At 54.6% G+C, this 57,671-nt stretch carries 54 protein-coding genes (2 of these 54 cut by a window edge); 23 read left to right on the forward strand and 31 right to left on the reverse strand.

The annotated features are described in order from the left end of the window. The 3 genes in view from glgC to glgB are tightly spaced (at most 39 nt apart) and all read right to left on the reverse strand, a layout consistent with a single transcriptional unit that may run on beyond the window. On the reverse strand, positions 1-962 hold the 5' portion of the coding sequence (gene glgC, locus OB87_RS10570) for a glucose-1-phosphate adenylyltransferase (RefSeq protein ID WP_033569412.1). The gene continues 325 nt to the left of window position 1, outside the view; the window shows 962 of its 1,287 coding nt (coding positions 1-962); its start codon is at positions 960-962; its stop codon lies beyond the left edge, outside the window. Between the two features lie 39 nt (positions 963-1,001). Beyond that, on the reverse strand, positions 1,002-2,987 hold the full coding sequence (glgX, locus tag OB87_RS10575) for a glycogen debranching protein GlgX (protein WP_033569413.1): 1,986 nt from the start codon (positions 2,985-2,987) through the stop codon (positions 1,002-1,004). Then, positions 2,987-5,170, reverse strand: a complete 2,184-nt coding sequence (glgB, locus tag OB87_RS10580; RefSeq protein ID WP_033569414.1) for a 1,4-alpha-glucan branching protein GlgB — start codon at positions 5,168-5,170, stop codon at positions 2,987-2,989. Before glgB ends, glgX begins: the two co-directional genes overlap by 1 nt. A 377-nt stretch (positions 5,171-5,547) precedes the next feature. Between glgB and OB87_RS10585 the strand changes: the two genes are divergently transcribed. Further along, positions 5,548-7,233, forward strand: coding sequence for a sensor histidine kinase (locus OB87_RS10585; RefSeq protein WP_033569415.1), 1,686 nt, complete (start codon positions 5,548-5,550; stop codon positions 7,231-7,233). 167 nt (positions 7,234-7,400) lie between these two features. On the opposite strand, the gene cspE is transcribed toward OB87_RS10585, so the two are convergent. From cspE to asd, 3 genes are all read right to left on the reverse strand, one after another. Next, the gene (cspE, locus tag OB87_RS10590) at positions 7,401-7,613 is read right to left on the reverse strand and encodes a transcription antiterminator/RNA stability regulator CspE (RefSeq protein ID WP_013319797.1); all 213 of its coding nucleotides are present in this window, start codon (positions 7,611-7,613) and stop codon (positions 7,401-7,403) included. A 374-nt stretch (positions 7,614-7,987) separates the two neighbouring features. Next, a complete protein-coding gene (gene nikR / locus OB87_RS10595; RefSeq protein ID WP_033569416.1) occupies positions 7,988-8,425 on the reverse strand; it encodes a nickel-responsive transcriptional regulator NikR in 438 nt (145 codons plus the stop codon). 198 nt (positions 8,426-8,623) lie between these two features. Next, positions 8,624-9,724 (reverse strand): aspartate-semialdehyde dehydrogenase, encoded by a 1,101-nt coding sequence (asd, locus tag OB87_RS10600; RefSeq protein WP_033569417.1) that lies wholly within the window; start codon positions 9,722-9,724, stop codon positions 8,624-8,626. 203 nt (positions 9,725-9,927) lie between these two features. Between asd and OB87_RS10605 the strand changes: the two genes are divergently transcribed. Then, positions 9,928-10,521: a YhgN family NAAT transporter gene (locus OB87_RS10605; protein ID WP_033569418.1), complete on the forward strand. Its 594-nt coding sequence runs from the start codon at positions 9,928-9,930 to the stop codon at positions 10,519-10,521. 69 nt (positions 10,522-10,590) lie between these two features. On the opposite strand, the gene gntT is transcribed toward OB87_RS10605, so the two are convergent. After that, complete coding sequence (gene gntT / locus OB87_RS10610) at positions 10,591-11,907, reverse strand: gluconate transporter (protein WP_033569419.1); 1,317 nt, start codon at positions 11,905-11,907, stop codon at positions 10,591-10,593. 246 nt (positions 11,908-12,153) lie between these two features. On the opposite strand from gntT, the gene OB87_RS10615 reads away from it, so the two are divergent. Further along, on the forward strand, positions 12,154-12,672 hold the full coding sequence (locus OB87_RS10615; protein WP_033569420.1) for a gluconokinase: 519 nt from the start codon (positions 12,154-12,156) through the stop codon (positions 12,670-12,672). Between the two features lie 9 nt (positions 12,673-12,681). Here the strand turns inward: OB87_RS10615 and gntR are convergent, their stop codons facing one another. Then, a complete protein-coding gene (gene gntR / locus OB87_RS10620; protein WP_033569421.1) occupies positions 12,682-13,680 on the reverse strand; it encodes a gluconate operon transcriptional repressor GntR in 999 nt (332 codons plus the stop codon). A 352-nt stretch (positions 13,681-14,032) separates the two neighbouring features. On the opposite strand from gntR, the gene OB87_RS10625 reads away from it, so the two are divergent. From OB87_RS10625 to OB87_RS10665, 9 genes are all read left to right on the forward strand, one after another. Beyond that, positions 14,033-15,541 (forward strand): asparagine synthase family protein, encoded by a 1,509-nt coding sequence (locus OB87_RS10625; RefSeq protein ID WP_033569422.1) that lies wholly within the window; start codon positions 14,033-14,035, stop codon positions 15,539-15,541. A gap of 3 nt (positions 15,542-15,544) precedes the next feature. Then, positions 15,545-16,297, forward strand: coding sequence for an enoyl-CoA hydratase/isomerase family protein (locus OB87_RS10630; RefSeq protein WP_033569423.1), 753 nt, complete (start codon positions 15,545-15,547; stop codon positions 16,295-16,297). A 19-nt stretch (positions 16,298-16,316) separates the two neighbouring features. Next, positions 16,317-17,129, forward strand: a complete 813-nt coding sequence (locus OB87_RS10635; protein WP_033569424.1) for a TauD/TfdA dioxygenase family protein — start codon at positions 16,317-16,319, stop codon at positions 17,127-17,129. 109 nt (positions 17,130-17,238) lie between these two features. After that, complete coding sequence (locus OB87_RS10640) at positions 17,239-18,369, forward strand: proline dehydrogenase family protein (protein WP_033569425.1); 1,131 nt, start codon at positions 17,239-17,241, stop codon at positions 18,367-18,369. Beyond that, the gene (locus OB87_RS10645; protein ID WP_033569426.1) at positions 18,366-18,638 is read left to right on the forward strand and encodes a 2Fe-2S iron-sulfur cluster-binding protein; all 273 of its coding nucleotides are present in this window, start codon (positions 18,366-18,368) and stop codon (positions 18,636-18,638) included. The genes OB87_RS10640 and OB87_RS10645 overlap by 4 nt, the downstream gene beginning before the upstream one ends. A 107-nt stretch (positions 18,639-18,745) precedes the next feature. Then, complete coding sequence (locus OB87_RS10650; RefSeq protein ID WP_235425262.1) at positions 18,746-19,213, forward strand: carbapenem self-resistance protein CarG family protein; 468 nt, start codon at positions 18,746-18,748, stop codon at positions 19,211-19,213. Then, positions 19,170-19,745, forward strand: a complete 576-nt coding sequence (locus tag OB87_RS20620; protein WP_033569428.1) for a hypothetical protein — start codon at positions 19,170-19,172, stop codon at positions 19,743-19,745. The genes OB87_RS10650 and OB87_RS20620 overlap by 44 nt, the downstream gene beginning before the upstream one ends. An 8-nt stretch (positions 19,746-19,753) precedes the next feature. Then, positions 19,754-20,617 carry an SUMF1/EgtB/PvdO family nonheme iron enzyme gene (locus OB87_RS10660; protein WP_033569429.1) on the forward strand — a complete coding sequence of 288 codons (864 nt, stop codon included), beginning with the start codon at positions 19,754-19,756 and terminating at the stop codon, positions 20,615-20,617. Positions 20,618-21,133: 516 nt separating this feature from the next. Further along, on the forward strand, positions 21,134-21,580 hold the full coding sequence (locus OB87_RS10665; RefSeq protein WP_033569430.1) for a hypothetical protein: 447 nt from the start codon (positions 21,134-21,136) through the stop codon (positions 21,578-21,580). A gap of 104 nt (positions 21,581-21,684) precedes the next feature. Here the strand turns inward: OB87_RS10665 and OB87_RS10670 are convergent, their stop codons facing one another. Continuing rightward, on the reverse strand, positions 21,685-22,383 hold the full coding sequence (locus OB87_RS10670; RefSeq protein ID WP_033569431.1) for a pirin family protein: 699 nt from the start codon (positions 22,381-22,383) through the stop codon (positions 21,685-21,687). A 350-nt stretch (positions 22,384-22,733) separates the two neighbouring features. Between OB87_RS10670 and OB87_RS20630 the strand changes: the two genes are divergently transcribed. Then, positions 22,734-22,958, forward strand: a complete 225-nt coding sequence (locus OB87_RS20630) for a hypothetical protein (protein WP_033569432.1) — start codon at positions 22,734-22,736, stop codon at positions 22,956-22,958. 86 nt (positions 22,959-23,044) lie between these two features. Here OB87_RS20630 and glpC read toward each other — a convergent pair whose 3' ends face one another. Genes glpC through glpA form a run of 3 tightly spaced genes read right to left on the reverse strand, consistent with a single transcriptional unit; the run spans position 23,045 to position 27,127 of the window. After that, the gene (glpC, locus tag OB87_RS10680; protein ID WP_033569433.1) at positions 23,045-24,244 is read right to left on the reverse strand and encodes an anaerobic glycerol-3-phosphate dehydrogenase subunit GlpC; all 1,200 of its coding nucleotides are present in this window, start codon (positions 24,242-24,244) and stop codon (positions 23,045-23,047) included. Further along, complete coding sequence (gene glpB, locus OB87_RS10685; protein ID WP_033569434.1) at positions 24,244-25,494, reverse strand: glycerol-3-phosphate dehydrogenase subunit GlpB; 1,251 nt, start codon at positions 25,492-25,494, stop codon at positions 24,244-24,246. Before glpB ends, glpC begins: the two co-directional genes overlap by 1 nt. Continuing rightward, positions 25,484-27,127, reverse strand: a complete 1,644-nt coding sequence (gene glpA / locus OB87_RS10690; protein ID WP_033569435.1) for an anaerobic glycerol-3-phosphate dehydrogenase subunit A — start codon at positions 27,125-27,127, stop codon at positions 25,484-25,486. The genes glpB and glpA overlap by 11 nt, the downstream gene beginning before the upstream one ends. A gap of 300 nt (positions 27,128-27,427) precedes the next feature. Between glpA and glpT the strand changes: the two genes are divergently transcribed. Continuing rightward, positions 27,428-28,777, forward strand: coding sequence for a glycerol-3-phosphate transporter (gene glpT, locus OB87_RS10695; RefSeq protein ID WP_033569436.1), 1,350 nt, complete (start codon positions 27,428-27,430; stop codon positions 28,775-28,777). A 142-nt stretch (positions 28,778-28,919) separates the two neighbouring features. Here the strand turns inward: glpT and yigL are convergent, their stop codons facing one another. Further along, positions 28,920-29,717: a sugar/pyridoxal phosphate phosphatase YigL gene (gene yigL, locus OB87_RS10700; protein WP_033569437.1), complete on the reverse strand. Its 798-nt coding sequence runs from the start codon at positions 29,715-29,717 to the stop codon at positions 28,920-28,922. A gap of 52 nt (positions 29,718-29,769) precedes the next feature. After that, positions 29,770-30,762, reverse strand: a complete 993-nt coding sequence (gene pldB, locus OB87_RS10705) for a lysophospholipase L2 (RefSeq protein ID WP_033569438.1) — start codon at positions 30,760-30,762, stop codon at positions 29,770-29,772. A 113-nt stretch (positions 30,763-30,875) separates the two neighbouring features. Here pldB and rhtB point away from each other — a divergent pair, with 113 nt between their 5' ends. Beyond that, complete coding sequence (gene rhtB, locus OB87_RS10710; RefSeq protein ID WP_033569439.1) at positions 30,876-31,496, forward strand: homoserine/homoserine lactone efflux protein; 621 nt, start codon at positions 30,876-30,878, stop codon at positions 31,494-31,496. Positions 31,497-31,590: 94 nt separating this feature from the next. Here the strand turns inward: rhtB and OB87_RS10715 are convergent, their stop codons facing one another. Beyond that, on the reverse strand, positions 31,591-32,067 hold the full coding sequence (locus OB87_RS10715) for an HPP family protein (RefSeq protein ID WP_050515690.1): 477 nt from the start codon (positions 32,065-32,067) through the stop codon (positions 31,591-31,593). A 95-nt stretch (positions 32,068-32,162) separates the two neighbouring features. On the opposite strand from OB87_RS10715, the gene OB87_RS10720 reads away from it, so the two are divergent. Beyond that, positions 32,163-32,720: a TetR/AcrR family transcriptional regulator gene (locus OB87_RS10720; protein WP_033569440.1), complete on the forward strand. Its 558-nt coding sequence runs from the start codon at positions 32,163-32,165 to the stop codon at positions 32,718-32,720. Positions 32,721-32,849: 129 nt separating this feature from the next. Here the strand turns inward: OB87_RS10720 and rhtC are convergent, their stop codons facing one another. The 3 genes from rhtC to pldA form a co-directional block, all read right to left on the reverse strand. Continuing rightward, positions 32,850-33,473, reverse strand: coding sequence for a threonine export protein RhtC (gene rhtC / locus OB87_RS10725; protein ID WP_033569441.1), 624 nt, complete (start codon positions 33,471-33,473; stop codon positions 32,850-32,852). Between the two features lie 60 nt (positions 33,474-33,533). Then, positions 33,534-35,363 (reverse strand): ATP-dependent DNA helicase RecQ, encoded by a 1,830-nt coding sequence (gene recQ, locus OB87_RS10730; protein WP_033569442.1) that lies wholly within the window; start codon positions 35,361-35,363, stop codon positions 33,534-33,536. A gap of 152 nt (positions 35,364-35,515) precedes the next feature. Then, the gene (gene pldA / locus OB87_RS10735) at positions 35,516-36,385 is read right to left on the reverse strand and encodes a phospholipase A (RefSeq protein ID WP_033569443.1); all 870 of its coding nucleotides are present in this window, start codon (positions 36,383-36,385) and stop codon (positions 35,516-35,518) included. Positions 36,386-36,609: 224 nt separating this feature from the next. Here pldA and OB87_RS10740 point away from each other — a divergent pair, with 224 nt between their 5' ends. Then, entirely contained in the window at positions 36,610-37,080 is a 471-nt protein-coding gene (locus tag OB87_RS10740; protein WP_033569444.1) for a thioesterase family protein, read from the forward strand. Positions 37,081-37,180: 100 nt separating this feature from the next. Continuing rightward, positions 37,181-38,101, forward strand: a complete 921-nt coding sequence (gene rarD, locus OB87_RS10745; protein ID WP_033569445.1) for an EamA family transporter RarD — start codon at positions 37,181-37,183, stop codon at positions 38,099-38,101. On the opposite strand, the gene OB87_RS10750 is transcribed toward rarD, so the two are convergent. The 8 genes from OB87_RS10750 to lptM all read right to left on the reverse strand — a co-directional run bounded on the left by OB87_RS10750 (position 38,060) and on the right by lptM (position 46,270). Continuing rightward, positions 38,060-39,118 (reverse strand): AbrB family transcriptional regulator, encoded by a 1,059-nt coding sequence (locus OB87_RS10750; protein WP_033569446.1) that lies wholly within the window; start codon positions 39,116-39,118, stop codon positions 38,060-38,062. The genes rarD and OB87_RS10750 overlap by 42 nt on opposite strands. A 173-nt stretch (positions 39,119-39,291) precedes the next feature. Beyond that, positions 39,292-40,242: a magnesium/cobalt transporter CorA gene (corA, locus tag OB87_RS10755; protein WP_022635229.1), complete on the reverse strand. Its 951-nt coding sequence runs from the start codon at positions 40,240-40,242 to the stop codon at positions 39,292-39,294. Positions 40,243-40,610: 368 nt separating this feature from the next. After that, a complete protein-coding gene (uvrD, locus tag OB87_RS10760; RefSeq protein WP_033569447.1) occupies positions 40,611-42,773 on the reverse strand; it encodes a DNA helicase II in 2,163 nt (720 codons plus the stop codon). A gap of 85 nt (positions 42,774-42,858) precedes the next feature. Further along, entirely contained in the window at positions 42,859-43,575 is a 717-nt protein-coding gene (gene yigB / locus OB87_RS10765; RefSeq protein ID WP_033569448.1) for a 5-amino-6-(5-phospho-D-ribitylamino)uracil phosphatase YigB, read from the reverse strand. Then, positions 43,575-44,483, reverse strand: coding sequence for a tyrosine recombinase XerC (gene xerC, locus OB87_RS10770; RefSeq protein WP_033569449.1), 909 nt, complete (start codon positions 44,481-44,483; stop codon positions 43,575-43,577). Before xerC ends, yigB begins: the two co-directional genes overlap by 1 nt. After that, the gene (locus OB87_RS10775) at positions 44,480-45,181 is read right to left on the reverse strand and encodes a DUF484 domain-containing protein (protein WP_033569450.1); all 702 of its coding nucleotides are present in this window, start codon (positions 45,179-45,181) and stop codon (positions 44,480-44,482) included. The genes xerC and OB87_RS10775 overlap by 4 nt, the downstream gene beginning before the upstream one ends. Next, entirely contained in the window at positions 45,178-46,002 is an 825-nt protein-coding gene (dapF, locus tag OB87_RS10780) for a diaminopimelate epimerase (RefSeq protein ID WP_033569451.1), read from the reverse strand. Before dapF ends, OB87_RS10775 begins: the two co-directional genes overlap by 4 nt. Positions 46,003-46,090: 88 nt before the next feature. Further along, positions 46,091-46,270 (reverse strand): LPS translocon maturation chaperone LptM, encoded by a 180-nt coding sequence (gene lptM, locus OB87_RS10785; RefSeq protein WP_033569452.1) that lies wholly within the window; start codon positions 46,268-46,270, stop codon positions 46,091-46,093. A 77-nt stretch (positions 46,271-46,347) separates the two neighbouring features. Here lptM and cyaY point away from each other — a divergent pair, with 77 nt between their 5' ends. Next, positions 46,348-46,668 (forward strand): iron donor protein CyaY, encoded by a 321-nt coding sequence (cyaY, locus tag OB87_RS10790; RefSeq protein ID WP_033569453.1) that lies wholly within the window; start codon positions 46,348-46,350, stop codon positions 46,666-46,668. Between the two features lie 77 nt (positions 46,669-46,745). Here cyaY and OB87_RS10795 read toward each other — a convergent pair whose 3' ends face one another. After that, positions 46,746-49,304: a class I adenylate cyclase gene (locus OB87_RS10795; RefSeq protein ID WP_033569454.1), complete on the reverse strand. Its 2,559-nt coding sequence runs from the start codon at positions 49,302-49,304 to the stop codon at positions 46,746-46,748. Positions 49,305-49,629: 325 nt separating this feature from the next. Between OB87_RS10795 and hemC the strand changes: the two genes are divergently transcribed. The 4 genes from hemC (at position 49,630) to hemY (ending at position 53,762) form a co-directional block, all read left to right on the forward strand. Beyond that, positions 49,630-50,571, forward strand: a complete 942-nt coding sequence (gene hemC, locus OB87_RS10800; protein WP_033569455.1) for a hydroxymethylbilane synthase — start codon at positions 49,630-49,632, stop codon at positions 50,569-50,571. Beyond that, positions 50,568-51,308 (forward strand): uroporphyrinogen-III synthase, encoded by a 741-nt coding sequence (hemD, locus tag OB87_RS10805; protein ID WP_033569456.1) that lies wholly within the window; start codon positions 50,568-50,570, stop codon positions 51,306-51,308. The genes hemC and hemD overlap by 4 nt, the downstream gene beginning before the upstream one ends. 127 nt (positions 51,309-51,435) lie before the next feature. Then, positions 51,436-52,563, forward strand: a complete 1,128-nt coding sequence (gene hemX, locus OB87_RS10810) for a uroporphyrinogen-III C-methyltransferase (protein WP_033569457.1) — start codon at positions 51,436-51,438, stop codon at positions 52,561-52,563. Between the two features lie 2 nt (positions 52,564-52,565). Then, positions 52,566-53,762, forward strand: coding sequence for a protoheme IX biogenesis protein HemY (gene hemY, locus OB87_RS10815; protein WP_033569458.1), 1,197 nt, complete (start codon positions 52,566-52,568; stop codon positions 53,760-53,762). 630 nt (positions 53,763-54,392) lie between these two features. On the opposite strand, the gene OB87_RS10820 is transcribed toward hemY, so the two are convergent. The 4 genes from OB87_RS10820 to OB87_RS10835 all read right to left on the reverse strand — a co-directional run. Then, positions 54,393-55,553, reverse strand: coding sequence for a M20 peptidase aminoacylase family protein (locus OB87_RS10820; RefSeq protein WP_033569459.1), 1,161 nt, complete (start codon positions 55,551-55,553; stop codon positions 54,393-54,395). Between the two features lie 78 nt (positions 55,554-55,631). Next, positions 55,632-56,393: an amino acid ABC transporter ATP-binding protein gene (locus OB87_RS10825; protein ID WP_033569460.1), complete on the reverse strand. Its 762-nt coding sequence runs from the start codon at positions 56,391-56,393 to the stop codon at positions 55,632-55,634. A 9-nt stretch (positions 56,394-56,402) separates the two neighbouring features. Continuing rightward, the gene (locus OB87_RS10830) at positions 56,403-57,074 is read right to left on the reverse strand and encodes an amino acid ABC transporter permease (protein ID WP_033569461.1); all 672 of its coding nucleotides are present in this window, start codon (positions 57,072-57,074) and stop codon (positions 56,403-56,405) included. A gap of 72 nt (positions 57,075-57,146) precedes the next feature. Beyond that, positions 57,147-57,671 carry the 3' portion of an amino acid ABC transporter substrate-binding protein gene (locus tag OB87_RS10835; RefSeq protein ID WP_033569462.1) on the reverse strand. 255 nt of this gene lie beyond the right edge of the window, so the window shows 525 of its 780 coding nt (coding positions 256-780); its start codon lies off the right edge, out of view; the stop codon is at positions 57,147-57,149.

Here is a 57,671-nt window from a genome sequence, read left to right on the forward strand (position 1 = left end):
TGCACGAACTTGGCGGGCGGCAGCGCTTCCATCGCCGAACGAATCGGCCAGTTGTGGTCATACATGTCCAGTTCCGGCATCACTGAGGCGAGGTCAAGATTGGCGCGCCAGTAGGCTTCCAGCGTCCCCACATCCCGCCAGTACGGCGGCGCGTTGTCCGACGAGGTAACACAGGAAAGCGTAAAGGGATGCGCCCAGGCATGTCCCTGAGCGACAATTTTCGGGATTACATCTTTGCCAAAGTCATGGCTCGACTCCGAGGTACACACGTCCTCTTCCAGTCGCCGGTAAAGGTAATCCGCGTTGAATACGTAGATCCCCATACTGGCTAACGCCATGTCCGGGTTATCGGGCATCGGTGTCGGTTTGGCGGGTTTTTCGTCAAAGCTGATAATGCGGTTGTCTTTATCCACGCTCATCACGCCAAACGCGTGCGCTTCCCCGATGGGAACCGGAATACAGGCCACCGAGCACTCGGCACCGTTCTCCACGTGATCCAACAACATGCGTGAATAATCCATCTTATAGATGTGGTCACCGGCCAGAATCACCACGTATTCCGCCCGATAACGCCGGATAATATCCAGGTTATGGCACACCGCGTCGGCGGTGCCGCGATACCAGTGATCGTTTTCATCATGTCGTTGCTGCGCTGGCAGCAAATCAACAAATTCGTTCATTTCGGTATTCAGGAACGACCAGCCGCGCTGGATATGCTGTACCAGCGTATGCGACTGATATTGGGTGATCACGCCAATGCGTCGAATGCCGGAATTCAAACAATTGGAGAGAGCAAAATCGATAATCCGGTATTTGCCGCCGAAATGTACGGCGGGTTTGGCGCGATGCGCGGTCAAATCTTTCAGTCTGGTTCCTCGCCCGCCAGCCAGAATCAGGGCGACTGATTTCAGGGGCAACTGCCTGGCTAGCATCAGAGGGTCGTGTTTATCAGTACTCACCATGTCAGGCTCCTTGTTATTTTTTTACTTGCTATGTTTTGCTTATTCTTTTTCTTGTTGTTGCTTTACCAACACACACACCGCATTCGCCTGTCCGCGCCAGACCTTGCCCTCCAATGGCTGGTCGGCTGCACTAAACGGCGGCGCAACCCGCCATTTGCCTTCCGGCAGGGAGAAATCACATTCCTGCGGCGTGGCATTCATTAACAGTAGCCAGCGTTCGGAAAGCTGAATTTGCAACTGGTGTGCTCCCTGTTCCCATTCGTGCGGTGTTAATGCGTCTCCCTGCGCATTGAGCCATCGCACGTCATTCTCGCCATCACGCCACCACCCTCCACGCTGCAACGCCGGGATAGCGCGGCGTAGGCGGATCAACCCGGCAGTAAAAGCGATAAGCTCGCTATCCGCCTGATCCCAATGCAGCCAGGCCAACGCGTTATCCTGACAATAAGCGTTGTTGTTGCCCTGCTGGCTGTTACCGAATTCATCACCGGCCAGCAGCATCGGCGTGCCCTGAGACAACAGCAGCGTAGCCAGCAACGCCTGCTGGCTGGCGCGCCGCCGCGCCTGTGTCTCCTCATCCGCCTCCAGCCCTTCGGTGCCGTGATTGAAACTGAAGTTACTGTTGGTGCCATCCCGGTTCTGCTCCCCGTTGGCCTCGTTGTGTTTGTGGTTGAAACACACCAGGTCACGCAGGGTAAAACCGTCATGAGAGGTCAGCATGTTGACCGACGCCCAGGGCTGTCGGCCATTGCAGTCAAACACTTCGCTGGAGGCAGCGAAACGGCGGGCCAGCACCCCAAGCGGCAAATCGCCGTGCAGCCAGAAACGGCGTATGTCGTCACGAAAACGGTCATTCCATTCCACGAACGGTGCCGGAAATTGCCCTAACTGGTAACCGCCAGTGCCGATGTCCCAGGGTTCGGCAATCAATTTGCAGTCACGCAGTGAACGGTGATTACGCAGAGCGGTGAAAAATGGCGCGGCGGAAGAAAATGCGGGCAGGCGGCCCAAAATCGTCGCCAGATCAAAACGGAAGCCGTCCACATGGCAGACCTCGCGCCAGAACGTCAGGCACTCAATCACCCACTGCAGCACCGCTGGGTGCTCAAGCCGTAGCACGTTGCCGCACCCCGCCCAGTTGTAATAATCGCCGCGCTCCGTCAGCCAGTAGTAGCTGGCGTTGTCGATACCACGCAACGTCAGGGTCGGCCCGTCTACATCCAGTTCCGCGCTGTGGTTGAACACCACATCCAGAATCACCTCGATACCGGCCTGATGCAGCGCCCGCACCATGTCGCGGAACTCGTTGAGCGGGTCGTCATCGGTGGCCAGTGAATTGTCCACCGCGAACGGCAGCAGCGTGTTGTATCCCCAATAGTTACGTAACCCCATCTCCTGTAAGCGCGGCTCGTCGGCATGTTGCTGGACAGGCATCAGCTCGATGGCGGTCACGCCAAGAGACGTCAGATAATCCAGCATCACCGGGTGAGCCAGCGCGGCATAGGTGCCGCGTATTGACGCAGGAATCGACGGATGCCGCTTGGTCAGCCCGCGCACATGCGCTTCGTACAGCACCGTTTCACGCCAGGGGGTAGCCGGGAAACGATCGCCCTGCCAGTCGTAGCGCTCATCCACCACCACACTGCGCGGCATTACCTCCGCGCTGTCGCGTGGGTCCGGCTGGTCGTAGCCGCCATGCAGGCGCTCGTCATCCACTACCCAGCCATCCATCTGCCGGGCACAAGGGTCAAGCAACAGTTTGTTCGGGTTGAAACGCAGCCCGCGCTGCGGCTCGAACGCGCCAGCGACGCGATAGCCGTAGCACAACCCCGGCTGCGCATCGGGCAGATAACCGTGCCAGATGTCACCGGTACGTGCTGTCAGCGGAAAACGTTGCTCCCGCAGGCCGTCAAAAATGCACAACTCAACCCGAGAGGCCTTCGACGAAAACAACGCAAAATTCACCCCTTCACCATCGAAATGCGACCCCAATGGCCGTGGGCGACCCGCCAGCAGCTCAGCCATCACCCCTCCTTAACCAGATAGAGGGTGGCAAGCGGCGGCAACGTCAGCACCAGCGACTGCGGCCGTGAATGGCTACCTACCGCTTCGCTGTGTACCAGCCCCTGATTGCCCTGGTTAGTACCGTGGTAATGCAGGGAGTCGGTATTGAGCACCTCGCGCCAGTTCCCCGGCTGATTGATACCGACGCGATACCCATCACGCGGCACCGGGGTAAAGTTGCTGATAATCAGCATTTCATTGCCGTCGGCATCGCGCCGGATAAAGGCGAACACCGAGTTTTCCCGGTCGTCCACCACCACCCATTCGAAGCCCTGATGCAGGTAGTCGCACTGGTAAAGCGGCGGATGCTGGCGGTAGCAGTGATTGAGGTCGCGCACCAGTTGCTGTACCCCGGCGTGCCAGCCTTCCGGCTCATCCAGCAGGTGCCAGTCCAGGCTGGTGTCATGATTCCACTCCCGCCCTTGTGCAAATTCACTGCCCATGAACAGCAGTTTCTTGCCGGGGTAGGCCCACATGAAACCGTAGTAGGCGCGCAGGTTGGCGAACTTCTGCCAGACGTCGCCGGGCATCCGGTCCAGCAACGAGCGTTTGCCGTGCACCACTTCGTCATGCGACAGCGGCAGCACGAAATTTTCGCTATAGGCGTACAACATGCCGAAGGTCAGCAAGTCGTGATGGTATTTGCGGTGTACCGGGTCCAGTTGCATGTAAGCCAGCGAATCGTGCATCCAGCCCATGTTCCACTTGTAGTGGAAACCCAGGCCGCCATGCTCCGGCGGCAAGGTTACCCCGGCGTAATCGGTAGATTCTTCGGCGATGGTGACCGCACCAGCATGATGTTGTCCCAGCATCTGATTGGTGTAACGCAGGAAACCGATCGCCTCCAGATTCTCTTTACCACCGAAGTAGTTAGGCACCCATTCCCCGTCACGGCGGCTGTAATCGCGGTAAATCATCGAGGCCACCGCGTCTACCCGCAGCCCGTCGACGCCAAAGCGTTCCGTCCAGTACAACGCGTTGCCCGCCAGATAGTTGCGCACTTCGTGGCGATCGAAGTTATAAATCAGCGTGTTCCAGTCCTGGTGGTAGCCTTCTTTCGGGTCGGCGTATTCGTACAGCGCGGTGCCGTCAAAACGCGCCAGGCCATAGCTGTCCGCCGGGAAATGGCCGGATACCCAGTCCAGCAACACATTGATACCCGCTTCATGGAAGGCCGACACCAGATAGCGGAAATCGTCCGGCGAACCGAAACGGCGGGTGGGTGCGTATAACCCCAGCGGCTGATAGCCCCAACTGCCGTCAAACGGGTGCTCATGCACCGGCATCAGTTCGACATGGGTAAACCCCATCTCTTTGACATAGGGCACCAATTGGTCCGCCAGTTCGCGGTAGCTGAGCCAGAAATTATTGTCGGTGTGCCGCCGCCACGACCCCAGGTGCACTTCGTAAATAGAAATCGGCGACTGCAAATCATTGGCGCTCTGGCGCGCTTCATCCACCGGCAAGGCAGACGGCAGACGGCTGACCACCGACGCGGTATCCGGGCGCATCTGAGACTCGAACGCATAAGGGTCGGATTTCACCAACACGTTGCCGTAACAGTCGATAATCTCGAATTTGTACAACTGGCCCGGCCCGACACCCGGCACAAACAGCTCCCACACGCCGTTTTCCCGCCGCAGACGCATCGGATGACGGCGGCCGTCCCAGAAGTTGAAATCCCCCACCACCGACACCCGCTGGGCATTCGGTGCCCAGACCGCAAAACAGGTGCCATCGACGCCATCCAGCATAGCCGGATGCGCACCCAGCGTTTCAAACGGCCGCAAATGACGCCCTTCCGCCAGCAGCCAGATATCCAGATCCTGTAACAGCGTGCCAAAACGATAAGGGTCATCGATAACATGCGTATCCTGCTGCCAGGTTACTGCCAGCCGATAGCTGAACGGCTTTTTACGGCGAGGTATCACCGCTGAGAAAAAGCCGCGCACATCCAGACATTCCAATGCAGCCACTTTGCGCCCGCTGTGTGTATCCACCACGTGCACCTCGCTGGCGTCAGGAAGCAGTGCCCGAACTTCCAGCCCTGCTGATGTACTGTGCATACCCAGTACCGCAAAAGGATCGGCGTAATGACCGGAAAAAAGGAGATTAATAATGTTCTGATCAGAAAAACCTGACATGGCATCCATCCTCTGAATTAACCATCTGAATAAGTTAAACATGTTAAAGAAACAGATCATTTCTTAGGCATTCTTGCGGATAAGGAAATGCCCTGCGTCAATAACAGAAAAGGAACCAGCCTGACCCCATAAAAAAACCCACCTAAATAAAAAAAACTTCACGCTCTGTGCTGAGCCTGCGAAGTATTCTTCAGACAAACCTAAGATTCAGCTTAGTCAAGAAAAGAGAAAATATTTGAGATTATGGATAAATTTTTACGCTGAAGACTTATAAGAAAAAATAATTAATCATAGTGTTAGCGTATGTTGATCCTGTTCGGAGATTGTTCGACCGCGACGGGTAAAATCGGAGACATCAACAGGGAGGTGTACTGCTTATGATAAGCCAGGTCGATTTGATTCTGTCATTGCTGCAACAAACATGTGTTTATCTGGTTATTGCCTATCTATTGAGCAAAACCCCACTGTTTATTCCACTGACGCAGGTCACCATCCGCCTGCCGCATAAGCTGATCTGTTACCTGACCTTCTCGATGTTCTGCATCCTCGGCACCTATTTTGGCCTGCATATCGACGATTCAATCGCCAATACCCGAGCCATCGGCGCGCTACTGGGTGGTGTTCTGGGTGGGCCGTCGGTGGGCGTACTGGTCGGGTTGACTGGCGGTTTGCATCGCTATTCCCTCGGCGGTATGACTGCGCTGGCTTGTATGGTTTCCACCGTCGCGGAAGGGCTGGCTGGCGGCCTGCTGCACCGCTACCTGACCCGACGCCATCGCGTCGATCTGCTGTTCCAGCCGCTGGTCATCGCCGCCGCCACCCTGCTGGTGGAGGTGTTGCAAATGAGCATTATCCTGCTGTTGTCGCGGCCCTTTGGCGACGCACTGGCGCTGGTCAAAAGCATTGCGCTGCCGATGATTATCACCAACTGCGTTGGGGCCGCGATGTTCATGCGCATCCTGTTGGACCGGCGGGCGATGTTCGAGAAATACACGTCGGCGTTTTCCGCCCGCGCGTTGCAGATTGCCGCCCGCGCCGAAGGTGCGCTACGGGAAGGGTTTAACCCGAGAACCAGTATGCGGGTGGCGCGCATCCTGTATGAAGAGTTGGGCGTCGGCGCGGTCGCCATCACCGATCGGGAAAAATTACTGGCATTCGTCGGTATTGGCGACGATCACCACACGCCCGGTTCGCTGATCACCTCGCCGTTCACCCATCAGGCTATCGACCACAATCAGGTGGTGTACGCCGACGGCAACGAAGCCCCCTTCAACTGTGCCATCTCGTCGCACTGCAAGCTTGGCTCCACGTTGGTGATTCCGCTACGCGGCGAAGAGCAGCGGGTGATCGGCACCATCAAGTTATATGAACCGAAAAACAAGCTGTTCTCCAGCATCAACCGAACACTGGGAGAAGGCATCGGTCACCTGCTGTCCGCTCAGATTTTTGCCGGACGCTTCGAGCAGCAGAAACGACTGCTGGCGCAATCTGAAATCAAGTTGCTGCACGCGCAGGTTAACCCACATTTTCTGTTCAACACTCTCAATACCCTGTCGGCGATTATTCGCCGCAACCCGGATCAGGCACGTCAGCTGGTGCTATCGCTATCCACTTTCTTTCGCAAAAACCTCAAGCGTAGCAGCGACGAAGTGGCACTGAGCGATGAACTGGAGCATGTCGATGCCTACCTTGAAATCGAGAAGGCGCGCTTCGCTAACCTGCTGACGGTAGACATCACCATCCCGCCGTCGCTGAAAGCCGCCAGACTACCGGCGTTTTCCCTGCAACCCCTGGTGGAAAACGCCATCAAGCACGGCATTTCCCAAATGATGGACAACGGCCATCTGCGTATTGACGCACGCACCCACGCCAACATGCTGGAACTGACGGTGGAAGATAACGCCGGGACTTATCACCCGCGCAATGGCGGCAACGGACTGGGGATGAATCTGGTAGACCGGCGCATCAAGGCACGTTACGGCCACCACTACGGCATCACCGTCATCAGCGAGCCGGACCGCTTTACCCGTGTGCGGGTGCGAGTGCCACTGCGAGTGGGATAAATCGCAACCGAAACCGATCATTATTTACTGCGTTTCAGTATGCCCATAAAATAAAAAACGGCTTCCCTTGTGGGGGAAGCCGTTCTCAGGCAAACCTGGGTATCACATCAACTTAACTGCTCCGGCTAACGCCATCCTCGCTATCGTAAGTGATGATTACCAGGGAATTACAGCCCTACAACGTTTTCAGCAGAAGGACCTTTCGGGCCGTTGCCGATAACAAATTCAACTTTCTGGCCTTCGTACAGCGTTTTGAAGCTGTCACTCTGAATGGCAGAGAAATGAACAAATACATCTTTGCTGCCGTCAGCCGGAGTGATGAAACCAAAACCTTTAGTTTCGTTAAACCATTTTACTGAACCAGTCATTTTATTAGACATTATATTACCTCGTAATCTTTTCCAGCCCGTTAGAGGGCGATATAGGTCTGCATTGCAGGAAATACTTATGAGCAAGAAAAAAAGAGATTCAGGGGAAGTGATATCGAGGATAACGCTTGGACTGAGGACTGCTTTAGTAAAATGCTTGGCATAAATAGGTCTGACTAACAAACCGTGGCGCTATTAACGCATTCCTCGGGAACGAATGCAAGCGTTATGTATTATCGCAAGATGTAAATATTTTATATTTATTATAATTCATGACGTTAATGAATTCCGCGCAGTGATTTTTTCACCACCACCGGTTTCAGAACCCACGCTTAACGTACTGAATCATCTGCCAACACCATGCGATACCCTGACCCGATGACGGGTTACTCATGCTTTGCTGGTTCCATTCCACTGGCGGCACTATCCATCGGGATCAGGTTCAATCGGCCGTGACGTACCCCGGTTTGGGCGATGACCGATGCCGCAAACTGTTCCACGTGCTCGGTCGGCCCACGCAGAATCACGGTTTCCACGCACTCGTCGTGGCTCAAATGGGTATGCATGGTGGACACGGTAAGGTGATGATGCTCATGCTGCATACCGGCTAGCCGACTCGACAGTTGGCGTTCGTGATGGTCGTACACATAGCTCAGCACCGCCACGCATTCGGCGTTTTTATCCTGCGCCACCGTCATTTCGCCCAGCTCACGCCGCAACATGTCACGAAACGCTTCCGACCGATTGGCATAGCCTTTACGCAGCATCAACGCGTCCAGCGCCTCGGCCAGCGGGTCATCCAGGGAAATCGTCAGTCGTTGCATGTTGGCCTCACAGAAAAGCGAAAGGAATCCACGGCGACGGTGCCGCACGGGTCGCCCCATTATGCCGCGCACCGCTGCGGGTATCGTGACGCAGCGCAATATGGCGCGTGAATCTACAAAACGCAAGGCGCGAAAGATTGGGGGAAAACAGAGAATAACGCGAGGCGTACCGTACTGGCACGCCTCGAATGGCAATGATTACAGCAGGATGCGCAGCATACGGCGCAGCGGTTCGGCAGCACCCCACAACAGTTGGTCGCCGACGGTGAAGGCAGACAAGTACTGCGGGCCCATGTTCAGTTTGCGCAGGCGGCCTACCGGGGTGGACAACGTACCGGTTACGGCGGCTGGGGTCAGTTCACGCATGGTGATTTCGCGGTCGTTCGGCACCACTTTTACCCAATCATTGTGGGTTGCCAGCATCTGCTCGATTTCCGGAATCGACACATCTTTCTTCAATTTCAGCGTGAAAGCCTGGCTATGGCAACGCAACGCGCCGATGCGCACACACAGACCGTCCACCGGAATCGTGCTGGCGGTGTTCAGAATCTTGTTGGTTTCCGCCTGGCCTTTCCACTCTTCGCGGCTCTGGCCGTTTTCCAGTTGTTTGTCGATCCACGGAATCAGGCTACCCGCCAGCGGCACGCCAAAGTTTTCCACATCCAGGCCGCCGCGCGACAGCGCCGTCACTTTGCGTTCGATATCCAGAATGGCGGAAGCCGGGTCACTCAGCTCGCTGGCGACTTCGGCGTTCAACTGGCCCATCTGCACCAGCAGTTCACGCATATTGCGCGCGCCCGCGCCGGATGCCGCCTGGTACGTGGCGACAGACGCCCACTCCACCAGATCGTTGGCGAACAAGCCGCCCAGCGACATCAGCATCAGGCTGACGGTACAGTTGCCGCCAACGAAGGTTTTAATACCTTTATCCAGACCGGACTTGATCACGCCGTGGTTGACCGGATCCAGAATAATAATCGCGTCATCCTTCATTCGCAGAGACGATGCTGCGTCGATCCAGTATCCTTGCCAGCCACTTTCACGCAGCTTTGGATAGATTTCGTTGGTATAATCGCCGCCCTGACAGGTGATGATGATATCCAGCGCACGCAGCGCGTCCAGATTGTAGGCATCCTGCAGGACACCCTGCTGGCCGCCCAGCGCCGGTGCCGCCTGGCCGTGCTGAGACGTAGAGAAGAATACCGGGCGGATTAAATCAAAGTCGCGTTCTTCCACCATGCGCTGCATGAGTACCGAACCGACCATTCCGCGCCAGCCAATAAAACCAACATTTTTCATGGTAAACCGTCCTGCCTGGGGGTGACAAAAAAGCAATCCGACTGCCGTTTCGGGCAGGGAGCATAAGTTTAAAGTGATGACTGTCAACCTTACAAAATGTATCAGAAGTCGCAAGTGAATTTATTCGATGACTCAGGCGTTTTCAGCAACACGCCTAATGTGTCTGACAAAACGCTGGGGATGGAGAGGAGCCTACCGCCACCATGACTGAAATGATCTCGGCAACCGTACTGTTGCTGTTAATTATGGATCCACTCGGCAATTTGCCGGTGTTTATGTCTGTACTGAAACACCTGGATCCCAAACGGCGACGCGTGGTGCTGATTAGGGAAATGATCATCGCGCTGGGGGTAATGCTGGTATTCCTGTTCGCTGGTGAGAAGATTCTGGCGATATTGAACCTGCGCACGGAAACCGTCTCTATTTCCGGCGGTATCGTGCTGTTTTTGATCGCCATCCGCATGATTTTCCCGACACAAGAAGGCTTTACCAGCGGTCTGCCTGCCGGTGACGAGCCGTTTCTGGTGCCGCTGGCTATCCCGATGGTGGCTGGGCCGTCGATCCTGGCGGCATTGATGCTGCTCTCACACCAGTACCCGAATCAGATGTCGCACCTGACGCTGGCGCTGTTCATCGCCTGGGGTATCACGGTTGTGGTGCTGCTGCTGTCGAACCTGTTTCTGCGCCTGTTGGGTGATAAAGGCGTCAACGCGCTGGAACGTTTGATGGGATTGGTGCTGGTCATGCTTTCCACCCAAATGTTTCTGGATGGCATTCGAGCCTATCTGAAACTGTAACCGCAGCGCCTCTCAGTCTCCCTGCCGAAGCGGAGACTGAGAGCAAACCGCGATAGCCAACCTACGTCATCACACCACGTAACTCAGCAACAGAGTTCCAATCAAACCGCACACCGCGATGATGGTTTCCAGCGCCGACCACGACTTCAGCGTTTCCGGAATGCTCAGGTTGAAATACTCTTTGAACAACCAGAAACCGGGGTCGTTAACGTGAGAGAAAATCACGCTGCCGGAACCAACCGCGATCACCATCAGCTCTGGGCTGACACCGCTGGTGGCGATAATCGGCGCGACAATCCCGCCCGCCGTCAGCGCAGCCACCGTAGCGGACCCCAGCGCCAGACGCAGCACAGCAGCGATAAGCCACCCCAGCAGCAACGGCGACACGCTGCTGCCGTGCATCATCCCGGCGATGTATTTATCCACGCCGCTGTCGACCAGCACCTGTTTAAACGCACCGCCGCCGCCGAGGATCAACAGCATCATGGCGATGATTTTAATCGAGTCGGTAATGGTGCCCATCACCTCATCCATGCTGCGGCCACGGTTCAGGCCGAAGGTGAAAATCGCGATCAGCACCGCAATCAGGGTCGCCATCACCGGGTCGCCGAAGAACTCGGCATATGACAACAACGCGTGCCCCTTCGGTAAGACCATTTCCGCCACGGCGCGCAGCGCCATCAGAATCACCGGCACCAGCGCAGTCATCACACTGACGACAAAGCTCGGCATCTCCTGCTCGGTGAACTGCTTCGGGTTATACAGCCCTTCCGGAATCGGCTTGTCGATTTTCTTCAGGAAGCGGGCGTAAACCGGGCCAGCCAGAATCACCGTCGGGATCCCCAGCAACGTGCCGTACAGCAGCGTTTTACCCATGTCGGCGTGGAACAGCGAAGCAATGGCAGTCGGTCCCGGATGCGGCGGCAGGAAGCCGTGGGTGACGGACAACGCCGCTGCCATCGGAACACCGGCGTACAACAACGGAATACGCGCCGACGCCACGATGCTGAACACCAGCGGCAGCAACAGCACAAAACCCACTTCGTAGAACAACGCGAAACCGACGGTAAAGCCGGTCAACACAATCGCCCACTGAATATGCTTGCGACCGAAGCGGTTAATCAGCGTGGTGGCAATACGCTGCGCGCCGCCGCAATCCGCCAGCAATTTCCCCAACATGGCACCAAAGCCCATGATCAAGGCCAGACTGCCCAGCGTGCCGCCCACCCCGTTCTTGATGGACGTCATCACCTTCTGCACCGGCATTCCCTGCATGATGCCCACGGCCAGAGCAACCAGAATCAGTGCAATAAAGCCGTTCAGTTTAAAGCGGATCATCAGCACCAGCAGCAGTGCGACACCCACAGCGACAATAACGAGTGGCATAACGATCTCCGGCAACCCCTGCCTGCACACATTGGGCAACGACAAGGGGGATTTTCTGGTATTTGCGAATTCTCCCGGTGTTTCGGGTCTGCCTTCGCTACAGTAGAGTCAGGCGTTCGGGTAACGCTTACCCGTGTGATATCCATCACAACGCACGATGTTACCGGTATCATGATACCGGTAACATGTTAAAGTCTGAAACCGGTACGAAGCATTTAATTTACAGTTTGGGATAGAGATCAAATTATGTCAGGACAAAGTATTATTCTGATGGGGGTTTCCGGTAGTGGGAAATCCAGCGTGGGTGCCCGGCTGGCACGGGAGATCAACGCCAAATTCATCGACGGCGACGATCTGCATCCCAGAGCCAACATCCAGAAAATGGCCAGTGGTCAGCCGCTCAACGACGACGACCGCGCCCCCTGGCTGGAGCGCCTGAACGACGCCGCCTACAGCCTGCTGCATAAAAATGAAACCGGCATTATCGTCTGCTCCGCGCTGAAAAAGCGCTACCGTGACCGGCTGCGCGAAGGCAACGACGGCATGGTGTTCCTGTACCTGAAAGGCAGTTTCGAGGTGATTCTGCAGCGTCATCAGGCACGCGCCGGGCACTTTATGCCGACCGGATTGCTGCAAAGTCAGTTTGATGCGTTGGAAGAACCGGGTGAAACGGAAACCGATGTCATCACCGTCGATATCAACGGCCCGATGGATCAAGTGGTGGAGCGGTGCGCTGCGGCGTTACGCGCACACCCATCACGCTGAAAGCGCAGTTTAGACGCTCTCTCCCACCTGCAAAGTAAAGCCGACGTCCACGCAGGTCGTCGGCAACGTTTCCCCATGCAGACGCGCCAGCAACTGCGCAGCACCGACTTCACCAATACGCTTACGCGACGTCAGCACGCTGGTCAGCCGCGGCACCGTGGTCTGGCCGATGTCATGGCCGTGGAAACCAGCGATGCCCATCTGTTCCGGCACGCGTAGGCCTTGCCGCTGACACTCGAACATGGCACCAATAGCCAGGTCATCGTTGGTACAGAACAGGCTGTCCACCTGCGGGTATTCCGCCTGTGCCCGGCGCAACAGCTCGCCGCCCAGCGTATAGGACGACGGGCTTTCGCTCATCACGCTGTAGCTGGCAAGACCGGCTTCGGCCATCGCCTGCTCATACCCCTGCTGTTTCATCAATGTACGTTCATCCAGACGTGCACCGAGGTACACCACATGGCGGCGGCCGCGAGCGATCATGTAGCGCGTCATCTGGCGCGCCGCATCCACGTTATCGAACCCCACCGCCATATCCAGGCAGGGCGACACCGAATCCATCAACTCCACCACCGGGATCCCGGCTACAGCGATCATCTGGCGGGTACGGGCGGTGTGATTGCGCTCAGCGAGGATCAGCCCATCAATGTTATAGGCCAGCAATGACATCAAACGTCGCTCTTCCATTTCCGGCTGATAACCGTAATGCGCCAGCATGGTTTGATATCCCTGCGCTTCCGCCACTTTTTCGATGCCGCGCAGCACCTCAGCAAACACCTGGTTGGTAAGCGACGGCAGCAACACGCCAATCGCCCGGCTGGTGGAGTTGGCGAGAATGTGCGGTGTTCGGTTGGGAATGTAGCCCAGTTCATCCAGTACGGCGGCAATTTTGCCTCCCAGCGCCGCAGACACCTGTTCAGGGTTGCGCAAATAGCGGCTGACCGTCATTTTGGTCACCCCGACCCGGTCGGCGACATCCTGAAGTACCGGCCTTTTTTTCTTTATCATCCGTTGACATCCCCGTGGCTGAAAACGCTGATTGTACTAAAGAAATGGTTAGCAGAATATGTACCTGACCACAGGTTATAAAATCAGGCAGGGTACAAGCGAGAAAATAGCACCCATAACATTATTTTAATTTCCATTATTACCTTATTATTGGATTAAATAAAATTTAAAACAAAATACAAAACGAACAGAAATATATATTGCGAATGAATTTAGTTTTTTTATTAATGAAATAAAAAAATAATAAATGTTTTTTTATTATATCTTTATATTTAATTTAAATTCTAAAACCATAATATTTGTTGTAGTTTTGTTTCCGATTTCGAACAGTTGTAAAAAATAAGGAAATGAAATGAAACATGGCTTTTGCATTGCCAAGGGCAATGCACGTTTGAACATTAAAAAGGAAGTAACGGGTTTAGCACTAAAAATAGAAGAGTTACATGACGGATATCTGTTCATAGGAAGTGAATCACCATTTGAAAAGATGGCAACAGATGACGAAACCCTTTACCTCATCGGAGAGATCAATAACCGACGATTGCTTGAAGGCATTGCAGGGCGCTATGACGCCTCAGCATGGAGCCTGAGTAATGTTGAATTACTCCACACGATTCACTTATACCTTGGGACAAGCGCACTATCGCTGGTAGAAGGGAGCTTCTTCTTTTTTAAAGAGAATAAAAAAGGGGAATTAACCTTACTCACCGATCCTAATGGTTTTATGCCTATACATGTCGTCCGTGATCAAACACTCTGGATAACAGATCGGCTGAAATTTGTCGGTCACATTGCTCAGGATGGCGTGTTTGACTTCATGTCTGAAGATCACGTAATACAACATGCTCTCCATGCCGACACATTCACACCAATAAAAAACGCCACCCGACTCAAACCTGGCTCTATCAATCAAATAAAGAAAGATATGCAAGGTTATGAATATCTGGGAAGCGATAATATTTACCCACGCAATACCGATAAACAGCTGAATATCGCCAAAGACACGCTGTTTGAACTCATCGATACCTACCTGAAAACCCCTTTTCGCTCACTGGCCCAGACCCATCAAACCGTCGGTATTCCGCTCTCCGGTGGCCTGGATTCCAGCCTGGTGACGGCGCTAGCCAGCCAGTTCTTTCAGCACATTAAAACCTGGTCGATAGGCACAGAAATCAGCAACGAGTTTGAATTCTCTCAAATCGTCTCAGAGGCACTGGGCACCGAGCATCATGTCAAAATCCTGACAGAAGCCGATGTCATCAATGGTGTTATCGAAGCCATCTACCATAATGAAATTTTCGACGGCCTTTCTGCTGAAATCCAGTCAGGATTGTTTAATGTCTACCGAATGGCAACGGGCAATGTCAACGTCATGATGACAGGATATGGCTCAGACCTGCTATTTGGTGGCATACTGAAACCCGGTGGCAAATATCCGTCTCCCAATAGTATTCTTTGTGAACAGGTCTATCGTACTCGCTGGACAGGAGAGTTTGTTTCTCATGGTGCATCGCATTATGGGCTACAACTTAGCCACCCATTCTGGAATAACGATTTACTCTCTCTTTGCCGGAATCTTAATCCTGATTATAAAATCAAAGATAATGAAGTAAAAAATGTTCTCCGCGAGTACACCGAAAAACTGAATTTACTCCCGAAAGAAATTGTCTGGCGTAAAAAAATCGGCATTCATGAGGGTTCATCAGTCAATAAATCATTCGCCAATATCCTTGGCCTTCATGTCGATAACTATAGCCATAAGACCCGGTTTACCTATCGGGTATATAAATCCTTTTTGGAAAATAAACTCTCTCTGGAAAACGCCACCAGCGATAATCTGCGCAAACTGATAATGGATTAAACAATGATTCTTGAAGAAACACGGGAGAGTGTAAGGATTATTACGCTCAATCACCCCAATAAACACAACCCTTTTAACCAAGCGCTGGAAAATGCCGTAAAAAAAGCATTAAACGACGCGAATAATGACCCGGACGTTAGCGCCATTGTCGTTTATGGAGGAAAAGGATGTTCATTCTCCGCAGGTGGTGATTTTAATGAAGTCAAAAATCTTTCCGGCGGTGCCGATGTCGAACGTTGGATTGATCGTGTTATCGATCTCTACGAAGCGGTATTGCACATCAATAAACCCACTATTGCCGCTGTAGATGGCTATGCGATCGGCATGGGGTTTCAGTTTGCGCTGATGTTCGACTACAGAATTATGGCCAACGGTGCCCGCTTTGTTATGCCAGAGCTAAAACATGGGATTGGATGCTCTGTGGGTGCAGCCATTCTGACGTTTACTCACGGATATAATCTGATGAAAGATATTATCTTTAAATGTCAGGAACTGGATGAAGACTTTTGCCTTTCACATCACATTGTGAATGAAAAAATTGACTCGCCTCTGCTGCTGGAACGCGCATTCACCCTGGCTAAAGAACTCGCTGCATACCCTTATGCCGCATTGTCCAAAACCAAGCAATCAACCAATCGCCGTTTTCTCGAATTGCTTGAGAAAACAAGAATTGAATCGAAAGAGGTTCATAAGGCCGCTTTTGGCGCACGAGATGCGCAGAAGCATTTTCATAACATTCTTGGAAAAAAGTACTAAAAGAGGAATAACCAGCAATATGTTAAATTATACCGCACTCATGGAAACTGGGTTTGGGGCAAAAATGAATAGCAGTGACTTCATGAAAGCCTCTCCTGAAGAGATAAAAAGCCTCCTCATGCGCCAGGGATTTCTTCTGGTGAAAAATATCGCCATGGATGCCAATGAATTCAGGGATATATATTCAGCATACGGCAAAATCGTGGAATATGCGGACGAAAAAATTGGCGTCGGCTTTGGTTATAAAGACACCTTAAAGCTGGATGGTGAAAAAGGAAAAATCGTTACCGGCCGTGGGCAATTGCCATTTCATGCAGACGGGGGATTGTTGCTTTCGAAAGTCGATCAGGTTTTCCTTTACGCCGCTGAAATTAAAAACATGAAATTCAGGGGTGCAACGACAGTCTGCGACCACGTATTAGCCTGTCAGGAAATGCCAACGCATTTGCGTAGAATTCTGGAAGAAGAAACGTTCGAAGTGCGCGTGCTGGAACATGGCTATTATGTTGATGTATCTCCTGCTGGCTGGTTTAAAGTTCCGGTATTTACCGACCTGGGATGGGTACGGAAGATGTTGATCTACTTCCCGTTTGATGAAGGTCAACCCGCAAGCTGGGAACCTCGTATCGTCGGTTTTAGTGAATATGAAACGAAAACCTTCTTTGATGAGTTGAGCCAGTTCATGAAGCAACCACGTTACTTCTATAAACATTACTGGGAAGACTCGGACCTCTTAATTATGGATAACAGACGTGTCATCCATGAACGCGAAGAGTTTAATGACGACAATATCATTCGTCGCTTGTATCGTGGTCAGACCGTCGAAGCCTAACCCCACCGATAATTAAGATTATTGTTATTAACTGGCCTGGCATCATCATGCTGGCATGATGGGTTTTATTGTTTTAAAACCACGGCCAGTTTTAACAATGGAGGTCTTTATGGAAAATATTAATACCGAGTCGGTGTTCGCACGATATCGTACCCGAACCTTGACATTTAAACTGTTAGCCTCAGCATTACTGGGTAATAAAAAGACACGCTCCGTATCAATTTATGCTTTAAAGAAAGCGTTACATATTAGCCGAGGCACAGTATTAAAACTGGTTAATGGCATTTACTTTGGCGGAGAAACATTAAACCAGGTAACCCATACTACCTCAGCATTGGGGAGAGAAAATATTAATAGCATTATTGATTATGCTATTGAAGGTGAGAATACAGAGTCTATCTATAACGATGTTATGAGTAAGACTTTTGCCCTCATCGACATCGCGGCTGAAAATAAGAATATCCCCTTTGTGGTCATTAAACCCTCGTCCCTTGGTAGCATCGAGTTATACCGCGCCATCACCCTTAACCAAAATCTGACGCCAGAACAGCAGCAAGAATGGGAAAGTGTGACCGAACGGTATATCCAAATCTTTGACGCCGCCAGCGATAAAAAAGTCAGGATCATGGTCGATGCCGAGCAATCATGGATACAACCGGCTGTAGACACCTTCATTGTCAATATGATGAAGAAATATAATCAAAATTATCCGCTGTTGACATTGACACTGCAATTTTACTGTAGAGATAAACTCGAACGACTGAAAGAATATTACCAACTGGCATGTGACCATCATTTCTATCTGGGCATAAAACTGGTGCGTGGCGCTTACCTTGAAGAGGAAAACCGCATCAGTCACGATCACTGTTTTAATGAAAAATCCGAGACGGATAATAATTACAACAGTGCTATTCAGTTTGTTGCCGATCACACCGACCGTATCTCTCCTTTTTTCGCTACGCACAATGAGCATAGCCTGGCGTTGATTCGACAAAGTCCGATGTTAAGGCAAAATATCTGGTTGGGTCAGCTCTATGGTATGGGGGATCATATTACCTGGGCGCTTAATCATGAAGGTTTTTCCGTATGCAAGTACGTACCATTCGGGCCATTAAAAAAGTCATTACCCTATCTTCTAAGACGAATTGAGGAAAATGCCATCCCCTCAACGACTTTTTCCACAGAAAGAAAGCTTATCAGAAAAGAACTTCATCGCCGAATAAAGAGGATTGTGTTATGAAACAAGACTTCACCTGCAAAATAAAAAACACCGGTCAAACATTTCCTCTCACAGAAGAAGAGACTATACTCGTGTCCTCACATCAGGCAGAAATACCACTCAAGTATCATTGCAATGCTGGACATTGTGGTATTTGTAAAGTCAAACTGACTCAGGGAGAAGCGGATATGCAGCACGCTGGAGGGATATCCCGTGATGACATAAAAAATGGCTATATTCTGCCTTGCTGTACACACCCTTTAAGCAATATTGAGATAGAAGTCCAATAGATTTACTTACCTGGCTTAATAAAAGGATGCTCATGTTTTCCTGCGCTATTAAAGTAGCTGTATCTATATTAGCTATTTGTGTTATTGAAAACAGTTACGCGAACTGTATGCAAGAGGAGAAGATAAAGCAGGGAGTAAATTATCTTTCCCTCATTAGTCACGACAAGAAAGATTTAGCCATTCTCTCTTTTTTTGATAATAATACTTCGCACCCTAATCGGGGGCTGAGCTTTTATATCAAGAATGGCAGCGACTATAGCATCGTCCCGGTTCCTAATAGCGATGTATTTATTTGGTTTGACTATAGTCTGTCGGCTTCTCGTATCAATATTTTCGATTATCGACTTTATCGTCATAACAATGAGAAAAAGCTGATCAGTGTTGAAAAAAAAGGCGATGACCTGACCGCCCCACAACCCATTAAGCTAACAGTCTACAAACTGGCAGAAAGCCACAATGACCCAGGTGTACCCCCCTATAGCTGGGTTATTGAAAAGACGTTAACCACAACAGGAAAATATGGTTCTGCTTATGAAGTCCTGGACGACTCTCGTTATCTCTGCTCTGTTCTGTAGTTTACTACTCCCCACGTATGCCGGTGCGCAGCAACCCGAACGCCTGCGTTATTACGCACGCCTGACACAGGCATTTATCGATAGTTGGTATACGCCTTGTCTGGGAGAAAAGAAATGGCCGGTACGAACAGCCCGCACGGAGGCATCATGGTTATCCGGGCGGTTAAATGCACTGGTATCCGCTGGATTAGTAAAAAAAACCAGTCAGGGTAATGACACTATCTGGTCATTAACCCAGTCAGGGAAACGTCACTTTATGCCTTATGGCGATTTCTGTTATGGCCGTATCAAACTGCATCAAGTCACACATTATGAATCCATATCACCCGAACTGGTGTTGATGAATTACACCTACCGTATTGAAGGGCTACCTGACTGGGCAAAAAACAAAGATATTCGTTACGCCTTCTCCGAACTGGATAACTGGCTTAGTGGGGTTCAGCACGCTCAATATCAGGTCACTATTCGTACCGCAATTGGCGGCGCACCTAAAATACAGTCGCCTCCCGAACCCTTGAATCTGGACTATTAAAAAGCGATATGAAAATCAATGTTATTATTTATGCCGCACTGTTGTTGAGTCAGACGATTTATGCCGCCCCCCTTAAGGCGATGCCCGACGACGTCATGATCAAAGGCGGTTCGTTCTATGTGGGTAATATCTTTGGCGACAAAGAATACGCCAGCCATACCAATGTCACCCTGACTCCGTTTTATATGATGCGAACGGAAATTACCTATTCGCAATATCAGCAGGTTTTTCAGTGGGCAGAAACCCACGGCTACGCCTTCGAGAACGGCTGTAATGGTGGGCATTTTGATGACTGCCTGCCCGCAGAACAGGATAATGGCACACACCCGGTCACCACCATTTCCTGGTGGGATGCCGTGGTATTCGCTAATGCGTTAAGCGCCTCACAGCAGCTTACGCCGTATTACCTGAATACCAACGGGAAACCCATCACGTCGGTTCCTCAGGAACATACTCTCACCGTGGTCAGAAACCCCACCGCTACCGGATACCGTCTACCAACGCTGAACGAATGGCAGGTCGCCGCACGTGGTGGTGAAGCCGCGTTACGTCAGGGCACATATGGTCGTATCTACTCAGGCAGTGATAATCCAGAGCCCATCGCCAATATGCCCAAAGACAACAGCACCACCTTTAGCACCCAGCCGGTCGGACGCCTGCAACCCAACGCCCTCGGCCTGTACGACATGACGGGTAATGTCTGGGAATGGATTGACGATGATTTCCACATGACGGGTCTTAGCAACATGCACTATTTTTGTGGCGGTAGTTATCTTATGCGCATCAGCAATCTGTCGGAGTGCGATGTTCATACCCCAAATTTCCCGACCTCGGATATCGGTTTCAGGCTAGTCAGACCGGCACCTCTTTGACATCAAATCGGGAAGCACCATAAGCAGTATGGTGTATCCCTCACCGAAACAGTACGATAGAAACAACAAGACAGAATACTGACATTTACCCATTTACATTATTTTATGACTATTAATTTTATTAATAAACAAACTAAAAGTGAAAATGAATTAATTAATTTTTAATGAAGTAACTCGGCCATAAATGATTTTTTATTATAAGCCGTTTCACATACGACTATTGTATTCTTGCCGGAATGGCACCCATCATTACATGCCATAAAAAATGTCGGGATACAGAAATTTGGCTTTCTCTCAGTGAAAGCGAATAAACCTGAATAGATACTCTCAATAAGTCAAGTTGCAGGACAACACGCTCGCGTGTTGCACCGTCAACGCGTTGCGCCCTTGCAGGGCGAGTAATACGGCCAACGCTGCTGTAACGTCAACACACCTATAACGTGAAGTATGACGGGTATCGAGGCTGATCAATCTGGCTGCCACTGGCAGCATTAATAACACTCTGGAGACAATAATATGACTAGCATTTCTCAAACTGGAGCATATCCCTTCACCCCCTCAACTGCGGGAACAAACGTGAAAGTCACGCTCGTCAAATCTGAAGAAACGGGCGCATACCATGTCGAGGTAGAAGAGTTAAAACCAGGCAGCACGAATAACCAACAAATCAGCGAGGAAGCCTGGCGTAAAACGATGGATTATTTCGAGGCAAAAAAAGCAGGCATTGAGCCGCCTCAGTCTGCCCACGTGACCATTTCAGAAGGCGAGCCCATCTTGACCTACGCCGACCTGATAAAAAAAGCAACCAGTACCGATAATCCGGTCACGACCACGGCGGGCAGCGTCGTTTATACCCCGGACAACACCTATACACCGGGCTCCACCATCGAAATCGTTCCCATCCAGTCGACGCCGGTGACAACCAGCAGTGAAGCTGATACTTCGACAACACAGCCATCGTAAGTCTTGTCATCAAAACAATCACCACCTCCCGAGGAGGTGGTTTAAAGCTGACAAATAAAGGCGAGCCCGATGGGCTCGCCTTTACTGACATGCGCCGGTTACTGTTACTTTACCTTCGGCAAATCAAACAGCAGGATTTCGCTGTCTTCGCTGGCGCGCACGGTAATAGAATCCTCATCCCAGATAGCCAATGCGTCGCTGGTGTTGGCCTGCTGACCGTTGACGTCAATCGTGCCGCGCACGACCTGAATCCACAGGTGGCGGCCCTGCTGGGTCTGATAGCTCGACGCTTCCTGCGATTTCAGCGCCCAGCGCCACAGCGTCATGTCCTGGAACACCTTCAGCGACCCATCACGAGCGTCCGGCGACAACACCAGTTGGCGGCCTTGTGGCGCATCAAAACGGCGCTGCTCATAACGCGGCGTCAGGCCGGTTTTTTCCGGGATGACCCAGATCTGGTACAAGTGCAGCAGTTTGTCCTGACTGGCGTTGTACTCCGAGTGACGGATCCCGGTGCCTGCGCTCATGATCTGGAACTCACCCGCCGGGATCTGCTCTTTGTTGCCCATGCTGTCCTGATGTTCCACCGTGCCTTCCAGCACATAGGTGAGAATTTCCATATCCCGGTGCGGGTGGGTTCCGAAACCCTGGCCGCCCTCAATATAGTCTTCATTGATGACCCGCAGTGCGGAAAAGCCCATAAAATCAGGGTCGTAGTAATCAGCGAATGAGAAAGTGTGCCAGCTATCGAGCCAGCCGTGGTTAGCATGACCGCGGTCTTGTGCTTTGCGTAAATAAATCATGTGACGTTCCTCCAACGTTTTTTCAGTCTAGCGGCCGCCGGAGAATAAGAAAGCCGAAAAAACTCACCGCTCTATTCAAAAAATTTCCGGGAGAAATTTTTAACGTCGCGCAGCGACGGCCCGAAGGGTGGCGGCCAGGGATGGTCCGCCATAAAAAATTTCCGGGAGAAATTTTTAACGTCACACAGTGACGGCCCGAAGGGTGGCGACCAGGGATGGTCCGCCATAAAAAATTTCCGGGAGAAATTTTCAACGTCGTGTAACGCAAGATAATTAGGAAACCAGATTCCAAAAAATTCAGGATAAAAAAAAGCCAGCACCCGAGCTGGCTAAGTAATACTGGAAGCAATGTGAGCAATGTCGTGCCTTCACAGCAAAACCGCGATGAGTCACAAGACTGGATTCATTTGGCTTTCCCGGAACGCATGGCAATAATAATCATTATCATTTGCATCTGTAAAGCGTTTTTTCGTTCAATTCAAAGAAAAATCACACCGGAGAAGGGCAGCCCGCCTGACATTTTGGGTATCTGGCTACTGGTGTACGAGATTATTTTTTCAGAATCAAATGGTTAACATTTAACCATGTGTAATGCACGGGAATAGAAAAACGGCCGCCCTCTCCCGGAAAAAAACAGAAAGGGCGACCCCACTCAACCCCTTTACGCTGACAGCGCTTTAGCCAGCAAGCTGAAGGGATGTTCGCAAGGTTTGCTGGTGGACATTTCAATCTGCCATTTGCAGGTTTCGCAATCCGTGATCACCAAATCGGCACCGCTCGCCTCAATCTGACGAAATAGCGGCGCACCAATGCCCTGCGAGGTATCGTAGTTTTCCTTCTTGAAGCCATAGGTTCCGGCGATGCCGCAACACTGGGAATCCAGCACCTGCAACTCCAGCCTTGGAATCCGCCGCAGCAGTTCGAGGGTATACGCGGTCCATCCCATACGCTCCAGATGGCAAGGAGTGTGATACACCACCCGCAGCGGCAAAGGCTGCAACGGCAGCGTCCGCCCCTGTTCCAGCAAGCGATAAAGGTGACGCGTCGCCAGCTCGATGCCATCGCGCACATGCTGGTTGTCCAACCCCAGCAGATGGGGATATTCATCGCGCAGCGTAAACGTGCAACTGGACGAGGTGGCGATGACCGGCAGCCCCCGGCTGTTGATGGCGTCATCCAGCGAAGCCAGGTTGAAACGTGCCTGCTTGCGCGCCTTGTCGAGAAAACGGTTGGCGATCAGCGCCACACCGCAGCACTTCTCTTTGGTCAGCAACTGCACCCCGACCCCCATCGCGTTAAACACACGAATTAGATCACGCCCCAGTTGCGGGTGGTTGTAGTTGACGTAGCAGCCGTGGAAATAGGCTACCTGTTCGGCAAATTGCAACTGTTGTGCCGCCTGCTGGCGATACCAGCGACGGAAAGTACCGTGGGAATAGCGCGGCAACTGGCGGCGATGGTCGATTTTCAACGCCTTATCCAGCAGTTGGCGCATCGGTTTTAACCCGGTGAGGGTGTTCACCAGCGGTGCAAACGGCGTGGCGACAGAACCCATCAGATCCGTGTGGCTGAGGATGGCGTCACGCAGTGTCGGACGGTGCTGGCTATGGCTGGCTTTGGCGCGCTGGATGATGTCGCCGATGTGAACATCCGACGGGCAGGCCACCTCGCACCGCTTGCAGTTGGTGCAATACTTTAGCGCTTCATCAAACAACGCCGGGTCTTTACGCCGCAGCCGTTCGCCATCAGGCCCGGCCTGTTTCGGCCCCGGATAGAGCGGATTGACACGCGCCACCGGGCAGGCAGTGGTGCAGACGGTACATTTGATGCAGTTTTCGAAACTGGTGTCAGACCGGCTCATCACGGATTCTCCCTTACGATCATTTCAGCGGCGTACAACGCGGTCAGCAGCGACACCCCGCCGCCGCATCCCTGACGCAACGGGTCATAGCCACGTAATACCGAACCAATCGCGTACAAACGGGGCTGGACACAGCCGCTGATAGCCGGGTGCAAGCCTTCATCCACGATAACGCCAAATTGCAGGTACGGCTGAGCGGCAAACAGGTTTGGCCGACTCCAGTCTTCATGCGCGGGCAGAAAATCCACATCCAGCCCGAACACCGGCTCCACCACCCGATCACGTTCGGCCACCAGGCCGTTACTGAAAAAACTGCCGCTTGCCAGTACCACGTGACCGGCACGCAGCGGTATCTCGCCGTGGCTGCGGGTATACAGCGCCACGCCGTCTTCTTGCAGTTGCGCTGACAATACCCGGTCACCTGGCATCAGGGTGCCGCCTGCGTGACGAAAACGCCCCAGCAATGCCTGATGCAATTGCATACCCGGCAACGACGGTGGCAACGTCGCCAGCAATCCCACCGGTTTGCCTAGCGCAACATTCAGCCGCGCCTGCGCATCCGGCCCGATGCAGGCGGGTAAGATCACCGAGTCATTACCGTTCGAGAGCGTCAGCAGTTCTTCCGCTAACGCCGACACACCCGCCGGGGTATCCAGCACGCGGGCAAGATTGAGCGAGCGAAACTCGCTGGGGTTTTGCCGTAGTGTATCCAGCAACGGCAAGTGCAGGTCGTCGGCGCGGGCGGCAATCCCCTGCGCTTGCAGTTCTCCCGCGACCAGTCGGGATTGAAAATCCATAAAGCCGTCGATACCGGCAACCAGCGGCTGGCTCCATGTTGGTGATCCCGGCAAGCCGCGCGTCACACTATCCGACGGGCTCAGCCAGCACGGATGCCATTTGCCCAATGGCGTAAGGTGCTGATGATGGCTTGCGCTTTCCCCCCGCAGCCACAAGCCGCAACGGGCCAACAGCGCTTGTGCATCCGGTGCCAACTGGCTGACACGCGCCTTACCCATCAGAGTGTAAGGATGGTGCGGTGCCTGCGCCGCCAGTGCATCCAGCGCGGCTAACGGTTGGTCGACCGCGGTGCCGTCCGGCAGGGTCGCCAGCAGATCCAGCGCGCCGGAGGCAAAGGTCAACGCACTTTGCCCAACGCTCACTACAGCACAGCGTTTACCCTGCTCCTGCAGACGAATGCCGCAGGCTAACCCCGCCAGCCCGCCGCCAATGATCACCACGTCATAACGCATCGCTGTTCTCCTGCTCCCGGCTTTCGGTCAGCCCGCACAACCCCTGATAAATCCAGCTGGTAAATTCGCTTTCCCGCAACGTATGCCCCCACGCGATAGGCCGCATACCTTTCCAGCGCTCGTTGAGAAACTGGCTCAGTTGCGACACTGCCTGATGCGGTGTGGACTGCCCCAGTCGGCACAACAGACCGGCCGCGCGACAGGCGCACAATTCGCCCTGACACGTCCCCATTCCGACGCGAGTACGGCGGCGCAGGTCAGTCAGGTTGTTGACCTGCAGCGACTCCACCGCATAACGCACCTCGCCCGCCGTCACCGCTTCGCATTCGCACACCAGGCTGCTGTCGACCCGTTGGCCGGACACCAGTGGCGCGGCGCGATGCCCGTGGCGATAAATCGCAGAACCGCGTAACGGTGCCGACAGCGACGATGCAACCTGCGGCTTGTCCGGATTCGGTGTTTCCGACCCCGGCAACGGTCGTGATGCGGTGGTGCATTCGGCCCGATGGCCGAGTTTTTCACATACTTTGTTCGTTACCCATTCCGCCATCAGCCGGTAGGTCATCAGCTTGCCGCCGGTGATGGTGAGAAATCCTTCCAGCCCATCGCGGCTGGCATGGTCCAGCAGCACAATGCCGCGGCTGACGCTGCGCCCGGACGGGTCGTTGTCGCTCGCCACCAGCGGCCGCACCCCGGCATAGGCACGAAGAATACGGGTTTGCGCCAGTTGTGGGGCCAGCAGGCTGCCTTCACGGATCAGCGTATCGACCTCCGCCGGGGTAACGGTCATGTTGTCTACCTGGTCATAGTCGATGCGGGTCGAGGTGGTGCCAATTAACGAAATAGTGTCGCCCGGCACCAGAATGTCGGCATCCGCCGGTTTACGACAGCGGTTGATCACCCGGTTGTTGATACGGTGACCCAGAATCAGCAGCGCACCCTTGGCCGGAAACATGCGCACGGTAAGATCGGCGTACTCAGCAATGCGCTGCCCCCAGATGCCGCCCGCGTTCACCACTATCTGCGCATAAATTTCGCTGGCGACCTGGCGTTTGTGGTCGAAAACGCGCACGCCGACAACGCGGTCGCCCAGGCGAATCAACCCGATCACTTCATGGTAGGTCAGCACTTCCGCGCCATGTTCGCAGGCGTCGATCATATTGGCGGCGGTCAGCCGGAACGGATCCACAGTACCGTCCGGCACCCGTACCGCGCCGATCAAGTCCGGATTGGCAGCCGGTTCCAGCCGTAGCGCCTCCTGCGGGTCGATCGCCTGCGCCAGGATCCCCGCCTGTCGGCAGGCGGTGACAAACGTCGCCTGATAGTCGAGGTCATCTTGCGGTAGCGTCAGAAACAGGCCGTCGGTTGGCTCAATACAGTGGCGGGCGATGCGCCGCAAGATCTGGTTTTCTTCAATGCATTCGCGGGCGGACTCCGCATCAGTGACCGCATAGCGCGCCCCGCTGTGCAACAACCCATGATTCCGACCGGTGGCACCCGTGGCGATGTCATGCCGTTCCAGCAGCAGACACCGCAAACCACGCAATGCGCAGTCGCGAGCGGTCCCCGCACCGGTAGCACCACCACCGATAATCACCACATCCGTTTCACGTCGCAAACCGTTGTTCGCCATTACCGCCCTACCTCAATCCGGATCATGTCTCTCTATAGTGGGACATAAATCGCCGCTGCAATGATTGATAAAGAACAAAAACACTCAAAAAACGAAAACAATACGATAACGAGACGGCAAATATGTGACTCAAATCACTCAGAAATGAAAAATGGTTATTTCATTTGTGTTATTCACCACTCAAAATGACCCACCTCGTCATAAAAGTGTAACAATTGCGCGTTTACTCACACAGAACACCACGCGCATTCGCTACGCTGGCGAGCGTTATAGAACATAACTATCGGGGATCGTTTATTTATGCTGAGTATTTTTAAGCCTGCGACACATCGTCCGCGCGTAGAGGAACATCGGGTGGATCCGCTCTACCGTCGTCTGCGCTGGCAAATATTTCTGGGGATCTTTTTTGGCTACGCCGCCTACTACCTGGTCAGAAAGAACTTCGCGCTGGCGATGCCTTATCTGGTCGAACAGGGGTTCTCAAAAGGTGATCTGGGTTTTGCGCTGTCCGGCATTTCCATCGCCTACGGGTTTTCCAAATTCATCATGGGTTCGGTGTCTGACCGTTCCAACCCGCGTGTCTTCCTGCCCGCAGGGCTGATTCTGGCGGCAGCGGTGATGCTGTTTATGGGCTTCGTGCCCTGGGCAACGTCCAGCATCATGGTGATGTTCGTATTGCTGTTCATCTGTGGCTGGTTCCAGGGTATGGGTTGGCCGCCGTGTGGCCGCACCATGGTGCACTGGTGGTCGCAGAAAGAACGCGGCGGCATCGTCTCCGTCTGGAACTGCGCCCATAACGTGGGCGGCGGTATTCCACCGCTGCTATTCCTGCTGGGGATGGCCTGGTTCCATGACTGGAAAGCCGCACTCTATATGCCCGCGTTCGCCGCCATTCTGGTGGCGCTGTTCGCCTTTGCCATGATGCGCGACACACCGCAGTCCTGCGGTTTACCGCCGATCGAAGAATACAAAAACGATTATCCGGTGGACTACAGCGAGAAAGATGAGCAGGAGCTGACCGCCAAAGAAATCTTCATGCAGTACGTATTCCCCAACAAACTGTTGTGGTACATCGCCTTTGCCAATGTGTTTGTTTACCTGCTGCGTTACGGCATTCTCGACTGGTCACCGACCTATCTCAAAGAAGTGAAGCACTTCGCGCTGGATAAGTCTTCGCTGGCCTATTTCCTGTATGAATACGCCGGTATTCCGGGCACGCTGTTGTGCGGCTGGATGTCCGACAAGGTGTTCAAGGGCAACCGCGGTGCCACCGGTGTGTTCTTTATGAGCCTGGTAACCATCGCCACCATCGTGTACTGGCTGAACCCGGCAGGCAACCCCGGCGTGGACATGATCTGCATGATCGTCATCGGCTTTTTGATCTACGGCCCGGTGATGTTGATCGGTCTACATGCGCTGGAACTGGCACCGAAGAAAGCCGCTGGTACAGCTGCCGGTTTCACCGGCCTGTTCGGTTATCTGGGCGGCTCGGTGGCCGCCAGCGCCATCGTCGGCTACACCGTGGATTACTTCGGCTGGAACGGCGGTTTCCTGGTGATGATCAGCGGTAGCGTACTGGCGGTACTGTTGCTGATCCTGACCATGATCAACGAGAAGAAACACAAAGCAGAACTGGCACAACGCGCCTGATTTTGTCTGCCTTTTCACCCCGCCAGTCTGGCGGGGTGAAAAGGCCACGGCCAACACGTCACCCCGCGCCGCCTTGCTTTATCTCACTGGCCAATCTACCGAAAAATGGGGCATCGCCCACCTTCACCGCCACAGGCAGCATTCAGAGATAAAGACGACGCAGGTATTTTGGCACAGCTTGTTCAATGTTGGTGCCAATCACCTCGTTGTTCGGCAGCATATCCTTCAGCCGCTGGTGGGCATTGCTCATGATGCAGCCTTTTCCCGCCATCGACAGCATTTCATAGTCGTTCATGCCGTCGCCGAAGGCGATACAGTCTTTGATGGTATGGCCGAGGATTTTGGCGACCTGCTCCAGCGCGTGGCCTTTGGATACACCGCCCGCCATCACTTCCAGGCAGCTCAGGGTGGAAAAGCTGACGTTCACCCGGTCGCCCCAGCGCGCGTTAAGCGCTTCTTCCAGCGGCAGCAGCTTGTCGTGATCTTCACAGGTGAAAAACACTTTGCCAACGCCGTCCGTGCCCAGCGTGTCCGGGTCGAACAGTTTGTAGCGGAACACCGTCTCGGTAAAAAAGCGTTCTTCCTCAGGGCGGGAACGGCACAGGAACCACTCATCATCGCGATAAACATGAGTCATGATTTCCGGGTGGTGATACACCATGCCGAACAGATCGTGGGCGATGTCGCGGTCCAGATTGTGACTGAAAATCAGCTCGCCGTCGGTGTTATGCACCCGTGCGCCGTTAGACGTGATCATGTAAGCGCTGATCGCCAGATTATCGCGGATCTGCGCCACATCCATATGGTGACGCCCGGTGGCGAACACAAAATGGATGCCCTGTTCCGTCATCAGACGCAGGGTTTCTTTGGCATAGGGTGACAGGGTGTGATCGGGTGACAGTAGGGTGCCATCCAAATCGGAAGCAACAATCGGGTACATATGTTGAAATCCAACCTCCGCTGGTGCCGGGCGGCCTGGCCGCACAGACGTATTAATGATAATCGTTGAAATGTCGCAAAATTCGCCCGAAGGCCTCGGCCCGCATCGCATCCTTTTCCGACAGAATGTCGTGGCGAGCACCGCGAATGACATAAGGGCGACCATCCGCACAAGGGTGGCCTGCCGCCGCCAGCGCCTGACAAAAAGCGTCCTGACAGTGGTTGTCCACCACCTTTTCCTCTTCCGCTTGCAGCAGCAGCAATGGTGTGGTGATCGCCGGTGCCTGTTGCAGTAGTTGAGTTTCCACCTGTAACGCTTCCCGCACCCAATGATAGGTCGGGCCGCCGATGCGCAAATCTGGGTCGTCAGCATAAAAACGCACGTGGCGACGATAGCGCGCATGGCTGTGGGTCAGCACATTGACCATAAACGGCAACGGACGCCATTGGCTGGTGCCGATGGCGTAATAGTCCCGTACTGCCGGGCAGCGCTCAGCGCCGTCCAGAATACGCCAGGCCAACCAGCGCGGCATCGGCAGCAGAATGCCGCACATCGGCGCACAAAACGCGACCGCATCGAATGCCTGCGGCTGACGCGCCAGAAACTGCGCCAGAATGGCACCGCCCATCGAATGGGCTAGCGCAAACCGTTTGGTATAGTGCGCAGGAGCCACCTGCTGCTGCCATAACGTCGCCACGTCGGCCACATAATCGCCAAAGCGCTTAACATGCCCGCGATGGCTGTCTTTCAACAACCGGCCGGAGCGCCCCTGCCCACGGTGGTCCATCATCAACACATCGTAACCGCACTGAAACAGGTCATAGGCCGTCTCGGCATATTTCACGTAACTGTCAGTGCGGCCGGGCAACACCACCACCAGATGCGAGTGCGACGGTGAGGTAAAACGCACGAAACGAATCGGCACATCATCCACACCGATGAACATCCCTTCCTGACGCTGCCGCCAGAAATCCAGTAACGGCCCGGTAGCGAATGCAGCGTACTGCCATTCCCTGGTCAGCAGGCACTCCGGATACGGATTCATCAGGTTCTCCCGAGGTAAATCGTGCCGAATAGATTGATTTTTGTGAGCTATAGCACAAAGACGGGCATTGGCGTATTGTGGCATAAAAAACCGCAATCAGGGAGCATTCAGCCATGACCCAGGACTGGTGGTTAACCTACCTCGTCACCACATTAATTCTGAGCCTGTCGCCCGGCTCCGGTGCCATCAACACCATGAGCACCAGTATCAGCCACGGTTACCGCGGCGCGGTAGCCTCCATCGCCGGGTTGCAATTGGGTCTGACTATTCACATCGTCCTGGTCGGGATCGGCCTCGGTGCGCTGTTATCGCAGTCGGTGCTGGCCTTCGATATGCTGAAATGGTTTGGTGCCGCTTACCTGATCTGGCTTGGCATCCAGCAATGGCGCAGCGCCGGTTCGCTGGACCTGCAAACGCTGGCTAACAGTATGCCGCGTCGTCGTTTGTTCAAACGGGCGATTCTGGTCAACCTGACCAACCCGAAAAGCATCGTGTTTCTGGCCGCGCTGTTCCCACAGTTTATTATCCCGCATCAGCCCCAGGCGATGCAGTATCTGGTGCTGGGCGTCACCACCGTCGTGGTCGACATCATCGTGATGATTGGCTACGCCATGCTGGCGCGGCGCATCGCGCTGTGGCTGAAAGGCCCGCGTCAGCTCAAACAACTGAACCGCACCTTCGGTTCGCTGTTCATGCTGGTCGGCGCGCTGCTGGCAACAGCCCGCAAAGCTTAAATCTGAACGTGTTACCGCTCGCAGCAAGCTTGGCGAGCGGTACAAATGGATTTTTCCGATAGCCGCCCCTCGCCACCGGAATCTCTCCACGAACTCACTCCCCACCGACCATTAACCGTTGCCAGAACGGATGTGTACGCAGAACATTCAACGCCTTGCCAGCCAGAATGATGATGACCGCCCCGATCAGCACCGGTGCCAGCAAAAACGACCAGCTTTGGCCTGTCAGCATAATCAACAGCGGATTCGCGCCTGCGGGCGGATGCGTCGTTCCAGTCAACAACATGGCGCTAACGGCTAACCCACTTGCCAATGCCAGCGTCAACGGGCTGACATCCGTCCATTGCGCAAAGCAGACACCAATCAACGCCGTAATAAAATGCCCCATAATCACATTTCGAGGCTTCGCCAGCGGGCTGGCTGGCAACCCGAATACCAGTACCGCCGTTGCGCCGAAAGGCGCCATCAGCAATACCCAGCCAGACTGCAACGTATCGACATACGACAGCAAGCCAATGGTCAGTGCGGCACCGATACCGGATACCACCGGGAAAATCAGTTTCTTTATCATACGTGACTCCTAAACACCAAAAGTAGACAAGTCGGTCTACACATAAAGTAGACAAATTGGTCTACCTTTGTCAATATATCGTCAGGAGGCCAGCAATGAACGACAAACGACAGCAACTGATCACCACAGCCCTGGCATTATTCAATCAGAAAGGCATTAATTCGGTCGGTATCAACGAAGTGCTTGAGGTTTCGGGAATCGCTAAAAAGACCCTTTATCACCATTTCCCCGGCAAAAACGAGCTGGTACTCGCGACGCTGGCGTACCGGGATCAGATCTTCATGACCTGGTTATCTTCTGCGCTGGCGCAGGCTGCGACGCCGAATGAGGTTGTGCAACGCCTGTTTCATGCGCTGACCGACTGGTTCAGGGGAGAGGTTAAGGAACTGAGCGCATTTCATGGGTGCTTTTTTATCAATACGGCGGCGGAAATCCGCGATCCTTCCAGCCCGATCGCGCAATATTGCCGTGAGCACAAGCAGAAAGTGCGCCGGTTGCTGCAACAGCATTTACCCACGGCGAGCGAAGCCTTTATTGACCTGCTGTGTTTACTGAAAGAAGGGGCTATCGTGGCGGCTTTTGTCGGTCAGGACCCTGATGCCGCTGAAAAATGCATTCCACTGGCGGAACACGGGTTAACGACGGCGACCTGACAGGCGAGGTTGACGCACTATCTTGCCGACCTTGCCGACTCCAGCGGCTGCCGGAGCGCAACACTCCCGGCGACCCGGCCGGGAATCAGCACCGCGAACACCAGCCAGTGGTAAAAAGGCAGGTGGAATTTAACGCGAGATAATCAGGTGGATGCCGAACCCGGTGAACAACACGCCCGCCAGACCGTCTACCCATTTCGCCAGCCGCTGGTAGCCGCGGCGCATCACCGGCAACGCGAACACCAACGCTACCAGGCTGAACCACAGCAACGTTTCCAGCGAAATCAGGGCAAACAGTCCCCAGCGCGCCGCCGCGTCCACATCGTCACCGACAAACAGCGAGAACACGCTGCCAAAATAGATCAACGCCTTGGGGTTGGACAGGTTAGTCAGAAAACCACGCATGAAGGTTTTGCCCCGCTGCGGCAATGCTACTACCGTCACATCGCCTTCCTGCAATTCACGCTTACGCAAAGCCGAACGCAGCATCTGCCAGCCCATCCAGCACAGATACAGGCCGCCGCCGATCATGACCAGACGGTGCAGCCACGCCATACGCTCCAGCAGCAGATGCAGCCCCATCAGCGCGATAGCGGCCCATACCAGCACGCCCAGCGTAATCCCCAGGACGCCCATCAGCGCTTCACGACGGGAACGGCTGACCGCCGTCTGAGAGACGAAAAAGAAATCCGGGCCCGGACTCATCAGCGCAATCAAGTGCACCAGCGCTACCGTGAGAAACAACATCAACATATTCATTCCTTTTTTTACATGCCAGAACAGGCGAAGACCCGGCCAGCAGACTAAGCCGCCTCAGTCGTCACCATTATCTAAATGATCGCGAATCAACGTCATAAAGGGGGAGCCAAAACGCTCCAGTTTCCGCTGCCCGACGCCATTGACCGCCAACAGCTCGCTGGCGGTGACCGGCAACAGTTCGGCCATTTCTAACAATGTGGCGTCGCTGAACACCACGTAGGGCGGAATATTGTCTTCGTCGGCAATGGATTTACGCAGTTTGCGCAGCTTGGCGAACAGTTTGCGATCGTAATTGCCGCCGTAGGTTTTCTGGCTGGCACGCGGCTTGCTCAGGCTGACGACGCGCGGCACCGCCAGTTGCAACGGCACTTCGCCACGCAGCACCGGCCGTGCTGACTCGGTCAGTTGCAGCGCGGAGTGATGAGCGATGTTCTGCGCCAGCAACCCCAGGTGGATCAACTGACGCAGGATGCTGACCCACTGCTCCTGGGTTTTATCCTTACCCAGGCCGTACACCGGCAGTTTGTCGTGACCGAATTCGCGAATGCGCTGATTATTGGCACCGCGCAGCACTTCGGCGATGTAACCGATGCCGAACCGCTGCCCGACGCGATAAACGCATGACAACGCTTTCTGCGCGTCCACCAGCCCATCGTAGCGTCGGGGCGGGTCGAGACAGACATCGCAGTTGCCGCACGCTTGCTGGCGGTTTTCGCCAAAGTAGTTGAGCAATACCAGGCGGCGGCAGGTCTGCGCTTCGGCAAACGCGCCCATCGCATTCAGTTTGTGCCGTTCGATATCCAACTGCATACCGGCCGGTTTTTCTTCCAGACAACGACGCAACCAGGCCATGTCCGCCGGGTCGTAGAACAGCGCCGCTTCAGCGGGCAAGCCGTCGCGCCCGGCACGGCCGGTTTCCTGATAGTAGGACTCGATATTGCGCGGGATGTCGAAGTGCACCACGAAGCGCACATTCGGTTTGTTGATCCCCATGCCGAACGCCACCGTAGCGACCACCACTTGCAGGTCATCGCGCAAAAACGCCTCCTGCACCTGAGCGCGACGCTCGTTTTCCAGCCCGGCGTGATAAGCGCCAACGCTCAACCCACGGTTTTGCAACCGGGCGCACAGGTCTTCCACTTTGGCTCGGCTGTTGCAATATACGATACCGCTCTTGCCGCGCTGCCCTTGCACAAACAGCCACAGCTGATCGAGCGGTTTGAATTTTTCCACCAGCGTGTAGCGGATATTGGGACGGTCAAAACTGCTGATATTGACCAGTGGGTCACGCAAATCCAGCAGACGGGCGATATCCTGACGGGTGGTTTCATCGGCGGTGGCGGTCAGCGCCACAATCGGCAACGCGGGCAACTGCTGCTTGATCTGCCCCAGTGCGCGGTATTCCGGGCGAAAATCGTGCCCCCACTGGGAAATGCAGTGCGCTTCGTCGATGGCGATAAGCGTCGTGTTCCAGTGCGTCAGTTGCTCCAGAAACCCGTCGGTGGTGAGGCGTTCCGGCGCAATATACAGCAACTTCAGTTCACCGCGACGGCAGGCACTGAACACCTCCTGCTGCTGCTCACGGGTCTGGGTGGAATTGAGGCAAGCCGCCGCTACGCCATAAGCCTGCAACTGATCGACCTGATCCTTCATCAGGGAAATAAGCGGTGATACCACCAGCGTCAACCCGTCCAGCACCAGCGCCGGAATCTGATAACACAGGGATTTCCCCCCGCCGGTCGGCATAATCACCAGACAGTCGCGCCCGCTGATGGCAGCATTGATGATGTCCTGCTGACCCGGCCGGAATTGCTGGTAACCGAAGGTTTCACGCAGCACCTGCATCGCCAGCGTTTCTTTATTCAATACTTCTGCCGTAGACACGCCTTCACCGCTTTCACGTTATTTACTGCCCTGAAAAAGTTATTCACCGCTTTCGAAAAAAGCAAACAGGCGCTATTTTCAGCGCCGCCCGCTAAAACTGCAACGCCTGTCGCCGGGTTTTCTGCGACAGCCCGCAGCCCTGCCGACCGGTGCTAGAACATATCGTTGAGCGTGACGCCAATGCCGTAGCGGGTCTGGCGGTGATTGTAGTCAATCAGCGACTCGCCGTAACCGCTAAATACCTTGGTATAGAAACGGACATGATCGCTGATTGGGTAGCTCCATCCCAGCTCGCCGCCGCCGTAACCGGAATTCCAGTTATAACGCCCCTCGGCGCTGAAAATACTGTCTCCCCAGTGGTAGCCAACCCGCACCCGATAGTGTCCCATATACCGGGTAATATCCGGGTTGTCGTCATCGCTGTCGCTCAGGCGAACCCAGGGTTTCACTTCAACCTGCCAGTTACCGTTCTGCGCCATCAGACGGGCATAGACCCGGTTCCAGCTGCGCGAGGTCGGGTCGGCACGTCCGTTGGACTGATGATTGAACCCCATCTCCACATCGCGCAGCGTCCAGCCAGCAAAACGGTAATCCGTCGCCCAGCCAAGAAACAGTTGTGGCTCGTAGTTGGTTTCACGAAACGGAGTCGACTCGCTTTTGTTGGACATCTGCCACCAGGAACGCTGGGTATAAGACGCCCCCAACAGCGAATTCTCCCCAGCAATGCCGCGCCACAATGGGAAACCAAGACTGATCTGGAAATTCACTTCATCTTTGCGGGCATCATCGGCCCAGCTATAGCTCTGAATCGCCTGTTTATTGATATTGCTGGTGTAGGTGTAAAGCAGGTAGTTGCTTTCATAAGGGTAGAGTATGAACGGCGTATCATGTTTCTGCAGCAGCCCGGCGATAATACTGCCCGGTACGGCCGGAGCATCATGAATGTCCTGAACGCGGGCTTCCTGCGCCTGAGCGGTCGTCGCCAGCATCAGCGCAACAACCATCCCACCTGATTTATACATGCGCGTAATCTCCCAAAGGGTCAAGGTAGTTATGTGAATCGGATAACAAACTGAAAACAATAGCGGATAGTGTACACAGGTCACCCGCGCCGCGCAGTCATCCTGTTGTTATATCGACCTGTGGTAGCAAGAAAGCATAACGACGCCTAAAATAACAACTTATTAACCTGTAAATACATAAAAATTAACCAGCTTACCCTACAGGTGCGAAAAGAGGCTCACACATGCTTACTACACCGCTTACTCAGGACATGCTACGTCAGCGTATCAGCGATATTTTCATTTATCAGATGCCCTTCAATCAGGAGTTGGGGCTCACACTGGAGGCATTTTCACCGGATGCGGTCACGCTAAGTTTCCACCATCAGAACAAGCTGGTGGGCAACGCGTTGCAGCACATCCTGCACGGTGGCGTGATTGCCGCCGGGCTGGATGTCGCGGCGGGTTTGGTATGCGTGGGCAGCGCACTGCTGCGTCATACGACGCTGAGCGAGCAGGACCTGCACCAACGATTGTCGCGCATGGGCACCATCGACCTGCGGGTAGATTACCTACGCCCCGGCCGTGGCGAGCACTTTACCCTGACCAGCCAGTTACTGCGTAGCGGCAATAAGATCGCCGTGGCACGGGCCGAATTGCATAACGAAAAACAGTCGCATATCGCCAGCGCTATCGCCACCTATATCGTTGGCTAAAGGGCACATCGAACGGGTTTTGATCAACACACCGCGTCAAGACACCCGTGCCGTGGTCCGGTACACTGGATGTTCACTGCGTTTATCTGGTTTCTTATCAATGAGTATGCCACAACACCGCCAGGGGGTGCTGTTTGCCCTCGGCGCTTACATCATCTGGGGAATTGCCCCGGTTTATTTCAAACAGCTCGGGCAAGTACCGGCTGATGAAATTCTCAGCCACCGTATTATCTGGTCGTTCTTTTTCATGCTGTTGCTGCTGAGCCTCAGCCGCAAGTGGGGTGTAGTGCGCAACGCCTGTCGCCGACCACGCCAGTTATTATTGCTGGCAATTACCGCGATTTTGGTGGCCTGTAACTGGCTGACGTATATCTGGGCAGTCAATCACAACCATATGCTGGAAGCCAGCCTGGGTTACTTCATCAACCCGCTGGTCACTGTGCTGCTGGGAATGCTGTTTCTTGGGGAGCGCTTTCGCCCAACGCAATGGCTGGCGGTGCTGTTGGCCATGTGCGGCGTACTGGTGCAACTGTGGACGCTCGGCTCGCTGCCTGTGATTGCACTCACGCTGGCCTTCAGTTTCGGATTTTACGGCCTGCTGCGTAAAAAGATCGCTATCGACGGCCAGACTGGCATGTTGTTCGAAACACTGTGGTTACTGCCCGCCGCGCTGATTTATCTGGAATGGCTGGCCGACTCGCCCACCAGCCACCTCAGCCAAAACCCCATGTCGCTGAATGTGCTGCTGATGGCAGCGGGCGTCGTCACTACCGTACCACTGCTGCTGTTTACTGCCGCCGCCATACGCCTGCGGCTGTCTACACTGGGTTTCTTTCAGTATCTGGCACCGACGCTCACCTTCCTGCTGGCAGTGCTGGTATACGGTGAAACCATTACGACAGACCGACTAATCACTTTTGCCTTCATCTGGCTGGCACTGGTGGTATTCACGCTTGATGCACTCTATACCCAGCGGCGATTACGCCGCGCCAGCCACAGCGTGGCGCGAAATGTAACGTGACAAAATCGGGCTGAAAATCAGGGTGGAGAACAGGCGCAACGTCTGCATGGCGATAACAAACGCGATATCCACCCGACTCCCCGCAGCAATAATAGCAATGGAATCCAGCCCGCCGGGGCTGGTCGCCAGATAGGCGGTCAGGATATCCACCGACAGCAGATGCGTCAGCATTAGCGCCATTCCACCGCACAGCAGCATTAGCGTGACAATCGACATCATCATTTTCGGCAGGGTACGCAGCGCCAGCAAAAAGACGGGGCGGGTAAACGACAGGCCGACGCTCCAGCCGATCAGCGCATAGGCCAGCGCCAGCAGCCATTCCGGTGTCTGTAATGCCAGCGTGCCGGAGGAGTGCAGCATGGAACCGATGATCATCGGCCCCAGCAGTTGGCCGGAAGGAATGCGCAACCGTCGCCCAATCCAGGCACCACTAAACGCCACCGCTAACGTCGCCGGGAAGCGCCAATCCAGCGAGGGAAACCAGACCAGCAGCGCACTATTGGCCTCCGCGCCTTGCCCGAGACTGGCACGCGCGACAAACGCCGCGGCCGCGGTCACCATCAGCACGCGCAGGTACTGCATGAACGCCACCAGCCGTACATCAGCACCGAAGTCTCCTGCCATCGCCACCATCGCCGACGCGCCGCCCGGAGACGCGCCCCAGGTGCCGGTCGTGCCCGGTAGCTCGCTGTAGCGCATCAGCAGCCAGCCTGACAACCCGCTGGCAACCAGCGTCGACAATAGAATAAACAGGACCAACGGCCACTCTTTCACCAGCGGCGTCAGGATAGACAGGGAGAGACTTTGTGCCACCAGACAACCCAACACGGCATTACTGGCGAAAAACAGCGGACGGGGAATACGGATGGTGGCACCGTTCAGCCCCATCATCACCCCTACCAGCATCGGCCCCAGCAGCAGCGCCGCCGGAACATGGTAAATCTGCAGACCAAAACCCAACACCAACGAAACCGCCAGCAGCATGAACCATTGTGTCGACGCGGGAAATCTCTCCATGCACAGCACCTGTTACAACATCAAAGCAGAGGCGTAATTCTACCCCGGAAGCCCGTCAAACGGGCATCTATCCGTGCGAAATCTGTCCGTTATCAAAAATTGTCGCAGGAAAGAAAACCAGGGACTCGTTGGCCTTGCGGGCAACGAGTCTCCTGTCAGAGAGGGGGGTGACGTTACAGCCAGTTACGGCGTTTGAAATACAGGTACGGAGCCAGTCCAGCCAGCAACATCAACAACATCGCGCCGGGATAGCCGTAGGCCCATTTCAGTTCCGGCATGAATTCGAAGTTCATACCATAGCTGGATGCCACCAACGTCGGCGGCAGGAAAACAACGGATACCACCGAGAAGATTTTGATAATGCGGTTCTGTTCGATATTGATGAAACCCATCGCCGCCTGCATCAGGAAGTTAACTTTCTGGAACAGCGATTCGTTATGCGGCAACAGGGATTCGATGTCGCGCAGGATCTCACGCGCCTGTTCCAGCTGACTGCTCGGCAACCGGGCGCGGCGCACCAGGAAATTGAGTGCACGCTGGGTATCCATCAAACACAGCCGGACTTTCCAGCCGATATCTTCCTGCTCTGCCAGCGTCGATAGCGCGTCGTCATATTCGTCGCCCTGACGGCCGTCCATGATCACCCGGCTTAAGGATTCCAAATCGCTGTAGATGTTTTCGATTTCGTCCGCCAGCTGCTCGATTTTAGTTTCGAACAGGTCAAGCAGCAGCTCATAGGCGTTGCCGTCAACCAGCGTCTGAGCGCGGGCACGCATCCGATAGAGACGGAAAGCAGGCAGCTCGCGCTCACGCAACGTATACAAACGGCCATCACGAATGGTGAACGCCACGGTGGAGTTACCGGCGTGATCATCCGCGTCTTCATAAAAGAAAAAGGAGTGAATGTGCAGGCCGTCTTCATCTTCGAAAAAACGGGCCGATGCCTCAATGTCTTCCAGTTCCGGTCGGGTCGCCAGGCTTTGCCCCAGCTGATTCTGCACCAAATCTCGCTCTTCGACGTCCGGCTCGACCAAATCCACCCATAGCGAGGTAGTCAGGTCATTGCTTTCATCAAGTTCCAGACGAGTTAAACGGCAGTTATCGAGTTTAAATGCGCTCAGCATAAGCCATGCTCCCAAAATGTAACAAAGAGGGACAAAACGCGATTGAAACACAGAAACAGGGTGGAAAAGTCACCATCAGGTTTCAGGCCGTGAGACGGTGCTGACTCGATGCGACAAACAATATCGCTGACAACCTCTAAGGCTATCAGCACAGGGAAGATAGCCTTAGAAGTGATACCTAATCAGTAGGTTATTGAGCCAGTATCGACTGGGTGTGTCCAAGGCGTGGGTCCTCCGGGAATAATGATGCGCGCATGTTACGCCGAGATGAAAAAGGCTGTCAACAGACAAACAGGTGATTAGTCTGTGTCCAACCGTAACATCCGATGAGCACAGACTGAACACCCCGCGGTCATAGGCTCGACAGCTTATACCGTCTCCAGACGAGCATAAGCGGCTACCAACCATTTAATGCCCTGACCGACAAACGCCACCTGGATTCGGCAGTGATCGCCGCTGCCTTCCACATTAACAATGGTGCCTTCACCAAACTTGGCGTGGCGCACCCGTTGCCCCAGTTTATAACCGGTATCACTCTGGCTTATCGGCGTCCCCAGACGCTGATGATTGACCGGACGCGAAACGCTGGCGCGCAACCGTACCTCTTCGACACATTCCGGCGGCAGTTCGCCGATAAACCGCGACGGGCGGTGATAGGTTTCCTTGCCGTACAAACGGCGGCTTTCGGCGTAGGTCAGCGTCAGTTTCTGCATGGCGCGCGTCACGCCGACGTAGGCCAGCCGACGCTCTTCTTCCAGACGGCCGCCTTCATCCAGCGACATCTGGCTGGGGAACATCCCCTCTTCCATACCGACAACAAATACCTGCGGGAACTCCAGACCTTTAGCGGAATGCAACGTCATCAATTGCACCGCGTCCTGATAGGCGTCCGCCTGCCCTTCCCCGGCTTCCAGCGCGGCATGAGACAAAAATGCCTGCAACGGCAGCAAGTCCTGATCTTCGTCCTGATAGCTGAACTGGCGGGTCGCCGTCACCAGCTCTTCCAGGTTCTCCACCCGCGTCTGGCCTTTCTCGCCTTTTTCCTGCTCGTACATGCTCCACAATCCGGAATCGCGGATCACCCGGTCGGTCTGTACGTGCAGCGGCAAATCGGCAGTATCGCTGGCGAGCGCATCCACCAGTTCCAGAAAACGTTGCAGCGCGGCAGCAGCGCGCCCGGCCAGGACTTTTTCCTGCAACAACGCGCGCGTGGCCTGCCACAGCGTCAACTGGCGGTCACGTGCCGTCTGACGCACCACATCCAATGTGCGATCGCCGATGCCGCGCGTCGGCGTGTTGACCACACGTTCAAAGGCAGCATCATCATTACGGTTAGCCATCAACCGCAGATAAGACAGCGCATCCTTAATTTCCTGCCGTTCAAAGAAGCGCATACCGCCATAAATCCGGTACGGCAGGCTTTGCTGCAACAACGCCTCTTCCAGTACGCGCGACTGGGCGTTACTGCGATAAAGAATGGCGCATTCGCTGAGCGCACCGCCCGCTTCCTGCCACACCTTGATGCGGTTGACCACAAACCGCGCTTCGTCCAGTTCGTTAAAAGCGCAATACAGCGAAATCGGTTCGCCCTCGACGCCATCGGTCCACAGGTTTTTACCCAGCCGATCACCGTTGTGGGCAATCAGCGCGTTGGCAGCATTAAGAATATTGGCGGTGGAACGGTAATTCTGCTCCAGACGGATGGTAGTTACCTCGCTGAAATCGCGCAGGAAGTGCTGGATGTTTTCCACCTGCGCGCCACGCCAGCCGTAGATCGACTGGTCATCGTCACCCACGATCATCACTTTGGCGCTGTCGCCAGCCAGCAGGCGAATCCAGGCGTACTGAATACGGTTGGTATCCTGAAACTCGTCCACCAGAATGTTGTTAAAACGGTCGCGGTAATGCTGCAGGATATGCGGTTTGTTGAGCCACAACTCGTGGGCACGCAGCAGCAGCTCGGCGAAATCCACCAGCCCGGCGCGATCACAGGCTTCCTGATAAGCCTGATAGATACGTAACCAGGTTTGCTCCACCGGGTTGCCGTAGCTGTCAATGTGCTGCGGCCGCAGTCCTTCGTCTTTCTTGCCGTTGATGTACCACATCGCCTGACGCGGCGGCCACTGCTTCTCATCCAGATTCAGCGCCTTGACCAGACGTTTGAGTAACCGTAACTGATCTTCACTGTCCAGAATCTGGAAATCCTGCGGCAAGCCAGCATCCAGATGGTGTGCGCGCAACAGGCGATGCGCCAGCCCATGAAACGTACCGATCCACATTCCGCCCTGACTGGTGCCGAGCAGTTGATCGATACGGTGGCGCATTTCTGCCGCCGCCTTGTTGGTGAAGGTCACCGCCATGATCGAATACGGCGAACAATTTTCCACCGTCAGCAACCAGGCGATGCGATGGACCAGCACGCGAGTTTTGCCACTGCCTGCGCCAGCCAGTACCAGCATATTGCTGCGCACCGCCGCCACGGCGTCACGCTGTTTATCATTCAGACTGTCAAGCAGGTCAGATACGTCCATAGCCGTCGGTTATCCGTCAAAGAGGAACCCGGCCTCCGGATCGGAGACAAATTCCGCTGTTTATTTATACAGTGATATGGCAGGATTATAGCAACGTGGTGAGCGATGCCAAGCTGAAAATTTCCACATGCGGTAGCAGCCGGGAATCGGGAATCTGCATCAGGTTGCCGTCACGCAGATTAATCCAACAAGATTGTACACCGCTGCGAATGGCACCAGCCACATCGGTGGTGAGATCATCCCCCACATGCAGCAGGTTGTGCAACGGTAAATTCAGCCGTTCGGCGGCCAGTTGATACATATCATGACAGGGCTTTGAGCGGCCATCCGGACCGGCGCGCAAAATGAACTGAAAATAATCGCCCAGGCCGCAGGCATAGGGATCGGCATTGCCGTTGGTGATCGCCACCAGTGGCCAACGCTGCCCCAGCGCGCGCAACGTGTCGTGGGTTTCCTGTGGCACATCGATGCGGCTGCGCCAGCGAGCGAATTCCGCCATCACGGCGTCAGCACCGGCGGCCGCATCATCCGGAGACATTCCCACCCGAGTCATCGCCAGATGTACGGAACGCCAACGCCAGTGTGTAACGTCATGGTAAATCTCCGGCTCTTGCGCCAGCAGTTCCTGTCGTAGCTGACGCAAACCGTCGCTGGTGAACGCCCGCAACCCAGGGTGACAGTTCTGTAAGAATCGTAACGACTCCCGCTCCGTTTGCCGGATAACCTCATAGTTGTCGTACAGGGTGTCATCCAGATCAAACGTGATGGCCTCAATCCGACCGAGCGGGCGATAAAAATACATCAGGATTTACCTCGTCTGGCGCGTGGGTGCGCGGCATCGTACACCGATGCCAGATGTTGAAAGTCCAGATGGGTATAGATCTGGGTGGTGGAGAGGTTAGCATGGCCCAGCAGTTCCTGCACCGCGCGCAAGTCGCCACTGGACTCCAGCATGTGGGTGGCAAACGAATGCCGCAACTTGTGCGGATGAACATGGCTGTTCACACCCTGTTTGACGCCCCATTCGGCAAAGCGCTTCTGTACGTTACGCATTGAAATACGCTTGCCGAGACTGGAGATGAATATCGCGTCGTCTTCCGGTGCGTAAATATCCCGCACCGCCAGCCAGTTCCGCAGCCAGGTAACGGCGGTCGCGCCGATCGGCAGCTTGCGCTCTTTACTGCCTTTCCCCATCACCCAGGCTTCCCCGCTGTCCAGATCGACGTGGCCGCAGTCCAGCCCGACCAGCTCGGCCAGACGCAGCCCGGCACCGTACATCACCTCCAGCATGGCCCGGTCACGCACCGCTAATGGATCGCCAAGGTCGATATCCAGCAGGCGGTCCATTTCATCCACATCCATGTTTTTAGGCAGATGCCGTCCCGCTTTGGGTGCCGATACGCCACGGGCAGGGTTAGCCTGAAGCTCACCACGTCCGACCAGCCAGTCAAGAAAACTGCGTAACGCCGACAGACGCTGAGCCAGACTGGCAGCATTCAGCCCGTCGCGCTTGCTGCGCGCCACCACCGCTCGTACACCAGCGGCATCCAGCGCTTGCCAGTCGGCAATACCGGACGCCGACAACATGTCGATAATCACCTGTAACTGATGGGTATAGCTACGTTGCGTCAGCGGACTCAGTTGCCGCTCAACCCGTAAGTAGCGCAGAAAGGCTTCGGCCGGTGCTGACAGGGGGGAATCGGGGTTCATAGGCGTTCAATCCATCGCTCCAGCAATACCGGGATAATCGTCGCCAGATGTTGCAACAGATCCGTGCCCATGCCGTCCTGATAGTGGTGGCTGTCGCGGCTGCTGAAAATCAGCAATCCCAGATCGCCATTTTTTCCCATCAGCGACAGTGCCACTGAGCCAACATGGCGCGCCTGCGGCAACAGCAGCAACAGTTCAGGGCCGTTCAGCGTCCCAAGATAGTGATGCCGTTCGCCCAGCCGCTGAATACGCAACGGCTCAAACACCGTACGGTTCAGCGCCAGATGGGTAAAATCAGAAGGTGCGCCGATACGCCAGCGATCGGTAAACAGACGGATAGCCGCGCCTGACAACCCCAGCGCGCGCGCCCAGCGGTGTAACCTGTCGAGCAGTTCCTGCAACGACGCGGCGGTAGAGAGCGCCATCTGCAATTGCAATAGCTGGCTGAACAGTTCCTCATTGCGGGTTGCCTGTTCCGTCAGTAAGGCAATTTCTTCTTCTAAATACTGAATACGGTTACGCTGGCGGGCGAGTTGCCACTCCACCAGCGACACGCTATCACGCACCGGATGCGGTACGCGCATGGTTTCCGTCTGGCGGGAATGACGAATGAAAAAGTCAGGGTGCTGGCGCAGGTACTGCAACACCAGATCGTCAGTCAACGCCTGACGTTCAGCCTGCTCTTCCACGTTCTTCATAGATGCATGAACCCATCATAAACATGCGTCGCCGGGCCGGTCATAAACAGCGGATGACCGGGGCCGTCCCAATGAATCTCCAGTTCGCCGCCCGGCAGTTGCACTTTGACATCCGCCGCCAGCAGCCCCTGCTGAATCCCCACCGCTACCGCAGCACAAGCACCGCTGCCGCAAGCCTGGGTTTCGCCCGCGCCGCGCTCGAACACGCGCAGCCGAATCTGGTTAGGATTGACCACCTGCATAAAACCAACATTGGCGCGCTCAGGAAAACGTTCGTGGCTTTCCAGCAGCGGCCCGAGCGTCTCTACCGGTGCCGTATCCACATTGTCCACCTGAATCACGCAATGCGGGTTGCCCATCGACACCACACCGCACAGCACTGTGTGCTCGTCGGCACGAAAAATATAGGTTTTTTCCGGCTTAGTGGCACGGAACGGCACCTGCTGCGGTTCGAAGTTGGGTTCCCCCATATTCACCTGCACCAGCTCGTCTTCCGTCACCGACAGCACCATCCGGCCGTTATGGGTGCTGACATTAATTTCGCGCTTGTTGGTCAACCCTTTCAGGCGAACAAAACGAGCAAAGCAGCGGGCACCGTTACCACACTGCGCCACTTCACTGCCATCCGCATTGAAAATGCGGTAATGAAAATCCAGTTCGGGATCGTAGGGCGGTTCAACGATCAATAACTGATCGAAACCCACCCCGCAATGCCGGTCCGACAGGCGACGGATCAGCTCCGGTGAAAAATAGACATTTTGCGTCACGGCATCGACAACCATGAAATCATTGCCCAGACCGTGCATTTTGGAGAACTGCATTTCCTGACCCCGCTGCGTTAAACGGGTGCGGCAGAAAACCTGTCGCGACCCGCGAGATTACCCTCAATCACCCTGCGTACCACGTCGGCTACTGCCGGGCGGACGATGCTTGCGGAGCCTGGGTGTTTTGCTGCTGAGTATTTTGCTGCTGCGTGTTCTTAGCCGGGGCCGGTTGCTCTGGCGGAAAATAAAGTGGACCTTTCAAACCACAGCCAGCCAGTGACAACACCAGCAATGCCAATGCGCCCTGACGAAAAAATGTTTTCATGTCGTTAAAACCTGTCATTCAGATACCTATGCTCTCTATAATCGCAGGTGGATCATGAAAATCAATAGGAATCGAATATGAACGATAGCGAGTTTCATCAATTGGCCGACGCGTTGATGCTGAAGGTGGAAGAAACGCTGGACCGATTTGATGGTGATGCGGATATCGATTACGAAACCAATGGCGGCGTGATGACGCTGAGTTTTGAGAATGGCAGCAAGATCGTGATTAACCGCCAGGAGCCGATGCATCAGGTGTGGCTGGCGACCAAAGGCGGCGGTTATCACTTCGGCTATCAGAATGGCCGCTGGATTTGCGACCGCAGCGGCAGCGATTTCATGGCACTGCTGGCGCAGGCCTGCTCGGAACAGAGCGGCGAAGACGTTTATTTCGATTAAAACAGACTGGCATTCGACTAAAACAGATTGGGGCCGTTAGCCCCAACTGTCATTCATGCCGGATTTCCCGCTCTGAATCAAAGCATCTGCAAGCGCTGACTCAGCACCAGGCTCTTCTTGTCTTCAGACGATGGCGTGACGCACAAATGAGATAGTGCGCTGCTACGGAATGGGATTACCTGCGTGCGGCCGTCTAACTGAACAATCTGATAGAACTGCGGCAGATTGAAGTTGATGAAACTGGAGCCATAGGTGAAGCGGTCATGCGATGAGGAATAGAAACGGCTGACATCGCGCACCAGTTCTTCCTTGCTACCTTCGCAGTGGTGATAGACCTCCACCCGGTTCGACTCGTCCAGAATATAGATATTGAATCCCTGATTATCCTGCTGATCTTCAAAGAAGAACTGGATAATGCCTTCGCTGGCAACGCCATCCACTACCGGCGGCAGATGGATGTGATTGGTTTCCACCTGAACCGGCAGCCCTTGTAGCTTGTTGTTGGAAATCGCGCCGTAGAACTCTACCGCATTTTCCAGTTTCTGGGCCGATACGCTCAGGCGTTCAAAGAATAATCCCCAGGTTTCACCTGCAACTTTCACCGCCTTGAAGCGGCCAGGTTCCTGACGGGTGCTGGACAGACGCAGTTCAATACATTCGGACACCAGTTGCTGCACCCTGGTCCGGATCAACCCGCGCAGGTGCTGGCTGTAGCAGAACACTTCCAGCGACTCCGGCAGCGCCGCGTCCTGATGCATTTTGCCCAGAATGGTTTTCAGCGCTTCCAACATCGCCTGTTCGCCGCTGAAATGCAGGGTACGCACTTCATTCCAGGAGTTGCGGTACAACAAATCGATACTGCCGACCAGACACTGCTGCTGCTGGCCAAAGCTAAAGACATCCAATTGACGAAAATCGAAGTGCACCACCTGATTGCGGAACGCCGCCGTCGGATCATGCTCCAGATTGACGATAATCGCCAGATGCCGAATTTCGCACGGGCTATACAGCGCTTTCGGTGTAGGTGCCGCCACCCGCAGTGGGAAGTGGCTGGACACATCCGACACCAGTTCCTGCAATCGGGCGATATCGCACAACTCATGCCCTTTGATATGCAGACGGGTAGATGATGTCAGCAGGCCGTTGAAATAGGCCCAGGCCACCAGCTTGTTGAGATAGCGGTTATATTCCAGCGGCTGATGGCTGATGATGGCGTCCATCGACGGCGCTTGATTGTACAGATACCAGCCGGAGCGATTAGCACGCCCCGCCGGGACATAAATAAAGGTCAGATTTGTCTCTGACAGGTCGGGCGAAATCTGCGGGTTAACCAACGTCACCTTGCCCGGCAACGCCTCGAAAGCAGCATACAGTTTACGGGTCAGCACCCCGATATCCTGTGGGCTGGCACTGACGCTTAGATTATTGCGGCGGGCGAAACGGATCAGGTTGCGATAGCTCTGCATCATCGCATCCAGCAGCTCGTTATGCGCTTCGCGCACCTGCCCAATCTTCCAGTTGGCGCGGTTGTCGAGCATCACCAACCGTTCGTTACTCCATCCCCACGACTGCACCAGTTGCGTCAGAATTTGGCGACGCCAGGCCGTGCAGGCACGCTCACGGGAGAGTTTTTCGCAGACTTTGAGGTAGAAGCAGCGGCGCACCAGATCCAACCGGGTCTGGTCATTGATGGCGTTCAGATACTGGGTCACGCGCTCCAGCATCATGCAATAAGGGTCCAACCCAAAGGACACAATCTCGCCTTTATGCAGACGCGCTTTGATCTCGCTCGACAGCAGGCGGGTATTGGGATATTCCCAGGAATAGGCTTCCAGCAACAGGGTTTTCAGCACCGCCTTGTAGGGCGAGTCGATGCTTTTATACAACTGCCACAAGCTGGCACCAAAGTACTCTTCCGCCGACAGCGCACTCAGTCCACCCAAATCCAGCCATTCGTTTGGTGCCAATGCGCCACGGGCATACAAAGAAAGCACGAATTCATCATAGTGTGCCTCCTCTTCCACCGGCACCATGTTCCACAGAATGCGCTTGCCTGCCATACGTACTGCGGTGCGGTAAAACTCGTCCAACAGCAAGATATGCTGAGTAGAGCCACAATCTTCACCCCCGAGACTGCCACTCTCGTTATGGCGGAAGCGGTTTTCATCCATCAGGAAGAAACTGACGTCGACACCTTGTCCGGCAGCCCATTTTTCCAACAGCGAGCACTTCTGCTGCAACCGCTGACGCTCTTCACTGTCCAGCCAGGATTGATGGCAGACCCAGATATCGAGATCAGAAGTACAGCTCTGCCCGATGGACGAGGTGCTGCCCATCGAATAGACGCCGGTGATCGGCAGTTCGCCCTTGCGATCCGGCACAGATAACTCGCCCCAGCGCAATTCCACGCTGTCGAGATAGTGCTGTTGTTTTTCATCAGGGGAGAAAAGACAAATGCCGTGCGGAACCTTGCCTTCCAGATAACCAGGCATCAGCGGGTGGTGATGATGTAATAAAACTGGCAAAAGACTGTAAACCTGCTGAAAAGCGGGTTTCATTGCTTCCAGAGCACGATCCACACGCAGTTGGTTGATCGCATCCAGTCTTTGCTTCAGTGTCTCGATGTAGAAGTACAAGACGTTTCGCCTGCTTATCCCAGTGCCTATAAAGAAGCCGTTGTTTCCCCAACCTGCCCAGAATAAATATTAGAAGAATGGCGGGCAGATTATTGCTGGAAACGTGATCAATTTAACACCTTGCTGAAAGGGCGTAAAGAAACTAAAGAAAGTCAGATTTGTTTATTGATGCTACAGCATTGCACATATTATCGCCGTTTTTGCCGCGTCAGGCTATCTCCCATCAGGTTTTAGCATTCCCTAACCCCATCACCATGGCCGGGCAACTGACACCGGCTCGCCTTCAATGGTACGATGGAAAGAAAGGATCAGAACGGTATCAAGCATGGTAGACACTATTCTAAGAATTGCCACCCGACAGAGCCCGCTGGCGCTGTGGCAGGCCCATTTCGTTCAACAACGGCTCGAAGCCTGTCACCCTGGTTTGCGGGTGGAACTGGTGCCGATGGTCACCCGCGGTGATGTGCTGCTGGATACGCCGCTGGCCAAAGTGGGCGGCAAAGGGTTGTTTGTCAAGGAACTGGAACTGGCGCTTCTGGAAAACCGTGCCGATATCGCGGTGCATTCAATGAAGGATGTACCGGTCGAATTTCCCGACGGTTTGGGGCTGGTCACCATCTGCGAGCGCGACGACCCGCGCGATGCCTTTGTCTCCAATCATTACGCCACGCTGGATGATCTGCCTGTTGGTGCCTGCATCGGCACCTCCAGCCTGCGCCGCCAGTGCCAGTTGCGCGCCCACCGCCCGGACCTGGTGGTCCGCGACCTGCGCGGCAACGTCGGCACCCGCTTGTCCAAACTGGATAACGGCGACTACGACGCCATTATTCTGGCGGTCGCGGGGCTAAAACGCCTGGGTCTGGAAGACCGTATCCGCAGCGCACTTAGCCCCGAGCAATCGCTGCCCGCAGTCGGTCAGGGTGCAGTCGGCGTGGAGTGTCGGCTGGACGACGCCCGAACCCGTGCGCTGCTGGCACCGCTTAACCACGATGATACCGCAACGCGTGTGCTGGCCGAGCGCGCCATGAACACCCGGCTGGAAGGCGGCTGTCAGGTTCCTATTGGCAGCTACGCCGAACTGCAGGACAACGATGGACTGTGGCTGCGCGCGCTGGTGGGTGCACCGGATGGCAGCCGCATTATTTACGCAGAACGTAATGGGCGGCGTCAGGATGCCGAACAGCTTGGCATCGATCTGGCGGATGAACTGCTTGAACGCGGCGCACGCGACATTCTGCAATCTGTTTATGGAGCAGCCTCGTCATGACGATTCTGGTTACCCGTCCCTCTCCTGCAGGTGAGCAGTTGGTAGCCCGTCTCAGAATGGCAGGCCAGCAAGCCTACCACAGCCCATTAATCGAATTTTCTCCGGGTAGCGACTTGCCGCAACTGCCCGCCATGCTGCAAGCACTGCGCCCCGGTGATCTGGTTTTCGCCCTGTCGCAACAGGTGGTGGAACACGCCAACCCCGCGCTATCACGCGCCGGAACCACCTGGCCCCAAACGCTCACCTATTTTGCGGTGGGGCGCTCCACCGGGCTGGCGCTGCATACCGTCAGCGGTCTGCCTGTGCACTACCCGTCAGAGCGCGCGACCAGCGAAACATTATTGCAGTCACCGGCGCTACAACAGGTAGCAGGCAAGCAGGCACTGCTGTTGCGCGGCAATGGCGGCCGGGAGCTACTGGGCGATACCTTGCAGCAGCGCGGGGCGCAGGTGCGTTACTGCGAATGCTATCAACGCAATCCGGTGGTTTACGACGGCGCAGAACAATGCCAGCGTTGGCAACAGCTCGGCGTCGATACTCTGGTGGTCACCAGCGGAGAAATGCTGCAACAGTTCTATACTTTAGTGCCTGATTATTATCGAACTACCTGGCTACCGGGTTGCCGGGTCGTCGTCGTCAGCGAGCGTCTGGGCGAAATGGCCCGCGAACTGGGCTGGCGTGACATTCTGATCGCCGATAATGCGGATAACGATGCGCTGATGCGGGCGCTGCAATAACGCAACGGATACCATCAATCAATTGATATCGTTGCATAATTAACCAGATGGTAAGCTAACCAAAGAGTAAACTAGCCAGATAGTAACCCGGACTATTACCATTACCCTGATCATAGGATGTACTCATATGACGGAACACATTACCTCCTCAACGCCCTCCGAAGAGGTGGTCGAACGGGCTGAATCCACATCGCCGAAAAAATCGCCACCCGCCTCCGGTGCGTCGCGCCACGGTCTTGTGCTGGGCACCATCGCTATCGTGATTTCGCTGGCGCTGAGCGGCGGCGTCTACTATTACACCCACCAACAGATGGCACGCCAGAGTGCCGCCTTGGCCCAATTGCAGGAGCAACTAGCCGGGCTGCAAAAACAGCAGTCACAAGCGCAGCAGCAGTGGCAACAGACACAGGACCAGCAGGCCAAAGCGCTGAGTACCGATGAGCAACGGCTGGCAGCCCTGACCCGGCAGACAGGCGAAATGCAGGAAAAACTGGCGACGCTCACCAACAGCGACGCCAAAACCTGGCTGCTGGCGCAGGCTGATTTTCTGGTAAAACAAGCCGGACGCAAGCTGTGGAGCGATAAAGACGTCACCACCGCTGGTGCCCTGCTCAAAAGCGCCGACGCCAGTCTGGCAGACATGAACGACCCCAGCCTGATCGACGTGCGCCGGGCCATCACTCATGACATCAGTATGCTGGCGGGCGTCAGTCAGATCGATTTCGACGGCATCATCCTTAAAGTGAACCAGTTGGCGGATCAGGTGGACAACCTGCGGCTGGCCGATACCGACACTGACGAAGCGCCGATGGAAGAAAGCGACTCGACGCTGTCGGCTTCACTGAGCGAATGGCGGCAGAACCTGAGCAAGAGCTGGCACAATTTCCTGTCGGACTTCATCACCATTCGTCGCCGCGACGACAGCGCCGAACCGCTGTTGGCACCGAATCAGGATGTGTATCTGCGCGAAAACATCCGCTCTCGCCTGCTGGTCGCCGCCCAGGCGGTGCCACGTCACCAGAACGAAACGTACCGGCAATCACTGGAAACGGCAGCGACCTGGGTACGTGCCTACTTTGACGAAAGCGACCCGACCACCAAGGCGTTTCTGGACCAACTGGACGCACTGAGTCAACAGTCGGTCGCGATGGATGTACCGAATGAACTGCAAAGCCAGCCGCTGCTGGACAAACTGATGCAAACCCGAGTCCGCAACCTGCTGGCGCAGCCATCCGCCAAACCACAGGAGGACTGAACATGCTGAAGGTATTCCTGCTGTTTGTGGTGCTGATCGCCGGTATTGTGATAGGGCCGATGCTGGCCGGTCATCAGGGCTACGTGCTGATTCAGACCGACAATTACAACATTGAAACCAGCGTTACCGGGCTGGTGATCATGCTGGTACTGTTTCTGCTGGTGTTTCTGGCGGTGGAATGGTTGTTGCGGCGCATGTTCCGCACCGGTGTCCGTACCCGCGGCTGGTTTATCGGCCGCAAGCGCACTCGCGCGCGTCAGCAGACCAAAGCAGCACTATTGAAACTGACTGAAGGTGATTATCTGCAGGTGGAAAAACTGCTGACCCGCAATGCTGACCACGCGGAGCAACCCGTGGTGAACTACCTGTTGGCGGCGGAAGCCGCTCAGCAGCGCGGTGACGAGTTCCGTACCCGACAGTATCTGGAGCGGGCAGCGGAAATCGCCGACAGCAACCAATTGCCGGTGGACATCACCCGCGTGCGCATTCAACTGGCCCGTAACGAAGACCATGCTGCCCGCCACGGCGTAGACCGTTTGCTGGAGGTGGCACCGCGCCACCCGGAAGTTCTTCGTCTGGCGGAACAGGCATTTCTGCGTACCCACGCCTACAGCGCATTGCTGGATATCCTGCCCGCTATGCGTAAAACCCGTCTGCATGACGAATCCTCTCTGGATGAATTGCAACAGCGTGCCACCATCGGCCTGATGGATCAGGCAATGGCGGAAGGCGGTAGTGAAGGGTTGAAGCAGTGGTGGAAAAACCAGCCACGTAAAGTGCGTCAGGCGCTGTCGATGCAGGTGGCAATGGCTGAACGGCTGATCGTGTGTGATGACCACACCACCGCACAGGACATCATTGTTGACGGGCTGAAGCAGCAATTTGACTATCGGCTGGTGCAGTTGATCCCCCGGCTCAACGCCGGTCAACCGGAACCGCTGGAAAAACTGTTGCGTCAACGCCTGAAACAGCACAGCGATGACGCGCTGCTGCACAGTACGCTAGGACAGGTGCTGGCAAGACATGGCGAATGGCAGCAGGCCAGCGATGCCTTCTCCGCGGCATTGGCACTGCGACCAGACGCCTATGACTATGCCTGGTGTGCCGACGCGTTTGATCGGCTGAAACGTCCTGAAGACGCGGCCCGAATGCGCCGTGACGGTTTGTTATTGACGCTACAGCCTCCTCACGACGCCTGACCAACCGAACCGGCGCACCCCTGCGCCGGTCTTCCTGCCCTGACAAAATAACCTGATAACACCATGATTTCCTGGAATAATGGCGAAAAAAAACGCTTGCCGACCAGCGACAAGCGTGCAATAAAAATCAGGTCTGAAAGACAACTTTAAGGTGCCCCACTCAACGTTACGTCCAACAGCGATGAAGCTGCACTTCATCAAAAATCGGACGTTAGGCACCGTAAATGGCTCTGCGTCATTCCCAGGTTTATGAAGCCGAAGCAAACATAGAAGGTGGAATGAGCATCTACACCTCCAGTTAAGCACGAATGATGCCAATTTTACAAAACGCAGCCCCATAAAATATAACTAACTGATAAACAACAAGTTAATTATAGAGTCTCATTGAATTCCGGTATCACTAAGCTGCTGAAAAATCAGGCATTCCTTGCCAATACTGTCGCCAATTAGAGACGCCAGCGACACCATCAATAATATTACTTAAAATTCAAACAGTTATTCGTCTCTCTTTGACGACATCAAGACATCGAGATTGTCGCTAAAAAACCACAAGTCTCGTTTGGCTGACAACAAAACGAAACGGCCACGGATAACCGTGGCCGTTGTCATTGATCAGATGCTGACGGGTAATCAGGCGTCCTGCGACAGCTGTTCCAGACTCTGCTTCGCCAACTGGTACAGATAGTGTGCGGTAGGGAACAACGCGCTATCATCCACCCGAAATTTGGGGTGATGCAGCGCATAAGGGCCGCCGGAGCCCACCATCATAAAGGTGCCCGGCAGTTTCTGCTGGTAGAACGCAAAGTCTTCGCCGATGGGGCTGGCCTCGACACGACGCGCCTCAAACCCTTCGTCATCAGCGACCTGCAACGCGAAGTCTACCCAGCGCGGTGTGTTCACCACCGATGGTGGCCCGGCGTGCCAGATAAACTCGATTTCCGCGCCAAAGGTGCTGGCGATACCGGCCACAATCTGGCGGAAACGCTGTTCAATCAGGTCGCGTACCGCCTGACTGAAGGTACGCACCGTTCCTTCGACATAGGCGGTATCTGGAATCACGTTCCAGGTACTGCCGCTGTGTACCTGGGTGATCGACACCACCGCATTATTATCGGACGGCACGGTGCGGCTAATAATGGTCTGCACGGAGGAAATCAACTGCCCCAGAATAATGATCGGATCGTTACCTTCGTGCGGCTTGGCAGCATGACAACCTTTGGCAGCAATCTTGATCTCAAAACGGTCCACTCCGGCGGTCAACGCGCCGTCTTTGCCGCCAATCACGCCGACCGGCAGCGTTGGGTCGTTATGAATGCCGAAAATGGCAGCCGCGCCGTCCAGCGCGCCGACGGCGATCACTTCTGGCGCGCCCAGCCCGGTTTCTTCAGCCGCCTGAAACAGAATACGCACGGTGCCTTTCAGTTCTGGCTCGATACGTTTGAGTAAAATTGCCGCACCCAACGCCGCCGAAGAATGAAAGTCATGCCCGCAGGCGTGCATCACACCTGCGTTTTTCGAACTGAATTCAACGCCGGATTCTTCTTCAATCGGCAGGGCATCGATGTCGGAACGCACCACCACCAGCGGGCCGTCCTGCAGGCCACCCACTTCCGCTACCAGACCGGTTTTTAGCGGCAGGTCAAGGATGCGAATCCCCTCTTTTTCCAGCACGGCGCGAATTTTCCGTGTGGTTTCAAATTCCTGATTAGACAGTTCCGGATGCTGATGCAGATCGTGCCGGAACGCCTGAATAAACTGCGCCAATGGCTCATGCTGAACATGAACTTTCATATAAAGTCACTCCTCTTTTTTAGCCCTGTCTGACAGGGCGGCTCGACGAGTCGAGCCAGCAGGTGAATACGTTATCGATCAGATATCGAACTCTGATGGTTCCTGAATGTTCGTCAGCTGTCGCAGGAAGCGGCGAGTCTGCGGGTTGTCGGAGAAGCTGATCACTTTCTCCGCGGGCCCTTGCTCTACGATGTGCCCGTCAGCCATGAAGATCACCCGGTCCGCCACTTCTTTGGCAAACTGCATTTCATGGGTCACGATCACCATGGTGGTGTTTTGCCCTGCCAGTTTCTGGATAACTTGCAGCACTTCATGCACACGTTCCGGATCAAGCGCCGAGGTCGGTTCATCAAACAGGATCGCCTTCGGATCCACCGCCAGTGCACGAGCGATGCTGACTCGCTGTTGCTGCCCGCCGGACAGCGTCACCGGGTATTTATGCGCTTGCGGCAGCAACCCCACCAGTTCCAGCAATGACAGTCCAATCTCGTCCGCCTGTTTTTTTGGCATCTTCTTCACCACAATCAGGGCTTCGGTGATGTTTTCCAGTGCGGTCTTGTTCTTGAACAGATTGTAATTCTGGAACACCATCGCCGTCTGACGCCGGAGCGCATACTCTTCCTTGCTGGTGTAACGGCGAGTATCCAGCGATTGATCGCCGATGGTAATGATGCCGGATTCCGGCCTTTCCAGCAGATTCAGGCAACGCAACAGGGTGGACTTACCCGAGCCGGACGGACCGATGATCGCTACTACCTCACCCTGAGCAATATCCAGACTGATATTGTTCAGCACTACCTGGTCGCCAAAACGTTTAGTCAGATTTTTTACGCTAATCATATTGGCTCCTTAACGCTGCCGTGAATGGCTCAGTTTCTTCTCCAGTTGCGACTGCAACCAGGCGTAAACCACGATGAGCATCCAGTAAATCAGCCCCACCACCAGGAAGGTTTCGAAGAAGCGCAGCGATTCGGCGGCGATCATCTTGCCTTCGGCAAACAGTTCCGAAACACCGAGCGCAAAGGCTACCGAGGTGTCTTTAATCAACGAAATAAAGGTGTTACCGGTCGCAGGTAGTGCATTGAGCATCGCCTGCGGTAACACGATGCGGCGGTAAATCTGCGCTTTGTTCATCCCTACCGACAAACCAGCTTCCGTTTGCCCGAAATCTACCGATGCCAGCGCTGCGCGGAAAATCTCCGCCATATACGCTGAGTTTTTCAGGCTAAAGCCAATAATCGCCGCCGTCATGGCGGACAGGCCGTTAAGCGACGGAAACAGCTGCGGCAACCCGAAATAGATGATGAATAACTGAACCAGCGACGGAATACCACGAAACAGCGAAATATAGAGTTCCACCAGTTTCGCCACCACAATGAACCGGCTCTCGCGCACCAGCGCCAACATCAGCCCTAATACGATGGCAAACAGCATCGACACCACCGCCAGCAACAGCGTGGTGGGCAAATACATCAACACCTGGGGAAAAACTTTCAGCAGGTAGGAAAGATCGATATTCATGGGTTATACCATTAACACTGACGCCAGCCGCGAATCAGGCTGGCGTCACAGGAGTTGAGCGAGCAGGCCGGGTTATTTACCCGCCGTGATGTCCTCGCCGAAATATTTAACAGACAGGGCTTTCAGTCGGCCATCACTACGCATTTTGTTCAGTTCATCATCAAACTTCTTACGCAGTTCATCGCCTTTCTGATCTTTATGGAACGGGAAGCCAACCTGCTCCACTACCAGCGGCTCACCCACCATCTTAAACGGCAGGTTGCGTTTGTTGATTTCCGCCAGCAGGATCGGGCGGGAATTGATATAACCTTCTACGCGTTTAGCCAGCGCATCGCTCATGGCACCGTCGCGGGTTTCATAGGTACGAATGTTGACGCTGCCGTCGGCAAAGGCTTTTTTCAGGTTGTTGACGTGGTTAGAGCCCAATACACCAGCAACGGTTTTGCCTTTCAGGTCATCCAGCGTATTGATGTTGGTATTGTCTTTATGCGTGACGATCTGGCTGCCGTAGTAGCTGTAAGGCGAAGTGAAGTTGTATTTCTCCTGACGCGCTGGGGTAATCGCCACCACGTTGGCGATGGTGTTCAGTTTATTGGC

This window comes from Dickeya undicola, from assembly GCF_000784735.1.
In the GTDB taxonomy this organism is placed as follows: Bacteria; Pseudomonadota; Gammaproteobacteria; order Enterobacterales; family Enterobacteriaceae; genus Dickeya; species Dickeya undicola.

Bases quoted from the DNA above. Each gene is read 5' to 3' on its own strand.
- OB87_RS10615 (WP_033569420.1), top strand. From the start codon at position 12,154: ATGTCAGGACAAAGTATTATTCTGATGGGGGTTTCCGGTAGTGGGAAA.
- yigL (WP_033569437.1), bottom strand. From the start codon at position 29,717: ATGTACCCGATTGTTGCTTCCGATTTGGATGGCACCCTACTGTCACCC.
- glgX (WP_033569413.1), bottom strand. From the start codon at position 2,987: ATGGCTGAGCTGCTGGCGGGTCGCCCACGGCCATTGGGGTCGCATTTC.
- corA (WP_022635229.1), bottom strand. From the start codon at position 40,242: ATGCTGAGCGCATTTAAACTCGATAACTGCCGTTTAACTCGTCTGGAA.
- lptM (WP_033569452.1), bottom strand. From the start codon at position 46,270: ATGAAAACATTTTTTCGTCAGGGCGCATTGGCATTGCTGGTGTTGTCA.
- nikR (WP_033569416.1), bottom strand. From the start codon at position 8,425: ATGCAACGACTGACGATTTCCCTGGATGACCCGCTGGCCGAGGCGCTG.
- glpB (WP_033569434.1), bottom strand. From the start codon at position 25,494: ATGCGTTATGACGTGGTGATCATTGGCGGCGGGCTGGCGGGGTTAGCC.
- asd (WP_033569417.1), bottom strand. From the start codon at position 9,724: ATGAAAAATGTTGGTTTTATTGGCTGGCGCGGAATGGTCGGTTCGGTA.
- OB87_RS10820 (WP_033569459.1), bottom strand. From the start codon at position 55,553: ATGAAAGTTCATGTTCAGCATGAGCCATTGGCGCAGTTTATTCAGGCG.
- OB87_RS10635 (WP_033569424.1), top strand. From the start codon at position 16,317: ATGTTAAATTATACCGCACTCATGGAAACTGGGTTTGGGGCAAAAATG.
- glpT (WP_033569436.1), top strand. From the start codon at position 27,428: ATGCTGAGTATTTTTAAGCCTGCGACACATCGTCCGCGCGTAGAGGAA.
- hemX (WP_033569457.1), top strand. From the start codon at position 51,436: ATGACGGAACACATTACCTCCTCAACGCCCTCCGAAGAGGTGGTCGAA.
- pldA (WP_033569443.1), bottom strand. From the start codon at position 36,385: ATGTATAAATCAGGTGGGATGGTTGTTGCGCTGATGCTGGCGACGACC.
- OB87_RS10585 (WP_033569415.1), top strand. From the start codon at position 5,548: ATGATAAGCCAGGTCGATTTGATTCTGTCATTGCTGCAACAAACATGT.
- OB87_RS10640 (WP_033569425.1), top strand. From the start codon at position 17,239: ATGGAAAATATTAATACCGAGTCGGTGTTCGCACGATATCGTACCCGA.
- rarD (WP_033569445.1), top strand. From the start codon at position 37,181: ATGAGTATGCCACAACACCGCCAGGGGGTGCTGTTTGCCCTCGGCGCT.
- pldB (WP_033569438.1), bottom strand. From the start codon at position 30,762: ATGAATCCGTATCCGGAGTGCCTGCTGACCAGGGAATGGCAGTACGCT.
- glgB (WP_033569414.1), bottom strand. From the start codon at position 5,170: ATGTCAGGTTTTTCTGATCAGAACATTATTAATCTCCTTTTTTCCGGT.
- OB87_RS20620 (WP_033569428.1), top strand. From the start codon at position 19,170: ATGAAGTCCTGGACGACTCTCGTTATCTCTGCTCTGTTCTGTAGTTTA.
- rhtC (WP_033569441.1), bottom strand. From the start codon at position 33,473: ATGTTGATGTTGTTTCTCACGGTAGCGCTGGTGCACTTGATTGCGCTG.
- hemY (WP_033569458.1), top strand. From the start codon at position 52,566: ATGCTGAAGGTATTCCTGCTGTTTGTGGTGCTGATCGCCGGTATTGTG.
- OB87_RS10830 (WP_033569461.1), bottom strand. From the start codon at position 57,074: ATGAATATCGATCTTTCCTACCTGCTGAAAGTTTTTCCCCAGGTGTTG.
- uvrD (WP_033569447.1), bottom strand. From the start codon at position 42,773: ATGGACGTATCTGACCTGCTTGACAGTCTGAATGATAAACAGCGTGAC.
- OB87_RS10825 (WP_033569460.1), bottom strand. From the start codon at position 56,393: ATGATTAGCGTAAAAAATCTGACTAAACGTTTTGGCGACCAGGTAGTG.
- OB87_RS10660 (WP_033569429.1), top strand. From the start codon at position 19,754: ATGAAAATCAATGTTATTATTTATGCCGCACTGTTGTTGAGTCAGACG.
- glpC (WP_033569433.1), bottom strand. From the start codon at position 24,244: ATGAGCCGGTCTGACACCAGTTTCGAAAACTGCATCAAATGTACCGTC.
- gntR (WP_033569421.1), bottom strand. From the start codon at position 13,680: ATGATAAAGAAAAAAAGGCCGGTACTTCAGGATGTCGCCGACCGGGTC.
- xerC (WP_033569449.1), bottom strand. From the start codon at position 44,483: ATGAACCCCGATTCCCCCCTGTCAGCACCGGCCGAAGCCTTTCTGCGC.
- OB87_RS10740 (WP_033569444.1), top strand. From the start codon at position 36,610: ATGCTTACTACACCGCTTACTCAGGACATGCTACGTCAGCGTATCAGC.
- OB87_RS10650 (WP_235425262.1), top strand. From the start codon at position 18,746: ATGCAAGAGGAGAAGATAAAGCAGGGAGTAAATTATCTTTCCCTCATT.
- OB87_RS10645 (WP_033569426.1), top strand. From the start codon at position 18,366: ATGAAACAAGACTTCACCTGCAAAATAAAAAACACCGGTCAAACATTT.
- OB87_RS10715 (WP_050515690.1), bottom strand. From the start codon at position 32,067: ATGATAAAGAAACTGATTTTCCCGGTGGTATCCGGTATCGGTGCCGCA.
- OB87_RS10630 (WP_033569423.1), top strand. From the start codon at position 15,545: ATGATTCTTGAAGAAACACGGGAGAGTGTAAGGATTATTACGCTCAAT.
- hemC (WP_033569455.1), top strand. From the start codon at position 49,630: ATGGTAGACACTATTCTAAGAATTGCCACCCGACAGAGCCCGCTGGCG.
- yigB (WP_033569448.1), bottom strand. From the start codon at position 43,575: ATGTATTTTTATCGCCCGCTCGGTCGGATTGAGGCCATCACGTTTGAT.
- OB87_RS10775 (WP_033569450.1), bottom strand. From the start codon at position 45,181: ATGAAGAACGTGGAAGAGCAGGCTGAACGTCAGGCGTTGACTGACGAT.
- gntT (WP_033569419.1), bottom strand. From the start codon at position 11,907: ATGCCACTCGTTATTGTCGCTGTGGGTGTCGCACTGCTGCTGGTGCTG.
- OB87_RS10750 (WP_033569446.1), bottom strand. From the start codon at position 39,118: ATGGAGAGATTTCCCGCGTCGACACAATGGTTCATGCTGCTGGCGGTT.
- OB87_RS10605 (WP_033569418.1), top strand. From the start codon at position 9,928: ATGACTGAAATGATCTCGGCAACCGTACTGTTGCTGTTAATTATGGAT.
- glpA (WP_033569435.1), bottom strand. From the start codon at position 27,127: ATGGCGAACAACGGTTTGCGACGTGAAACGGATGTGGTGATTATCGGT.
- dapF (WP_033569451.1), bottom strand. From the start codon at position 46,002: ATGCAGTTCTCCAAAATGCACGGTCTGGGCAATGATTTCATGGTTGTC.
- OB87_RS10665 (WP_033569430.1), top strand. From the start codon at position 21,134: ATGACTAGCATTTCTCAAACTGGAGCATATCCCTTCACCCCCTCAACT.
- hemD (WP_033569456.1), top strand. From the start codon at position 50,568: ATGACGATTCTGGTTACCCGTCCCTCTCCTGCAGGTGAGCAGTTGGTA.
- cyaY (WP_033569453.1), top strand. From the start codon at position 46,348: ATGAACGATAGCGAGTTTCATCAATTGGCCGACGCGTTGATGCTGAAG.
- rhtB (WP_033569439.1), top strand. From the start codon at position 30,876: ATGACCCAGGACTGGTGGTTAACCTACCTCGTCACCACATTAATTCTG.
- OB87_RS10625 (WP_033569422.1), top strand. From the start codon at position 14,033: ATGAAACATGGCTTTTGCATTGCCAAGGGCAATGCACGTTTGAACATT.
- OB87_RS10670 (WP_033569431.1), bottom strand. From the start codon at position 22,383: ATGATTTATTTACGCAAAGCACAAGACCGCGGTCATGCTAACCACGGC.
- OB87_RS10720 (WP_033569440.1), top strand. From the start codon at position 32,163: ATGAACGACAAACGACAGCAACTGATCACCACAGCCCTGGCATTATTC.
- cspE (WP_013319797.1), bottom strand. From the start codon at position 7,613: ATGTCTAATAAAATGACTGGTTCAGTAAAATGGTTTAACGAAACTAAA.